Source organism: Dactylosporangium aurantiacum (assembly GCF_000716715.1).
Lineage (GTDB): Bacteria > Actinomycetota > Actinomycetes > Mycobacteriales > Micromonosporaceae > Dactylosporangium > Dactylosporangium aurantiacum.
Genome location: NZ_JNYJ01000013.1, coordinates 171,926 through 229,596, shown reverse-complemented (window position 1 = coordinate 229,596; position 57,671 = coordinate 171,926). Strand labels below are relative to the sequence as shown.

Annotated in this window: 47 protein-coding genes and 2 pseudogenes (2 of these 49 running past the window's edge); 24 read left to right on the top strand and 25 right to left on the bottom strand. The window is 71.2% G+C overall.

What is annotated here, in order from left to right; genetic code table 11:
* Both OP18_RS57245 and OP18_RS17520 read left to right on the top strand, forming a co-directional pair.
* On the top strand, positions 1-169 hold the 3' end of the coding sequence (locus tag OP18_RS57245) for an LppU/SCO3897 family protein (protein ID WP_156089580.1). The gene continues 572 nt to the left of window position 1, outside the view; 169 of the gene's 741 nt are visible here — the last part of the coding sequence; its start codon lies beyond the left edge, outside the window; it ends in the stop codon at positions 167-169.
* Positions 170-449: 280 nt separating this feature from the next.
* Positions 450-1,658: an ATP-binding protein gene (locus OP18_RS17520; protein WP_033359960.1), complete on the top strand. Its 1,209-nt coding sequence runs from the start codon at positions 450-452 to the stop codon at positions 1,656-1,658.
* On the opposite strand, the gene OP18_RS17515 is transcribed toward OP18_RS17520, so the two are convergent.
* From OP18_RS17515 to OP18_RS17495, 5 genes are all read right to left on the bottom strand, one after another.
* Positions 1,655-2,824 (bottom strand): VWA domain-containing protein, encoded by a 1,170-nt coding sequence (locus OP18_RS17515; RefSeq protein WP_033359959.1) that lies wholly within the window; start codon positions 2,822-2,824, stop codon positions 1,655-1,657. The two genes, OP18_RS17520 and OP18_RS17515, sit on opposite strands and share 4 nt — an antisense overlap.
* Positions 2,817-5,399 (bottom strand): DUF5682 family protein, encoded by a 2,583-nt coding sequence (locus OP18_RS17510; RefSeq protein ID WP_063745532.1) that lies wholly within the window; start codon positions 5,397-5,399, stop codon positions 2,817-2,819. The genes OP18_RS17515 and OP18_RS17510 overlap by 8 nt, the downstream gene beginning before the upstream one ends.
* Positions 5,392-6,489 (bottom strand): ATP-binding protein, encoded by a 1,098-nt coding sequence (locus OP18_RS17505; RefSeq protein ID WP_033359958.1) that lies wholly within the window; start codon positions 6,487-6,489, stop codon positions 5,392-5,394. Before OP18_RS17505 ends, OP18_RS17510 begins: the two co-directional genes overlap by 8 nt.
* Complete coding sequence (locus OP18_RS17500) at positions 6,486-8,006, bottom strand: DUF5691 domain-containing protein (protein ID WP_052386874.1); 1,521 nt, start codon at positions 8,004-8,006, stop codon at positions 6,486-6,488. The genes OP18_RS17505 and OP18_RS17500 overlap by 4 nt, the downstream gene beginning before the upstream one ends.
* Before the next feature lie 340 nt (positions 8,007-8,346).
* Positions 8,347-9,699, bottom strand: coding sequence for an SWIM zinc finger family protein (locus tag OP18_RS17495; RefSeq protein ID WP_033359957.1), 1,353 nt, complete (start codon positions 9,697-9,699; stop codon positions 8,347-8,349).
* Between the two features lie 54 nt (positions 9,700-9,753).
* On the opposite strand from OP18_RS17495, the gene OP18_RS17490 reads away from it, so the two are divergent.
* The gene (locus OP18_RS17490; RefSeq protein ID WP_033359956.1) at positions 9,754-10,350 is read left to right on the top strand and encodes a DoxX family protein; all 597 of its coding nucleotides are present in this window, start codon (positions 9,754-9,756) and stop codon (positions 10,348-10,350) included.
* A 45-nt stretch (positions 10,351-10,395) separates the two neighbouring features.
* On the opposite strand, the gene OP18_RS17485 is transcribed toward OP18_RS17490, so the two are convergent.
* The 4 genes from OP18_RS17485 to moaC are packed head-to-tail and all read right to left on the bottom strand — an operon-like array spanning position 10,396 to position 12,995.
* Positions 10,396-10,818 carry a molybdenum cofactor biosynthesis protein MoaE gene (locus OP18_RS17485; protein WP_033359955.1) on the bottom strand — a complete coding sequence of 141 codons (423 nt, stop codon included), beginning with the start codon at positions 10,816-10,818 and terminating at the stop codon, positions 10,396-10,398.
* On the bottom strand, positions 10,815-12,017 hold the full coding sequence (locus tag OP18_RS17480) for a molybdopterin molybdotransferase MoeA (protein WP_033359954.1): 1,203 nt from the start codon (positions 12,015-12,017) through the stop codon (positions 10,815-10,817). Before OP18_RS17480 ends, OP18_RS17485 begins: the two co-directional genes overlap by 4 nt.
* A gap of 37 nt (positions 12,018-12,054) precedes the next feature.
* Positions 12,055-12,537: a MogA/MoaB family molybdenum cofactor biosynthesis protein gene (locus tag OP18_RS17475; protein WP_033359953.1), complete on the bottom strand. Its 483-nt coding sequence runs from the start codon at positions 12,535-12,537 to the stop codon at positions 12,055-12,057.
* Entirely contained in the window at positions 12,519-12,995 is a 477-nt protein-coding gene (gene moaC, locus OP18_RS17470) for a cyclic pyranopterin monophosphate synthase MoaC (RefSeq protein ID WP_033359952.1), read from the bottom strand. Before moaC ends, OP18_RS17475 begins: the two co-directional genes overlap by 19 nt.
* 359 nt (positions 12,996-13,354) lie before the next feature.
* Between moaC and OP18_RS17465 the strand changes: the two genes are divergently transcribed.
* The 3 genes from OP18_RS17465 to OP18_RS17455 are packed head-to-tail and all read left to right on the top strand — an operon-like array spanning position 13,355 to position 17,784.
* On the top strand, positions 13,355-15,871 hold the full coding sequence (locus OP18_RS17465; RefSeq protein ID WP_156089579.1) for a putative bifunctional diguanylate cyclase/phosphodiesterase: 2,517 nt from the start codon (positions 13,355-13,357) through the stop codon (positions 15,869-15,871).
* Positions 15,859-17,148, top strand: a complete 1,290-nt coding sequence (locus OP18_RS17460; RefSeq protein WP_033359950.1) for a glycosyltransferase family 87 protein — start codon at positions 15,859-15,861, stop codon at positions 17,146-17,148. The genes OP18_RS17465 and OP18_RS17460 overlap by 13 nt, the downstream gene beginning before the upstream one ends.
* Before the next feature lie 9 nt (positions 17,149-17,157).
* Positions 17,158-17,784 carry a phosphoribosyltransferase gene (locus OP18_RS17455; protein WP_033359949.1) on the top strand — a complete coding sequence of 209 codons (627 nt, stop codon included), beginning with the start codon at positions 17,158-17,160 and terminating at the stop codon, positions 17,782-17,784.
* A gap of 486 nt (positions 17,785-18,270) precedes the next feature.
* Here OP18_RS17455 and OP18_RS17450 read toward each other — a convergent pair whose 3' ends face one another.
* Positions 18,271-22,449 (bottom strand): replicative DNA helicase, encoded by a 4,179-nt coding sequence (locus tag OP18_RS17450; protein WP_245635414.1) that lies wholly within the window; start codon positions 22,447-22,449, stop codon positions 18,271-18,273.
* Positions 22,450-22,664: 215 nt separating this feature from the next.
* Here OP18_RS17450 and OP18_RS17445 point away from each other — a divergent pair, with 215 nt between their 5' ends.
* Positions 22,665-23,060, top strand: coding sequence for a hypothetical protein (locus tag OP18_RS17445; RefSeq protein ID WP_033359948.1), 396 nt, complete (start codon positions 22,665-22,667; stop codon positions 23,058-23,060).
* 144 nt (positions 23,061-23,204) lie between these two features.
* Positions 23,205-24,707: a vWA domain-containing protein gene (locus OP18_RS17440; RefSeq protein ID WP_033359947.1), complete on the top strand. Its 1,503-nt coding sequence runs from the start codon at positions 23,205-23,207 to the stop codon at positions 24,705-24,707.
* Between the two features lie 57 nt (positions 24,708-24,764).
* On the opposite strand, the gene rplI is transcribed toward OP18_RS17440, so the two are convergent.
* From rplI to OP18_RS17415, 5 genes are all read right to left on the bottom strand, one after another.
* A complete protein-coding gene (gene rplI / locus OP18_RS17435; protein ID WP_033359946.1) occupies positions 24,765-25,214 on the bottom strand; it encodes a 50S ribosomal protein L9 in 450 nt (149 codons plus the stop codon).
* Positions 25,215-25,226: 12 nt separating this feature from the next.
* Complete coding sequence (rpsR, locus tag OP18_RS17430) at positions 25,227-25,466, bottom strand: 30S ribosomal protein S18 (protein ID WP_033359945.1); 240 nt, start codon at positions 25,464-25,466, stop codon at positions 25,227-25,229.
* Positions 25,467-25,486: 20 nt separating this feature from the next.
* A complete protein-coding gene (locus OP18_RS17425) occupies positions 25,487-26,005 on the bottom strand; it encodes a single-stranded DNA-binding protein (RefSeq protein WP_033359944.1) in 519 nt (172 codons plus the stop codon).
* A gap of 108 nt (positions 26,006-26,113) precedes the next feature.
* Positions 26,114-26,404, bottom strand: coding sequence for a 30S ribosomal protein S6 (gene rpsF, locus OP18_RS17420; RefSeq protein WP_033359943.1), 291 nt, complete (start codon positions 26,402-26,404; stop codon positions 26,114-26,116).
* 222 nt (positions 26,405-26,626) lie between these two features.
* Positions 26,627-27,418 (bottom strand): hypothetical protein, encoded by a 792-nt coding sequence (locus OP18_RS17415; protein WP_033359942.1) that lies wholly within the window; start codon positions 27,416-27,418, stop codon positions 26,627-26,629.
* Between the two features lie 224 nt (positions 27,419-27,642).
* On the opposite strand from OP18_RS17415, the gene OP18_RS17410 reads away from it, so the two are divergent.
* Together OP18_RS17410 and OP18_RS17405 are read left to right on the top strand one after the other, a co-directional pair.
* Positions 27,643-28,416: a deoxyribonuclease IV gene (locus tag OP18_RS17410; RefSeq protein WP_033359941.1), complete on the top strand. Its 774-nt coding sequence runs from the start codon at positions 27,643-27,645 to the stop codon at positions 28,414-28,416.
* Positions 28,413-30,641, top strand: coding sequence for a prolipoprotein diacylglyceryl transferase (locus tag OP18_RS17405; RefSeq protein WP_052386872.1), 2,229 nt, complete (start codon positions 28,413-28,415; stop codon positions 30,639-30,641). The genes OP18_RS17410 and OP18_RS17405 overlap by 4 nt, the downstream gene beginning before the upstream one ends.
* A 76-nt stretch (positions 30,642-30,717) precedes the next feature.
* Here the strand turns inward: OP18_RS17405 and OP18_RS17400 are convergent, their stop codons facing one another.
* The 5 genes and pseudogenes from OP18_RS17400 to OP18_RS17385 form a co-directional block, all read right to left on the bottom strand.
* Complete coding sequence (locus OP18_RS17400; RefSeq protein ID WP_052386871.1) at positions 30,718-32,169, bottom strand: glycosyltransferase family 87 protein; 1,452 nt, start codon at positions 32,167-32,169, stop codon at positions 30,718-30,720.
* A gap of 4 nt (positions 32,170-32,173) precedes the next feature.
* Entirely contained in the window at positions 32,174-33,367 is a 1,194-nt protein-coding gene (locus OP18_RS17395; protein ID WP_052386870.1) for a glycosyltransferase 87 family protein, read from the bottom strand.
* An 81-nt stretch (positions 33,368-33,448) separates the two neighbouring features.
* Complete coding sequence (locus OP18_RS55200; RefSeq protein ID WP_052386869.1) at positions 33,449-35,179, bottom strand: transglycosylase domain-containing protein; 1,731 nt, start codon at positions 35,177-35,179, stop codon at positions 33,449-33,451.
* Between the two features lie 64 nt (positions 35,180-35,243).
* Positions 35,244-35,399: pseudogene (locus OP18_RS62550) on the bottom strand (transglycosylase domain-containing protein); the annotation flags it as partial.
* Between the two features lie 928 nt (positions 35,400-36,327).
* Positions 36,328-36,762: a DUF5318 domain-containing protein gene (locus tag OP18_RS17385; RefSeq protein ID WP_033359939.1), complete on the bottom strand. Its 435-nt coding sequence runs from the start codon at positions 36,760-36,762 to the stop codon at positions 36,328-36,330.
* Positions 36,763-36,947: 185 nt separating this feature from the next.
* Here OP18_RS17385 and OP18_RS17380 point away from each other — a divergent pair, with 185 nt between their 5' ends.
* Positions 36,948-37,547 carry a PadR family transcriptional regulator gene (locus tag OP18_RS17380; RefSeq protein WP_052386868.1) on the top strand — a complete coding sequence of 200 codons (600 nt, stop codon included), beginning with the start codon at positions 36,948-36,950 and terminating at the stop codon, positions 37,545-37,547.
* Between the two features lie 23 nt (positions 37,548-37,570).
* A complete protein-coding gene (locus OP18_RS17375) occupies positions 37,571-38,650 on the top strand; it encodes an inositol-3-phosphate synthase (RefSeq protein ID WP_033360026.1) in 1,080 nt (359 codons plus the stop codon).
* 56 nt (positions 38,651-38,706) lie between these two features.
* Here the strand turns inward: OP18_RS17375 and OP18_RS17370 are convergent, their stop codons facing one another.
* Entirely contained in the window at positions 38,707-39,189 is a 483-nt protein-coding gene (locus OP18_RS17370) for a methylated-DNA--[protein]-cysteine S-methyltransferase (RefSeq protein WP_245635412.1), read from the bottom strand.
* 82 nt (positions 39,190-39,271) lie between these two features.
* Here OP18_RS17370 and OP18_RS17365 point away from each other — a divergent pair, with 82 nt between their 5' ends.
* From OP18_RS17365 to OP18_RS17355, 3 genes are all read left to right on the top strand, one after another.
* Complete coding sequence (locus OP18_RS17365; protein ID WP_033359937.1) at positions 39,272-39,778, top strand: NfeD family protein; 507 nt, start codon at positions 39,272-39,274, stop codon at positions 39,776-39,778.
* A 13-nt stretch (positions 39,779-39,791) separates the two neighbouring features.
* Positions 39,792-41,309: a flotillin family protein gene (locus OP18_RS17360; protein WP_033359936.1), complete on the top strand. Its 1,518-nt coding sequence runs from the start codon at positions 39,792-39,794 to the stop codon at positions 41,307-41,309.
* Between the two features lie 91 nt (positions 41,310-41,400).
* Positions 41,401-42,771 (top strand): MFS transporter, encoded by a 1,371-nt coding sequence (locus OP18_RS17355; protein WP_156089578.1) that lies wholly within the window; start codon positions 41,401-41,403, stop codon positions 42,769-42,771.
* Here OP18_RS17355 and OP18_RS17350 read toward each other — a convergent pair.
* On the bottom strand, positions 42,768-43,682 hold the full coding sequence (locus tag OP18_RS17350; protein ID WP_156089577.1) for a hypothetical protein: 915 nt from the start codon (positions 43,680-43,682) through the stop codon (positions 42,768-42,770). The two genes, OP18_RS17355 and OP18_RS17350, sit on opposite strands and share 4 nt — an antisense overlap.
* A gap of 417 nt (positions 43,683-44,099) precedes the next feature.
* Here OP18_RS17350 and OP18_RS17345 point away from each other — a divergent pair, with 417 nt between their 5' ends.
* Entirely contained in the window at positions 44,100-45,035 is a 936-nt protein-coding gene (locus OP18_RS17345) for a glycosyltransferase (RefSeq protein ID WP_033359934.1), read from the top strand.
* Between the two features lie 26 nt (positions 45,036-45,061).
* On the top strand, positions 45,062-46,480 hold the full coding sequence (locus OP18_RS60590; protein WP_245635411.1) for a peptidylprolyl isomerase: 1,419 nt from the start codon (positions 45,062-45,064) through the stop codon (positions 46,478-46,480).
* Here OP18_RS60590 and OP18_RS17335 read toward each other — a convergent pair.
* Positions 46,467-47,909, bottom strand: a complete 1,443-nt coding sequence (locus OP18_RS17335; RefSeq protein WP_033359933.1) for a CCA tRNA nucleotidyltransferase — start codon at positions 47,907-47,909, stop codon at positions 46,467-46,469. The two genes, OP18_RS60590 and OP18_RS17335, sit on opposite strands and share 14 nt — an antisense overlap.
* A 181-nt stretch (positions 47,910-48,090) precedes the next feature.
* Between OP18_RS17335 and murJ the strand changes: the two genes are divergently transcribed.
* The 7 genes from murJ (at position 48,091) to OP18_RS17300 (ending at position 56,109) form a co-directional block, all read left to right on the top strand.
* Positions 48,091-49,953 carry a murein biosynthesis integral membrane protein MurJ gene (gene murJ / locus OP18_RS17330; protein ID WP_052386864.1) on the top strand — a complete coding sequence of 621 codons (1,863 nt, stop codon included), beginning with the start codon at positions 48,091-48,093 and terminating at the stop codon, positions 49,951-49,953.
* 393 nt (positions 49,954-50,346) lie between these two features.
* The gene (locus OP18_RS17325; RefSeq protein WP_033359932.1) at positions 50,347-51,870 is read left to right on the top strand and encodes a protein kinase family protein; all 1,524 of its coding nucleotides are present in this window, start codon (positions 50,347-50,349) and stop codon (positions 51,868-51,870) included.
* A 28-nt stretch (positions 51,871-51,898) separates the two neighbouring features.
* On the top strand, positions 51,899-52,528 hold the full coding sequence (sigM, locus tag OP18_RS17320) for an RNA polymerase sigma factor SigM (RefSeq protein ID WP_052386862.1): 630 nt from the start codon (positions 51,899-51,901) through the stop codon (positions 52,526-52,528).
* A complete protein-coding gene (locus OP18_RS17315) occupies positions 52,525-53,421 on the top strand; it encodes a hypothetical protein (RefSeq protein WP_033359931.1) in 897 nt (298 codons plus the stop codon). Before sigM ends, OP18_RS17315 begins: the two co-directional genes overlap by 4 nt.
* Before the next feature lie 98 nt (positions 53,422-53,519).
* Positions 53,520-54,446: a thioredoxin-disulfide reductase gene (gene trxB / locus OP18_RS17310; protein ID WP_033359930.1), complete on the top strand. Its 927-nt coding sequence runs from the start codon at positions 53,520-53,522 to the stop codon at positions 54,444-54,446.
* Between the two features lie 34 nt (positions 54,447-54,480).
* Positions 54,481-54,816, top strand: a complete 336-nt coding sequence (gene trxA, locus OP18_RS17305) for a thioredoxin (protein WP_033359929.1) — start codon at positions 54,481-54,483, stop codon at positions 54,814-54,816.
* A gap of 135 nt (positions 54,817-54,951) precedes the next feature.
* A complete protein-coding gene (locus OP18_RS17300) occupies positions 54,952-56,109 on the top strand; it encodes an N-acetylmuramoyl-L-alanine amidase (RefSeq protein WP_033359928.1) in 1,158 nt (385 codons plus the stop codon).
* Positions 56,110-56,143: 34 nt separating this feature from the next.
* Here the strand turns inward: OP18_RS17300 and OP18_RS17295 are convergent, their stop codons facing one another.
* Both OP18_RS17295 and OP18_RS17290 read right to left on the bottom strand, forming a co-directional pair.
* Positions 56,144-56,821 (bottom strand): hypothetical protein, encoded by a 678-nt coding sequence (locus tag OP18_RS17295; protein WP_033359927.1) that lies wholly within the window; start codon positions 56,819-56,821, stop codon positions 56,144-56,146.
* Positions 56,822-57,209: 388 nt separating this feature from the next.
* Positions 57,210-57,671, bottom strand: a pseudogene (locus OP18_RS17290) (hypothetical protein) (its annotated part continues 111 nt past the right edge of the window); the annotation flags it as partial.

Genomic DNA, 57,671 nt, shown 5'->3' with positions numbered 1-57,671 from the left:
GATGGTGAAGACGGCGTGCGCGCCGGCGACGTTCGAGGTGCTCAAGCGCATCCCCAACACCACGGACAAGTCGAAGTGCAACGGCGTCTCGGGCTACTCGCACGACTACTTCTACGACAGCACGGTCGACAGCGAGGACTTCGTGCTGTGCCTCAAGCTCAGGAGCTGAGCTTCTGAGGGACGACATCGGCGGGCCGCGGAGCGAGCAACTTCCGCGGCCCGCTATCGTTTGGCAGTCGAGGCGACTCGAACGTTTGTTTGACCCCCTTGCACGATGCCCCCTGGGGCGTGTAGTACATTAGTTCGAGCGCGGCAGGCGGGCACTTCGATGCACCGGTCTAAGCCATTCTTGCGTGTGCCCTAGACTGCCCTAGAGAAGGCACGACACGCCACAAGGATGTTCTATGCGGTTCTAGCGTTTTGGCTAGAGACGCCGATACGGTGCGATCGTGGATCCCGTTCGCAACCCGTATGCGCCCGGAGCAGGTCAGCGACCTCCGGAGCTCGCCGGCCGTGACCGTGAGCTGCAGGCCTTCGAGATCGTCCTCGAGCGGGTCTCCCGCGGGCGGCCCGAGCGCTCGTTGATGCTGACGGGCCTGCGCGGCGTCGGCAAGACCGTCCTGCTCAACACGCTGCGCTCGCAGGCGATCTCGCGGCTGTGGGGCACCGGCAAGATCGAGGCACGGCCCGACCAGTCGTTGCGCCGGCCGCTGTCGGCGGCGCTGCACATGGCGATCCGCGAGCTGGCCCCGCACCATCGGGCGCCCGACCGGATCGACGAGTTCCTCGGGGTGCTGAAGGCGTTCGCGGTCCGTGAGGATCCGAACAAGCCGCCGGCGAAGCTGCGCGACCGGTGGCAGCCGGGAATCGACGTCCCGGCGAGCACGGGCCGCGCCGACTCCGGCGACATCGAGATCGACCTGGTCGAGCTGTTCACCGACGCGGCGAGCGTCGCCACCGACGTCGGCACCGGCGTGGCGATCTTCATCGACGAGATGCAGGACCTGTCGGCCGACGACATCTCGGCGATGTGCGCGGCGTGCCACGAGCTGTCGCAGACCGGCGCGCCGCTGATCGTCGTCGGCGCCGGGCTGCCGCACCTGCCGGCCCTGCTCACCGCGTCGAAGTCCTACTCCGAGCGGCTCTTCCGCTACCAGCGCATCGACCGGCTCGACCGCATCGCCGCCGACCTTGCCCTCACCGCGCCCGCGCTGCGCGAGGAGGTCGAGTACGAGCCCAAGGCGCTCGACGAGCTGTACGAGGCGTCGGGCGGCTACCCGTACTTCGTGCAGGCCTACGGCAAGGCGACCTGGGACCACGCGCCGCGCTCGCCGATCACCGCCGCGGACGTGCGGGTGGCGGCGCCCGAGGCCGAGGCGGAGCTGGCCGTCGGCTTCTTCGGCTCCCGGTACGAGCGGGCCACCCCCGCCGAACGCGAGTACATGCGCTGCATGGCCACGCTCCTGCCGGCCGTCGACGTGTCCGAGGCGGTGCCGACCGCCGAGATCGCGCGCAGCCTGGGCCGCCGCCCGGCGAGCCTCTCCCCGGCCCGCGACGCCCTGATCAAAAAGGGGCTCATCTACTCCGGCGAGCGCGGCACGGTCGCGTTCACCGTGCCGCACTTCGCCCGCTACATCCGCTCCCAGCCCGCCGACTAGGTCTTCGCCTTCTCGATCACGGCCCGCAGATCCCTGCGCTCGATCGCGGCGGCCATCAGGTCCGGGAAGACGTCGGGGGTACAGGCGAACGCCGGCACCCCGAGCGCCGCCAGCGCCGCCGCGTTCTCGTGGTCGTAGTCCGGTGCCCCCTCGTCGGACAGGGCCAGCAGCGTGATCACCTGCACCCCGGCGGCGGTCATCGCGGCGACCCGCCGGAGCATCTCCTCGCGCACGCCGCCCTCGTACAGGTCGCTGATCAGCACGAAGATCGTGTCGCGCGGGCGGGTGATGAGCTGCTGGCCGTACGCGATGGCCCGGTTGATGTCCGTGCCGCCGCCGAGCTGGGTGCCGAACAGGACGTCGACCGGGTCCGCGAGCTGGTCGGTCAGGTCGACCACTGCGGTGTCGAACACGATGAGGGACGTCTTGAGCGACCGCATCGAGGCGAGCACCGCGGCGAACACCCCCGAGTAGACGACGGACGCGGCCATCGAGCCCGACTGGTCGACGCACAGCACGACGTCGCGCTGCACCGACTGGGCCCGGCGCCCGTACCCCACCAGCCGCTCGGGCACGACCGTGCCGTACTCGGCCTGGTAGTGCTTGAGGTTCGCCCGGATGGTGCGGTTCCAGTCGATGTCGTGATGCCGGGGGCGGTTGACCCGCGCGGCCCGGTTGAGGGCGCCGGCCAGCGCGGTCCTGGTCGGCTGCGCGATCCGCCGCTCCAGCTCGGCGACCACCTTGGCCACGACCTTCCGCGCGGCCCGCTTGCTCTTGTCGGGCATGACCCGGTTGAGCGACAGCAGCGTGCCGACCAGGTGCACGTCGGGCTCGACGGCGTCGAGCATCTCCGGCTCCAACAGCAGCCGGGTCAGGTCGAGCCGCTCGATCGCGTCGGCCTGCATCACCTGCACCACGGTCGACGGGAAGTACTGGCGGATGTCGCCGAGCCACCGGGCGACCCGCGGCGCCGACGCGCCGAGGCCGGCGCCGCGCTGGCTGCCGGTGCCGTCGCCGCTGTCGTACAGGGCGCCGAGGGCCGCGTCGATGGACACGTCGGTGCCAGTGAGGCCGTAGCCGGTGCCCTCGCCGCCGGACGCGCCGCCGAGCGCCAGACGCCAGCGGCGGAGGCGCTCGTCGTGCTGGTCGCCGTGCTCATCAGGCATGGTGCACCTCCTTGCCCAGCAGGTCCTTGCCCAACAGGTCCCCGCCGACCAGGTCCTCGCCGACCAGGTCCTTGCCCAGCAGGTCCTTGCCGAGCAGGCGGGCCACGACCGGCAGCAGCAGCGCGCCGCGGTCGGGGTCGACCTGGTCGTCGTGCTCGCCGGCGCGGGGCCGCCCGCCGGTGCCGATGTGCGCGGCCCGCTCGCCGATCATGCGACGCTGCGGCGCCGGGTATCCGCTGAACGTGCGGCGCAGCAGCGGCAGCACCTCGACGAACGCGTCCGCGGGGATCCCCGTGAGCCACGCGTCGACCAGCGCCAGCAGCCGCTCGTCGTGGACCAGCAGCAGCCCGTCGCCGGCGAGGAACCCCTCGATCCAGGCCGCGGCCTTCGCCACCGGTACGCCCACCGTCAGCACCAGCGCCATCCGCACGCCGATCTCGTCGGCGTCGACGGTGCCGGCGTCCAGCAGCAGCCGGCTCATCCGCCCGCTGAGCAGGCCGTGCAGGTCGTCGCGGGTGGACAGGCCGCCGAGCAGCGCCTGCCACCGCTGGCTGGCGTCGGCGTCGTCGATCAGCGCCAGCGCGCCCTGCACCCCGTCGATGCGGTCGCGCATGACCGCGGCCGCCGCGTCGTCGAGCCCGCCGACCGCCGCGGGCAGGCCGACGCAGACCCGGGTGATCATGCCGTGGGTCACCGAGCGCAGCGCCGACAGGTCGGTGCCGCGCACGTCGCCGTACCGCAGCGTGCGGGCGAGCGCCGGCAGCGCGTCCATCAGGTGCGCCACGTCGGCGTCGAGGGCCATCCGCTCGTCGAGCGCGTCGAGCACCCCGGGCAGCGCGTCCGGCAGGTCGGCCAGCAGGCACCGCTCGACCAGGGCCGTCACGTCGGCGAGGGTCTCGGCCTCGGCGGCCTGCTCCGCCACCCGGGCGGTCGCCGCCTCGCGGACCGTGGTCCCGTACGCCCCCGCCTCGACCAGATCGACGGCGAACTCCGGCTGCCACGCGATCTGCCACGACTCCCAGAACGTGCCGCGGCCCTTCCGGTTGGCGATCACCTGACCCCACTCCACGCCCAGCAGCCGCAGCCGGTGCAGCAGCTGGCTGCGCTGCAGGTCGAGGTCGCGGCGCAGGTCGAGGTCGATCTCGCGGCTGCTGACCGCGGGCTGGAGCCGCAGCCGGCGCTGGCTGCTGGCCACGTCCCGCGCGATCGGCACCCCGGGCGTCTGGTCCGGCACCCGCCCGAGCCGGTCGCCGACCACCAGCCGCCGGTTGATCAGGCTCAGCCGCAGGTCGTCGCCGTCGCAGAGCACCGCGTGCGCCGCGTCGGTCACCTCGGCGAGTCCGGCCAGCGGCCGGCCGCGCATCGTCGCGAGCGCCTCGGCGAGCCGGGTCGCCTCGATGATGTGCGCGCTGGACACCGGCACGCCGTCCTTGCGCAGCACGCCCGCGGCCCGCACCAGCCAGCGCGCCACCACGTGCTCGTCGACCGCGGTGAAGAGGTGGTGGTACCAGCCGGGCGAGCGCACCCCCGCGCCGTACCCCTGCCAGGACGCCAGCCGAGCGTGCGTCCACGGCACCCAGGTCATGGCGACCTTGACCTTCGGCAGTCCTTTGAGGACCGCGGCGTCGGAGGACGCGCTGGGCAGCGGCGCCGTCAGCGCGGGCACGTGCCAGGCCCCGCACACCACCGCGACCCGGTCGAACTCCTTCATCGCCGCCCGCATCGCCTGGCGCATGTGCGCCTCGCGCCGCTCCTCGTCGATCCGCTCGGCCTCCGGTGGCGCGGGTGCGTGCGCCCTGACCACGGTCATCGCCTCGGCGATCGCCGCGAAGGGCGCCACCGCCGCGGCGAGGCGCTCCTCGTCGATGTCGCGCTCGGTGGCGAACAACGACCCGACCCCACCCAGCGCGTTGTCGTATCCGGCTCCGTCCGTCCGGGCGCCGGCGTCTCCGGCTGCGCCCGGCTGGGCGCCGGCGTCTCCGGCTGCGCCCGGCTGGGCGCCGGCGTCTCCGGCTCCGTCCGGCTGGGCGCCGTCGTGCCCGGCTCCCTGCGGCTGGGCGCTGTCAGGTCGGACCTCCGAAGGTGCCTGGGCGGGCGGCGGCGGGATCAAGTGCGGCTCCCGCCGGTGCTCGACGACGTCCTCCCACCACCGTTCGGGGTCGTCGTACCCCGCCGCCTCGGCCAGCGCGCCGATCGGGTCGATGCGCACCGTGTCGTCGGCCGGGGTCGGTGCGGACGGGGTGCCCGAGGCGAGCCGCACCGCCGCGGGCAGGTCGATGAACCGGACCGGGATCTCGCACGCGACCGCCCACCGGATCGCCTGCCACTCCGGGGAGAACTCGGCGAACGGCCAGAACGACGCGCGCAGCTTCGGGTCGGGGTTGTCCGCCGGATACGCCAGCAGCGCCACCGGGGCGCGCATGTCCTCGTCGCCGGCGAACGGCACCAGCGGGTCTGCCTCCGGCGGGCCCTCGATGAGGATCACGTCGGGCTGGAACGCGGCGAGGGCGCGGCGCACCGCCCGCGCCGACCCCGGTCCGTGGTGGCGCACCCCGAGCAGCAGCGGCTCACTCACCGCGACGGGCCGCCCGGTAGAAGTCGCGCCAGCCTTCGCGCTCCCGGATCACCGTTTCCAGGTACTCCTGCCAGACGACCTGGTCGGAGACCGGGTCCTTGACGACCGCGCCGACGATGCCGGCGGCGACGTCGCTCGGCCGCAGCAGGCCGTCGCCGAAGTGCGCGGCGAGGGCGAGCCCGTTGGTGACCACCGAGATCGCCTCCGCCGTCGACAGGGTGCCGCTGGGCGACTTCAGCTTGGTGCGCCCGTCTTCGGTGGCGCCGTTGCGCAGCTCCCGGAACACGGTCACGACCCGGCGGATCTCGTCGACGGCCGGCGGCAGCTCGGGCAGCTCCAGCGCCTTGCCGAGCGCGGCGACCCGGCGCGACACGATGTCGACCTCCTCCTCGACCCCGGCGGGCACCGGGAGCACCACGGTGTTGAACCGGCGCCGCAGCGCGGAGGACAGCTCGTTGACGCCCCGGTCGCGGTCGTTGGCCGTGGCGATGACGTTGAAGCCCTTGCGCGCCTGCACCTCCTCGCCCAGCTCCGGCACCGGCAGCGTCTTCTCCGACAGCACGGTGATCAGGCTGTCCTGCACGTCGGACGGGACGCGGGTCAACTCCTCGATCCGCGCGATCCGGCCGTCGGCCATGGCCCGCAGCACGGGGCTCGGCACGAGCGCGGCCCGGCTGGGGCCTTCGGAGAGGAGGCGGGCGTAGTTCCAGCCATACCGGATGGCTTCCTCGGGAGTGCCGGCGGTGCCCTGGACGAGCAGGGTCGAGTCGCCGCTGACGGCCGCCGCGAGGTGCTCCGACACCCAGGTCTTGGCGGTGCCGGGCACGCCGAGCAGCAGCAGCGCCCGGTCGGTGGCGAGCGTCGCGACGGCGACCTCCATGAGCCGGCGGGAACCGACGTACTTGGGGATGATCACGGTGCCGTCAGCGGCGGTCCCGCCGAGCAGATACGTCACCACGGCCGCGGGCGACAGCAGCCACCCGGGCGGTCGCGGGCGGTCGTCGCCGGCGGCCAGTGCTGCCAGCTCGGCGGCGAACTCGTCCTCGGCGTGCCGCCGCTGGACTGCCTGCGCTTCGACTGTGCTGGTCACGCGAGCTCCTCGAGCATGTCTTGTCGGAACCGGAGGGTGTCGGCGAAACGGCCGACGATGGAGGACATCGGGTCGTCGGAGGCCAACCCGGCGGCGAGCTTCACGGCCCGGTCCGCGGCTTCCGCGGGCAGGCGCAGCGCGGCCAGCTCGCACAGCCCGGCGAGCCGCCACCCCGCCGACCGCCGGCCGCCGAGGTCGTCGAGCGCCGCGAACACCGCCTCGACCAAGGCCGGCGGCCACGGTCGCGGGCACAGCTCCAGCACGTGCTCGACCCCGACCGCGGCGGCGCCGGCGAGGCCGCGGCGCAGGACCTCGACCGCGATCGCGGACAGCGCGTCGGACGGCAGCGCGTCATACAACGCCTCGAGCAGCAGCCGGTCGTCGGGGCGCCCGCCGGCCGCGACCTCCTCGGTCAGCTGGCCGGTCAGCGCGGTCGCCCACCGCGCGTCGCGCTGCCCGGCCGCGGCCCTGGCCAGTCCGCGGCGCAGCACCGCGGCCCATTCGTCGGTCACGGGCAGGCGCAGGAACTCCTCGGGCTCCCCCCACACCCGCAGCGGGGTCCGGGTGAGCAGCTCCTCCAGCCACCAGGCCCGCTCGCCGACGCCGACCGGCGGCCGGGGCGTGATGCCGTCGCGCCGCATCGCCTTGTCACACGCGGCCGGCGGCACGATCATGATCCGCCCTCCGCTGACCTTGACCGAGGCCGTCGAACGCTCGGCCATCCGCCGCGCATACGCGCTGTCGGGCAGCAGCGCGAGCAGCTCGACCGCGGCGGCCCGCACCTCCTTGCGCCGATCGTCGAGCGCGGTCTCCAGGATCGCCTCGTCGGCGTTGGACAAGCCGGTCGCCAGGGCGCCCAGCAGCGCCGCCCGGTCGTCGGGTGTCTCCGTGGGCCATGCGGTGCGCAGCAGCTCACGCGCCGCGTCCGGGTCGCGGCGGCGCAGCGCGGTCAGGAACCCCACCCGCCGGCCGATCGACCCCAGCTCCCAGGCGCTGCCGTCGTCGGCGGGCCCGTCGACGGTCGTGGTGACGAGATAGCCCCAGTCGGGTCGCTGGGCCGCGAGCCACTCGGCGCGGGGCCCGCCGACCGCGGCGATCAGGGGCCGCAGGATCCGGTGCCGGCGCCCCACCTCCAGCAGCGCGGGCAGCAGCTCGCCGGGCACCCGCCGCGCCCCGACCGCGCCCAGCCACTCCGCGAGCAGCTCCAGCCGCCCGTCGGCGTCGCGCACCGGGGTGGCGTTGCTGGAGCCATACCCCGCGGCGTCGACCGCGAGCAGGTCCGCCGCGCGGGCCGACGCAGCCCACGGCACCAGCGTGATCCCGGAGTCGTCGGGCGCGGGGGCCGGCACCGGGACCCCGACGCGCGGTGCCACCCCGGCGCGCCGATACATCGTCAGCGTGGCCGCCGCGTCCAGCAGCACCTCGGCGGGGTCGCCGTCACCGTCCGCGAGATGCCGCCGCTGCGTCCCGACCAGCGCCGTCGCCAGGACGTCGCCCCACTCCGGCAGCGCGTTCACACCCTCACCTCCGCCGCACTCCCCTGCCCGCCCGCGCCCCGCCGCCGCCCGACCACGGCGGACGGACCGCAGGACCTTGCCGCCGCGACACCGTCCGGGCACCCGGGCACCGCGACATCTCGCCGGCGCTCGTGCCCGAGGCCACCCACGCGAACCAGAAGCCGACCCACCCCACCGTCGCGCCCCCAGTGGCCCACCGCCACCCGAGGCCGTCCCCCGCGCCCCCAGTGACCCACCGCCACCCGAGGCCGTCCCCCATCGCCAGCGTCGGCGCGGGGCACAGCACCGACCGGCACGGCGTCGAAGCCGGCACCACACGCGCCCACGAGCACCACAGTGGTCACAGCCGCACCAGCCGGCCTTCGGACCAGGCGCCGAGCGGCCGCAGCCCACCCGCCGACCACTCGCCGGTCACCGTCGTCGGGCGTCCGCCGGTGATCGCCAGCAGCCGCCACGGATCACCCGAGGCCGGGTCGAGGGGAAGGGCGGTGCCCTCGGGGTCGACCAGCACCCAGGCGCCGCCGTCACGGGTGGGGCAGACCGCGTCGATGGTCATCGGCCAGTAGTCCAGCCACGGGTCCTCGGCGAGAGCGGCCGCGTGGGCGCGCAGGTTGGCCTCGATGCCCGCGGCGCCCGCGACGGAGTGCATCCGTGCGGGTGGACCGTGCCGCTTGGCGATCAGGGCGCGGGCCGGCTGCCCGCCGGGATACAGGCACACGTCGGCGTCGATCTGCGTGCCGGGCAGCAGGTCGATCGGCAGGGACTGCCCGGCGACGGCGAACGACAGCACGAGCAGGGGCCGCAGCGTGGAGGCGCCGCGCAGCCAGGCGCGACGGACGGTCAGCTGGTCCTCGATCTCGTCGCGGACGCCGTGGACCTGCCAGCGGTCGCGCACGGCGGGCCCGGCCAGGACGGTCTCCGTGGCGATCGGCAGGCCGACCCGCATGCGGACGCTGGCGGCGAGCTCCTCGGGCAGCTCGGCCATCCGCCGATAGCCGCCGACGAGCAGGTGGAGCCGGGCCAGCTCGCCGAGGAGCCGCTCGGGGGAGCTGGTGACGGCCGAAGTGCGGCGCAGGATGCCGGCCGCACCGGCGGCCTGGGCGTCGACGAGCCGGGCCGCCATCGTGTCCCAGTGCGCATAGCCGCTCTTGGCGACGCTCGCCAGCCCGGCCCGGGCCTGGTCGGCGAGCCAGCGGTCGAGCTCGTCGAGGCCGGCGGAGATCCGGTCGGCGCGGCGGGCCTGCGCCTTCTCGCCCGGGGCGGCCCGGCCGCCGCCACCGGTGCTGCCGCTGCCGGGTGCGGCGGGTGAGGTCGGGGTGGGTCCGGTGCGCCGGGCAGCGCGGGACGACTGCCACTCCTGGACCCAGCCGGGTGCGGTGGCGTCGGTGACGCTCCCCGCTGACCAGCGCAGGAGCAGGGCCAGGGCGTGCTTGCAGGGGAACTTGCGGCTCGGGCAGGTGCACTTGAACGCGGGCTCGGTGAGATCGACGGCGGTCTGATAGGGCGTGCTGCCGCTGCCCTGGCAGAGCCCCCAGACCGTCGGTGGCACGTCGTCGGTGGAGCTCAGCCCGGACTCCAGCCACGCTCGGTCACCGGCCATGCCCCGAGCCGCCCGCTGCGCGGACGCGTCGGGGGCGAGCGCCATCACCTGGTCGGTGGTCCAGACCGTCGTCTCCGTCGAAGTTTCGGCCATGCTGCGAAGCGTAGTGAGGGGGTACGACATTCCGTGGTTGGGTATGAGCCCGGTATGAGACCCGTGCGCACAGCGGCCCGCTCGATGCTCGCCGCCATTTTCGTCATTCAGGGGTGGGCGGCGTTCCGTGACCCCGCGAAACTCGCCGGCAAGGCCCGCCCGGTCACGGACCGGCTGGAGCCGACGCTGCACGCGGTCCACCCGCGCCTGCCCACCGACGCCGAGACGCTGGTACGGGTCAACGGCGCGGCACAGGTCGCCGGCGGGCTCCTGCTGGCCACCGGCAAGGCGACGACCCCGGCGGCGCTGGTGCTGGCCGGCTCGCTGGTGCCGACGACCCTCGCCGGGCACGCGTACTGGGAGGTCGAGGACCCGGCGCAGCGCAACCAGCAGCGGATCAACTTCCTCAAGAACCTCGGGCTGTTCGGCGGGCTGCTGTTCGCGGCGCTGGACAACGAGGGCCGGCCCAGCCTGGCGTGGCGGACTCGCAACACGGCCCGCAACGCGCGCCGCGGCGCCGGTTACACGGCCCGGACCGCGCGCCGGGAGGCCCAGCACGCGGTGCACACGGCGCAGCGGGAAGCCCGGCACGTCGTGCGGGACGCCCGCATCGCCCGCCTGGCAGCCCAGGCCGGACGCCGCCTGGGGTAGGCCGGGAGAACGCGCCACCCAGAACGAACCCGGGCAGAGCGCCGGCTACGGGCAGTTGACCCATTCCTCTTCGCCGTCGGTGAAGACCTGCCGCTTCCACACCGGCAGCCTGGCCTTCACCTCGTCGACGAGCCGCGCGCACAGCTGGAACGCGTCCGCCCGATGCGAGGTGGAGATCGCCGCCGCCAGCGCCACGTCGCCGATCTCCAGCCGGCCGACGCGGTGCGACACGGCGAGCGCGTGCACGGCCGGCTCGGCCGCGATCTCCGCGGCGATCTCGGCGAGGATGTCGCCGGCGCTGGGGTGGCCCTCGTACTCGAGCTCCACCACGCCGCGCCCGCCGTCGTGGTCGCGCACCACGCCGGCGAAGGACACGACGGCGCCCGCGGCGCGGTCGGCGACCGCCTGCTCGTGGGAGGTCACGTCGATCGGCTCGCTGGTCACCAGGACCGTGATGCGGTCGGTCACACCCGCTCCCCATCCAGAATCGGCAGCGGTACGAGCTGCGCCGGCGTCCCCGCGAGGCCCCGCCCGCCGGGCGGGATGATCGCGAATCCGATCGAGTTGGCCAGCCCTCTCAGCATCGAGGACCCGGCGTGGGCCACGGGATACGCCAGGCCGTCCTGCGGATCCCGGCGCACCAGCGCCAGGTGGGTGTAGTCGCCCCGCCCGGGGATGTCGGCGCCCAGCTTGACGGTGGCGTGTGCCGGTCGGGGCCGGCCGGTCAGTCCGGCGAGCAGTGGCAGTACCAGCGAAACCAACGCGACGAACGTGGACTGCGGGTTGCCGGGCAGGCCCGCGACGAACTGGCCACCGGGCAGTTGCGCGACGAGCATCGGGAAGCCGGGGCGCACGGCCACCGTGTTGACGACGTAGGTGGCGCCCAGCTCGGCCAGGGCGGGGTGCAGGTGGTCGACGGGGCCGTGCATGGTGCCGCCGGTGGTGCAGATGACCTGGGCGCCGGCGTCGACGGCGGCCCGCAGCGCGGCGACGTGGTCCTCGAGGGTGTCCGCGACCGGGGCGCGGTGGTGCACGACGTCGGTGCCGGCCCGGCGCAGCCACGAGGGCAGGGACGGGCCGAGCGCGTCGCGGACCCGCCCGCCGCCGGGGACGCCCTCGGTGAGCAGCTCGTCGCCGAAGACCAGCAGCGCGCTGCGCGGCCTGGGCCGGCACGACAGCGTGTCGTAGCCGCAGGCGGCGGCGAGGCCGATGACGCCCGGGGTGATCGGCGTGCCGGCGGGCAGGAGCTCCTCGCCGAGGTCGGCCTCCTCGCCGGTCAGCCGCCAGTCGGGCATCTTGCGGGGCTCGCCGGCGACGACGTGCTCGCCTTCGACCTTGGAGTCCTCGATGCGCACGACATAGGCGGTGCCCTCCGGGACCATGCCGCCGGTGGCGATCTCCACGCAGGTGCCGTCGGTGGTCAGCGGCTCGGCCTGGTCACCGGCGAGCACCCGGCCGATGATCCGCCAGGGCGCCGGGCCGCGCACGGCCCAGCCGTCGACGCTCGAGGTGGGAAACGCCGGCAGCGCGGTGAGCGTGGTCAGCGGCTCGGCGAGGGTCAGGCCGTCGGACTCGACGAGGGGGACGGGCACGGGGCTCGACGCGGCCGCCGAACCCGCCTCGAACACCGCCTCGCGGGCATCGGTCCACGCGATCGGTAACGTCACGCGTCGAGCCTAGTCCGTGGCGCTGCCGGCATCGCGGTCAGTGGTCGCCGCCGCGGAGCTGGTCGACGGCGTGCGCGAGGACCGGGCCGAGCACGGCCAGGCCGTCCTTCGCGCCGCCCTTCGAGCCGGGCAGGTTGACGATGAGGGTGCGCCCGGCGACGCCGCTGAGCCCGCGGGACAGGATGGCCGTCGGCACCTTCGCCGCGCCCGCGGCGCGGATCGCCTCGGCGATGCCGGGCACCTCGTAGTCCAGCACGCGGCGGGTCATCTCCGGGGTGGCGTCGGTGGGGGTGACGCCGGTGCCGCCGCTGGTCACGATCACGTCGGCGCCGCCGGCGACCGCGGCTCTCAGCGCCTCCTCGACCGGCGGCCCGTCGGGCACGACGACGGGGTCGCCGACGTCGCAGCCCAGCTCGCGCAGGCCGGCGACGAGCAGCGGGCCGCTGGTGTCGGCGTAGATCCCGGCCGCGGCGCGGTTGGAGGCCACGATCACGACGGCCTTCACGAGGCCCGCTCCCAGAGGCCGGTCTTGCCGCCTTCCTTGCGCAGCACCCGTACTCCTTCCAGCGAGGCGGCCGGGTCGACCGCCTTGATCATGTCAATGAGGGCCAGGCCGGCGGCGGCGACGGCGGTCAGCGCCTCCATTTCCACGCCGGTGCGGTCGGCGGTCCGGGCGGCCACCACAATGTCAACCGAGTCGTCACCCAACGTAAGGTCCACGGTCACTCCGTGAAGGGCAATCGGATGACATAACGGGATGAGATCGGGCGTGCGTTTGGCACCCATGATTCCGGCGATCCGCGCGACGGCCAATGCGTCACCCTTGGGTAACGCACCGTCGTGCAACAACGCTATTACGTCGGCCGTTGTACGGACGGAACCAGCCGCAACCGCGCGCCGGGCGGTGATTTCCTTGCCCGCGACGTCCACCATCCGTGCCGCGCCAGTCCGGTCGACATGCGTCAGTTCATGTGCCACGACAACACCCTATCGGCGTTGCGCTGAACTGCGGTTTGATCATGCACGCTGGTGGGAACAAGGGCCGGCCAAGCTCCACGGAGCGTAACTTTCGGGTCACCAAAATATGACAAGTCATGCCCTTCTTCGCAAACTGTGAGTCGACGGACAAAAGGGTATGGGCAACTTGCGAAATGCACCCTAGGCTTCGTTCAACGCCGAAGAGTTCGATGATTATCGATATCTTCGGTAACGGGGGTCGTAACCGCGATACGACTTAGGGGGCAGCAATGCGCAACCACGACTGGCTCTGAAATTTCCGGCCTTGACAGGAACACACGCCCATCGGTCACGATGAGCGAACCGCGATGCAAAGACCAATGGGTACCGACGACGCGACCAACCGGCGCCTCTGGCGTCTCGTTGGTCCCGTCGTCGTCGGTGCGGGCGTCGCCGTCGCCGCCGCATTGTGGCTGATCAAGGACTACGGCAGCCTGGCCCTTTTCCTGCCGCTGCCGACGGTGCTCGTCACCGTCTGCGGGTACATGCGGATCCAGATCCGGATCCGTTCCGCCATCCACGGCTCGTCGCCGGTATCGGCGGTCATCGTCGTGGCTGCGGTGTTCCTGCCGGCGCCGTTCGTGATCCTTTCCGTCGCCGTCGGCAAGCTCGCCGACCAGTTGCTCAACGTGGCCCACGTGCCAGTGAAGATCAGTTTCAATGTCGGCAAGGAAGTGCTCAACGGCACCGCCGCGGCGCTCGCCGTCGCCGCCCTCGGCTTCCAGCCGATCCTCGTCACCGCCGACCGCACCGGACCCATCAGCGACGCCCTCGCCGCGACCGTGCTCGCCTCAGTCGGCTACTTCATCGTCGATGAGCTCGTGTCCAAGGGCCTGTTCGCGATGCTCACCCGGACGTCGTACCGGCAGCGGCTCTTCGCCGACTGGGGCCTCCTCGCCGTCGTGCAGGCCGGCGCGTTCATCATCGCCGTCGCCACCGTCGTGGTGTACCACGTCAACCACTGGCTCGTGCTGATCCTTCCGCTGCTGCTGTGGTGCATCCACCTCGCCTCCGGCAACCGGGTCCGCGCCCGCCAGGGCAACGAGGCGTGGCAGCGGCTCGCCGAGGCCACCGACGAGTTCAACTCCGTCGACCAGACCGCGGTGCTGCACGCCGCCGTGCGCAAGGCCGCCGACCTGTTCTCCACCGACGAGGTCGAGGTCCAGATCCGCCCGCAGGCCGGCGAGGCCCGGCTGGTCCGCAGCAACGGCCGGGACATCCTGTACGACGGCCACCCCGACGACGCACCACCCGCCGCCGGCTTCGTCATCCCCATCGGCCTGGAGAGCTACCGCGGCGACGCCGACCTCGGCGAGCTGCGGCTGCGGTTCCGCGCACCGGTCAAGCTCACCGAGCGCGAGGGTTACACGCTGCACACGTTCGCCGCCGCGCTGTGCACCGCCATCCGCAACGCGTCCACCTTCGCCGAGACCCAACGCCTCGCCGACAGCCACGCCCGGGCCGCCGCCCAGGACCCCCTGACCCACCTCGCCAACCGGCGCAAGCTGCAGCAGTACGGCGACGAAGCGCTCGCCACCGGCATCGTCGGCGTCCTGCTCATCGACCTCAACCACTTCAAAGAGGTCAACGACACCCTCGGCCACTCCGCCGGCGACCGGGTCCTGATCACCGTGGGCGAACGCCTCACCGCCGCCGTCCGCGAAGACGACCTGGTCGCCCGGTTCGGCGGCGACGAGTTCGCCGTCATCCTCGCCAACCTCAGCGCCCCCGCCCTCGCCGAGATGCGCGCCCACACCATCCTCGACGCCCTCGCCCCGCCCATCCAGCTCGACGACATGCGCATCAGCGTCGAGGCCAGCTGCGGCGTCACGACCGCCAGCGGCGGCACCGTCGGCGAGCTGCTCCGGCGCGCCGACGTCGCCCTGTACCAGGCGAAACAGGACGGCCAGCGGGTCGTCGTGTACGCGCACGCCCGCGACACCGCCGACATCGGCACCCTCACCCTCGGCGGCGACCTCGCCCGCGCCGTCGCCGAGGGCCAGTTCGTCGTCAACTTCCAGCCGATCGTCGACCTCGCCACCGGCCAGGTCATCGCCGCCGAGGCACTCACCCGCTGGCACCACCCCGACCGCGGCGACCTGGCACCGGACCGGTTCCTGCCCGCCATCGAACGCTCCGGCCAGCTCTCCGCGTTCGCCGACGCCGTCCTCGACCAGGCACTGATCGCCGTCTCGCAGTGGGCCGACGCCGGCCACGACATCCCCGTCGCCGTCAACGTCTCCCCCCGCAGCCTGCTCGACCCGTCGTTCCCCGACGCCGTCGCCCGCCGCCTCGCCGCCCGCGGCGTGCCGTCCTCCTCGCTCGTCATCGAGCTCACCGAATCCATCACCCTCAGCAAGCTCGAGGTCGTCGACGACGTCCTCGCCGCCCTGCGCGACCAGGGCATCCGCCTCGCCCTCGACGACTTCGGCACCGGCTTCTCCTCCCTGGCCACCCTCGCCCGCGTCGCCGTCGACGAACTCAAGATCGACCGCAGCTTCGTCGCCGCCATGAACACCTCCGCCCCCGGCGCCGTCGTCCGCTCCACCGTCGACCTCGGCCGCAGCCTCGGCCTGGTCGTCGTCGCCGAAGGCATCGAACGCGAAGACCAACGCCAGCAGCTGTGGGAGCTCGGCTGCCCGGCCGGCCAGGGCCACCTCTTCGCCCGCGCCATGCCCGCCGACCGGCTGCTCGCCGCCCTGCGCCGCGGCCACGACGGCCAGCCCGGCTGCCTCGCGCCGCCCCTGCACGACACCGACACCGTGATCCGCCTGCCACGCAACCGCAGGTCCCGCCGCGCCGGCGCCGCCGAGCCCGGGCAAGAATGGGTGCCATAGCCACGTTCTGGTCCCGCCCCCGCGTCAGCGACGCCGTCCTCTACGGCCTGTCCGCTGCCTTCGCCGCACTCACCGCCGTCACGTCGACCCTGCTGCCGCACCGGGCCTGGGGCGCCGTCGCCTGGTGGGGGTACGCCGCCGCGTTCCTGGTCACGTTCGTCGTGCTCCGCCGCCTCGCGCTGACCTTCGCCGTCTTCGTCGCGGTCACGCTCGTGCCCCTGGTCATCCAGGCCGTGCAGCGCGCCGGCGGCCGCACCGACCGGGCGCAGGAAGAGGTCCTCGTCGTCGAGCACATGGGCCGGCGCCTGCTCGACACCGGCACCCCCTACCTCGACCGCCCCGCCATCGCCGCCCTCCCCGCGCCGGACCGGTTGCTCGGGTACTCGCCGTACCAGCCCGGCATGGCGATCTTCGGGATCCCCCGGGCGGTCCTCGGCGAGCACTGGTGGACCGACGCGCGGATCTGGTTCGCGGCCGCCACGATCGCCGCCCTCCTGTGGACGCTGCGACTGCTCACCGACCTCGTCGCTCCGCCCGGGCTGGTCATCGTCGCCCAGTCCATCGCCGTCCTGCCGATCTGCACCCTCACCCTGACCACCGGCGGCGACGACCTGCCGGTGGTCAGCCTGGCCCTGCTGGCCATGGCCTTCACCGCCAGACACCGTTGGGTCGCGGCGGGCGTGACGATCGGTCTGGCCGGCGCGTTGAAGCTGTTCGCTCTCCCTGTCGCTCTTGTACTGCTGGTGCTCGCGCTGCGGTGTGCCGGCGGGACGGCCCGGTCGAGCGCCGCGTCGGACGGCGTCGTTGCGGCGGGTGCCGTCCGGCGCGCCGCGGTGTTCGCCCTCGGCGCGTTCGGCCTGCCGCTGCTGGTGATGCTGCCCGTCCTCGCCGTCGCGCCGTCCGCGTTCGTCGAGAACGTCCTGCGCTTCCCCTCCGGCCACGGCCTCGTCACCAGCCCGGCGCAGTCTCCCCTGCCCGGCCAGCTCATCGCCTCGTCGACCGGCGCGGGCCGCATCATCGCCCTGTCGCTCCTGGTCGCCGTCGGCCTCGCCATCGGCGTCTGGCTCCTGCGCCGCCCACCACAGGACACCCGTGCCGCCGCCCTCGTCACCGCGATCGGCCTCACCGCCGCGATCATGCTCATCCCGTCGACCCGCTTCGGCTACCTGCTCTACCCCGCCGCCTTCGCCGCCCTCTGGTGGGCACTGCGCCAACCCACCACCAGACCCCCCGATCAGCCCACCGATATCTGGCCGGCGACCTCAGAAGCGGCGTAAACAGGAAGCATGGCCTTCCGGGACCGCCAAGAAGCCGGCGCCGCACTCGCCGAGCTCCTCACCGGCTATGCCGACCGGCCCGACGTCATCGCCCTCGGCCTGGTCCGCGGTGGCATGCCCGTCGCCGCTGAGGTCGCCACCCGGCTGCACGTCCCGCTCGACGCCCTGGTCGTGCGCAAGCTCGGCGTACCGTGGGCCCCCGAGGTCGCCTTCGGCGCCATCGGCCCCGGCGGCGTCCAGGTCCTCAACCCCGAGATCCGCCTCGAACCCCACGAGATGGACCCCGTCATCCGCCACGAGACCACCGAGCTCCGCCGCCGCGACCGCCTCTTCCGCATCGGCCGCGACCCGCTCGACCTCACCGGCCGGGTCGCCCTCATCGTCGACGACGGCCTGGCCACCGGCGCCACGGCCGGCGCCGCGATCGCCGTCGCCAGAGCCCTCCGCGCCGCCCGTGTCGTCCTGGCCGCCCCCGTCGGCGCCACCCAGGCCGTCGACCGCCTCTCCTTGACCGCCGACGAGGTCGTCTGCCCCGTGACCTCCGACTACTTCGGCGCCGTCAGCCGCTACTACGACGACTTCCGCCAGATCCCGGACGCCGAGGTCACCCGCCTCCTGAGCCGCTGCCGCAGGTAGCAGCCGCTCGCCCGCGCCCTGCTCGCAGACGTCCGTGCCCTGCTCGCAGACATCGCGACACACCCGGTCGCCGCTGCTCGGACTGGCAATCACCATGATCGGCAGCTCTGACCGACAAACCCCGCGGAACAGGCGAACGGCCACAACCACAGGCACAGCACCAACCCAGCCGCCCGCCCGCCAGCGCACGGCCGCCAGGCAGCGTCCAAATGCCGACCAACGCGGACGGACACAACACTTGAGCCCGGTCGCACCTCTGCCTTCGCGACGCGAGCCCGCGCGACGCGAGCCTGCGCCACCCGAGCCCGCGCCACCCGGAGCCTTCGCTGCCCGGAGCCTTCGCTGCCGCATGCCTTCCGCCGCCACCTGGGCCAACGGCGGTCGCTGGTCCTGACTCGCAGGGAGCGTCGCGCGAAGCGCGGGCAGTCGGCTGCGCCCGGACCACCGGACTCGCGACCTACGGCACGCCCTGGCCGCCCGGCGTGGCTAGATCGCCATGTCGACGAAGCGGGACAGGTGCAGCTGCGCCGCGACCGTGATCGTGTCGGTCGGACCGTTACGATGCTTGGCCACGATGAAGTCCGCCTCCCCCGCCCGCGGAGACTCCTTGTCGTAGTAGTCGTCGCGGTGCAGCAGGATGACCACGTCGGCGTCCTGCTCGATCGAGTTGTGCGTGGCTATGCCGTTGGCCACGAAGTTGTGGGTGCCGACGACGGTCGCGTCATACACCTCCTGCTCCCCGATGCTCTCGATCGACACGATCTCGTCCCAGAAGACGTCGTTGATCGCATGCAGCTCCAGCTCAGCGCTGTCCAGTACAGCGGCGATCCTGGCCAGCCGAGGCCTGCTCGGCGCACGCTTCCACATGGCACTGCCGTTGAACTGCGTGCCCAGAGTCGCCGCGAACTGCCGGTGCGAGATGTTCTCGTCGAGCAGGACCCGTCGGACCGAATCCCAGATCTCCTTCGGGACGGTGTCCACGTTGGTGTTACTGGTGACCGCCTCCAGCCTGCTCAACAACAGCTCGCCCGAGCGAGACCGCTCGCCGTGGACACCGATCTCCCGCAGGAAGCGAAGCTGGTCGTCCTTGCCGGAGATGTCCAGCGTGTACTGCGCCCGATGCGCTCCAGGGGTCACCGTCCTGATCCGCGACGTGATCCCGAACCGGAGCAGCAACCGCGCGATGCCCTGCAGCATCGCCTCGCTCGTCGAGGCGTAGTAGACCCGGCCGCCGCCGCCTCTCAGCCGGACGGTCACCGAGCCGTCGGTCGCCCACAAGTGCCGCAGGAACAGCCTGACCTGCTCCTTCGGTAGGCTGAACAGCGATTCGGGGACGAACTTCTCGTGCGAGCGCAGACCGAACAGCCCGAGACTGTCGAGCCACTCGGCGATCGGATTGCGCCGGCCGCGAGCAAGCCGCGCCGGTGCCGGCAGGCGCAGCGTCGTGACCTGCGCCGCAGGGGAGTCGTCCCTGACCGCGGTGACCCCGAAGTGCGTCGCCGCCTCGGTGACCGCGGCCAGGTTCGCCTCGTCGACGCTGGCATAACGGATCGGCTGGCGCCTGACGAACGATCCGTCGCCGAGCATGTGCGCCAGGAGCACCACCTTGGCCTCTGGCCATGGCTGCAGTTGCTGCGGCGGCGGCACATGCCTCGGCACTGCTAGGCGGTCGCCGACACGCAGGTCCTCCAGGGCCGTCCAGCCCGTGAACGCCAGAAACGGGTGATTGCCGGTGGCCTCGATCGACTTGCCGGAGGCGAGACGCATCCGGAAGACCTCTCTGCGGCCACTCGAGAAGGCGTGCGTCATCGTCTGAACCGTGAGCTGCAGCTTCTCGTTCAATGCCCAGACGGGGATGTCACGGGCACCGGACTCCAGCAGGGAGCCGATGGTGACCTCGGCGTTGGTGTCGGCACGCATGATGCGCGTGCCCGCCGTAAGGCACCCCGACTCACGCAGGTCAGACAGCTGCGGGCGCTTGTCGGTGCGCTGCTCGGGGCCACGGTTCAGCTGGCTGACCGCCACCACCGGGCACTCGACCTCTTTCGCGAGCAGCTTCAGACCACGCGACAGGTCGGCGACCTCCTGCTGCCGGCTCTCGGTCCGCTTCGGGCTGGTCATCAGCTGGAGATAGTCCACGATGATCAGCTTCAGATCGTGCCGCTGCTTGAGCCGGCGCGCCTTGGCCCGGATCTCCATGAGGTTCATGTTCGGCGTGTCGTCGACGAAGAGCGGCGCCTCGCTGATCTCGCCCATCCGTCGGGCCAGCTTGGTCCAGTCGTCGTCGGACAGCTGCCCTGACCGCAGCACGTGCAGCGGCACCCTGGCCTCGGCCGAGAGCAGTCGCATGACGATCTCGACCTTGGACATCTCCAGGCTGAAGATGGCGCTCGCCATGTTGTGCTTCACCGACGCCGCGCGGCTGAAGTCCATCGCTGCGGTGGAGTTGTGGGTCGGGATCATCGAGCGACCGGCCAGGTAGAGATGGTCGTCGTTGTCGACCTGCACGCACCGCACCGGCACGCTCGCAACGGCCCTGACGTCGACGATGTACCGGGCGCTGGTCCGCGACGTGCTGGTGGCCCTCCGTCGCTCGCGGTGCGCGACCCGCTTGCGCTCCAGACGGAACACGTCGTCCACCGTGGTGAAGTTCAACGTGTAGCTGATGGAACTCGCCGGGGCGCGACCTTTGACGTGCCTCGTCGTCACCGTGCACCGGTAGCCGAGGCTGACGATGAGCTCGCGTACGTCGCTCGCGAGCCGCGCCGAGGTGGACGTGAACTGCACGTTGCCGGTGGCGGTCACGGTGCCGTCGGTGTCCAGCAGCCCGGCGAGCAGCGCCCGTCGCTGCCGCTCCGAGCCACGAAGGTAAGCGGCTGGGATGTGCTTGTCGTTGAAGACGCCGAGCACTCGCAGGCTGGTCACCAGCGGCTGACCGTGGTTGGCCGCTCTGCCGATGCCGTACAGCATCGGATGCGCCGTGCTGGGCCTGATCTCGAACCCGTCGTCGGCGATGCCAGCGACGATCTGCGGGTCGGCGGTGGTGATTCGACCACCCGCGGAGTGACCGTCTCCGAGCCAGGCGCCGAGCGTGTACGGCGGCACCACCAGGTCTCGCTCCGGCAATCGCAGCGGCCGGCAGTTGTCGACGGCGTGGTTCAGCCGGCCGTCCATCGGATGCCGGAGCGTGTCCGCTATGTCCTGAGTCGTGACGACTCCGTCGTGGCGGACGGTCGTCTCAGCGTTCATGACCCTGTTGTTCCGGCGGTGCAGTGTCGTCAGCAGCGCGTGCTTGGAGTAGGCCTGCATCGAACGGCGCCACGGCTTGCCCGCCCGCCGGTATTCGCGGACGACGTCGCCCGAGGTGCCGACCTCGCTGCCCACGACGTGCAACACATGGCGGAAGGACGGTCCAACCAGCTCGACCGCATCACCGAACGTCACCAGCGAGTCCGGCTGCGTGATTACCCTCGCGAGGACCGACCCGGTCTGGAGGCGCGCCACTTCGGGCCATTGCGATGTCGGCGCTCCCTCGTAGCGCTGCCTGCGGGCGGCCCTCGTGGTGGTCTTCCAGAGATGCTCGGCGTCGGCGACGATGACGCTGCCGTCGGAGAACTCCACCTCGAAGCACGGACGGTCGTGCAGGACCTCGAAGGCGTTGACGACCGTGGTCGGTCGGCCGTCGGCGCCGAGCAGTTGGTCGCCCGCCTTGACCTCCCCCATCGTCGTCCAGCCGTCGGGCGTCGGCAGCGGCGTGTCGAGGGCCAGCGCCTTGCCGAGGCCGGGACGGCCGGCAACGATCACGAGCTGGCCGGGGTGCAGGCCGTTGAGCAGGCGGTCCAGGTCGCTGAAGCCGGTCGGGACGCCCGTCATGACGCCGCCCTGGGCGCCGACCGCTTCGATCTCGTCGAGGGTCGGCTGGAGCATCTCGGCGAGGACGGCGAAGTCCTCGCTGACGCGCTTCTCGGTGACGTCGTAAATGGCCTGCTGGGCGAGGTCGACGACGTCGTCGACGTCGCGGCCGCCCGGGCCGGCGGAGCCGTAGCCGAGCTGGACGATGCGGGTGCCGGCCTCGATGACGCGGCGCAGGACGGCGCGCTCGGCGACGATGCGGGCGTAATAGGACGCGTTGGCGGCGGTGGGGACGGCGGCCATGAGGGTGTGCAGGTACGCGGCGCCACCCACCTTGGCGATCTCGCCGGCGTCGGTCAGGGCGGCGGCGACGGTGACGGCGTCGGCCGGCTCACCGCGGCCGTAGAGGTCGAGGATCGCGTCGAAGACGATGGTGTGGTTGGGCCGGTAGAAGTCGTGAGATTTGAGGATCTCGACGACGTCGGCGATGGCGTCCTTGGACAGCAGCATGCCGCCGAGGACGCTCTGCTCCGCGGCGACGTCCTGCGGTGGGGTGCGTTCGAAGGTCTCGGCGCCGCCGGCTGGGCGGTCGTTGTCCTTCGAGGGCTGCTGCCGGCGCGGCTCGGCCGGGGTCGCGTCCTCCCAGGGATCGCCACCCTGCCTGTCTTCGGTGATCGACACTCGCCCCTCCAACGTCGTTCCCGCACCGCCTAGTAGACCTCGCGGGTACGACAAAAACTCTGCGGGGCGCATGGAGCGCCCCGCGCAACCGTAAGGAGCGCGCGGCGTTCGGCAAAACCGACCGGTGGACAACCCTTGGGACAACCTGTGGACCACTGTCCACAAACCGGGGGATCAACTGTGCACAGGCCTGTGGATAACTTGGGCGCCGGGATCCGCAAAGCCATGCTGAGCTGGGGTTTCTCCGTCCACAGCCTGTGTGCGGAAAATAGTCGCCCAATCGAGTGATGTGACATGCGGCTAGATGGAGGATGGCGGGCATCTCACGGACGGGTGACGCTGCGCCCGTGGGCTACCGGGAGTGGGACAGGTCACCTGACCCGCAGGACGAGGACGAGGACGAGCCCACCGACTACGTGGGCGCGTTCATCGCCACCGCCTGCTGGTACGTGATCCCCACCATCGGTTACGTGATCTGGGCGGCGACCCTGTCGTCGGTTCCGCGGCCGGGTTGTGTGAACGCGTTCGGGGTGCCGTGCCGAGCGCCGCGGGCGGAGGCCTTCACCAAGCTGCTGGACGGTGTGCCGCAGCTGGCGGTGGCGCTGGCGCTGGGGATCTCCGTGGCGATGTTCCTGGGCTGGGCGACGACCGGTTGGCGGGCGTGGACCATCGGGTTCGCCTCGGCCGTACTGAGTGCGGGCATCGCCACGGTGCTCTTCGCGGTGCTCGCGACGCAGTTCTGAGCCGATCGGTTCCCTTCGACGGGTCACAGCATCCTTGCGGGACGATCACCGATGCTCACGCTTGGGTCTCCGTCCGGTTACGCTCGGAGCCGCTCACGGGCTGGTGGCCGTCTGACTGGCCAAACACCTTTCAGGGAGGCTTCCATGGTCAGCCAGTTCCGCGTCGCCGCCGTGGCCGTGATCGCCGCGATGTGCCTGACGGCGTGTGGCGCGTCCGACAAGGACGACGGCAGCGCCAGCTATGAACACGCACCGACGATGAACCCGCAGGGCGGTCAGCCGGGTCCGCCGGCGACCGGTGAGGTGGCAGACGGCGCCGCGGGGGAGCAGTCGGCGTCCAGCCAGCCCGTCTCCACGTTCGCCGTCGACGTCGACACCGCTTCCTACGGTTACGCGAAGCGGCAGCTGCTGTCGGGGCAGCGGCCCGCGGCGAGCACGATCCGGCCGGAGGAGTTCGTCAATTCGTTCCGGCAGGGCTACCGGCAGCCCTCAGGCGACGGTTTTGCCGTGTCCGCCGACGGTACGCGGTTGCCGACGACCCATCGCAACGCCAACGACACCGCCAGGCTGCTCCGGGTGGGGCTGCAGACCCGCGCCGAGCCGGAAGGGCAGCGGTTGGACGCGTCGCTGACGTTCGTGGTGGACGTGTCGGGTTCGATGGCCGAGCCCGGCAAGCTCGACCTGGTCAAGAGCGGTCTGCACACGCTGGTGGACCAGTTGCGGACCACGGACTCGGTGGCGCTGATCGCCTACTCCGACGAGGCCGAGGTGTTGCGGCAGATGACGGCGGTCCGGGACCGTTCGGCGTTGCACGGCGCGATCGACCGGTTGCGCGTGTCGGGCAGCACGAACCTCGAGGCCGGGCTGCGGCTGGGGTACGAGACGGCGCGCAAGAGCTTCCGTTCGGGTTCCACCAACCGCGTCATCCTGCTCTCCGACGGCCTGCCGAACGTCGGCTCGACGAACGCGACGTCCCTGGTCCGTGAGGTCCAGGAGGCCGCGGCGAAGCAGATCACGATGATGGGTGTCGGGGTCGGCAGCGACTACGGCGACAAGTTCATGGAGCAGCTGGCCGACAAGGGCGACGGTTACGTCGTGTACGTCAGCGACGCCGCGGAGGCGAACAAGGTCTTCGTGGAGCAGCTGCCGGCGACGCTGGCGGTGCGGGCGTTGGACGCGAAAGCGCAGGTGGAGTTCGATCCGGCGGCCGTGGCGTCGTACCGGTTGATCGGTTACGAGAACCGGGCGCTGTCGGCGTCGGCGTTCCGCAACGACCGGGTCGACGGTGGCGAGGTCGGTCCGGGGCATGCGGTGACGGCGCTCTACGCGCTGCACCTGCGGCCCGGCGCGGAGGGTCATCTGGCGGATGTACGGGTGCGCTGGCAGGACCCGCAGTCGCGGGAGCCGAGCGAGCAGAACCTGTCGGTGACGGTGGCGTCGCTGGATCGTGAGTTCTCGTCGGCGGCGCCGCAGCTGCAGGTCTGCTACGCGGCCGCGTACTTCGCCGAGGTGCTGCGGGCCAGCCAGTACGCCGAGGAGGTCCAGCTCGACGACCTGTTCCGGCTCGCGTTCCGGCTGGGGGAGGGCGACCAGCAGGTCGCGGAGCTGTCGGACGTGATCCGGGCGGCGACGAAGCTCTACAAGTAGGGGACAGCGAAAAGGGGCCCGCTCCACCAAGCGGGCCCCTTTTCGTTTGCAGCGGTGTTACTTGGCGGCCGTGACCTTCAGCGTGAAGCTGGCAGCGACCTCGGGGTGCAGCTTGATCTGCACCTTGTAGTCGCCGACCGACTTCACGTGGCCGGGCAGCTCGAGGCGGCGCTTGTCCAGGGACGGACCGCCGGCCTTCTGCACGGCGTCGACGACCTCGGCCGGGGTGACCGAGCCGTAGAGCCGGCCACCTTCGCCGGCGCGGACGGCCAGCTTGACGGTGAGGCTCTCCAGCTGGGCCTTGACCTCGTTGGCGTGGCCCAGGTCGCGGATCTCGCGGGCCCCACGGGCACGCTTGATGGTCGCGATCTGCTTCTCGCCGCCCTTGGTCCACGGGATGGCGTAGCCCTGCGGGAGCAGGTAGTTACGCCCGTAGCCGTCCTTGACCTCGACCACGTCGCCGGGGGTCCCGAGGCCGGTGACCTCCTGCTTCAGGATGATCTTCATGTCAGCCTCCCCTTATCGCGCAGTCGCGGTGTAGGGGAGCAGGGCCATCTCGCGCGCGTTCTTGACGGCGCGCGCGATCTGCCGCTGCTGCTGAGCGGTCACGCCGGTCACCCGCCGAGCGCGGATCTTGCCGCGGTCGGAGATGAACTTGCGCAGCAGCGCGGTGTCCTTGTAGTCGATGTAGGCGATGCCCTCCTTGTCGAGAGGGTTCACCTTCTTCTTCGGTTTGCGCAGGGCCGCAGCCTTCGCCATTGCTCTTGCTCCTGATGCCATTAGAACGGGGGCTCGTCGTCGAAGGATGAGCTCGACCTGCCGCCACCACTTCCGGCGTTCGCCGGCTGCGCGCTGGCCCACGGGTCATCGAACCCGCCGCCACCGCCGCCGCCACCGGACGAAGCGCCGAAGCCGCCACCGCCACCGGAGCGCTGCATCTTCTGCACCTTGGCAGTCGCGTAGCGCAGCGAGGGGCCGATCTCGTCGACCTCAAGCTCGATGACAGTGCGCTTCTCGCCCTCGCGCGTCTCGTAGGTCCGCTGCTTCAGGCGGCCGGAGACGATCACGCGGGCACCACGCTGCAGCGACTCGGCGACGTTCTCCGCCGCCTGGCGCCACACCGTGCAGGACAGGAACAGCGGCTCGCCGTCCTTCCACTCGTTGGAGCTCTTGTCCATGTACCGGGGGGTGGATGCCACCCGGAACTTGGCCACGGCCGCTCCAGACGGAGTGAAGCGCAACTCGGGGTCGTCGGTCAGGTTGCCGATGACCGTGATCGTGGTGTCTCCTGCTGCCATATTGAGTCAACTCCTCGCGCACTTGGGTATGGGCCACCTTGTCACAGGGGTATGACAATTCCCGGTGACGCGTGGCCGGCGACGCAGGTCGATCTCGCCCGGATCCGCTTAGCGGACCTCGGGCCGGATGACCTTGGTGCGCAGCACGGACTCGTTGAGCCGCAGCTGACGGTCCAGCTCGGCCACCGACTCCGGCGATGCCTGGAGGTCGATGACGGCGTAGATGCCCTCGGTCTTCTTGTTGATCTCGTACGAGAGGCGCCGGCGGCCCCACACGTCGAGCTTCTCCACCGAGCCACCCGACGTCCGGATCACGTTCAGGTACGTGTCGAGCGACGGTGCGACGGTGCGCTCCTCGAGACTGCCATCGAGGATCACCATGATTTCGTAATGACGCAAGACGTTCTCACCTCCTACGGGCTAAGCGGCCGCGGTCCATCCGCGGCAGGAGGTCGTGCGTCGTCGACCGCCCGATGGACGGTCGACCGAGCAAGAGTACACGCTACGTGTACACGCAAAGACCGCGGGGCGCGTCATCCGCTTCTCTGGGTGGGACCTGGGGAGGAACGACCACACCGGTGCGTTGGATGACGGCGCCCCGCGGAGCTACCTAATTGTACCTTACGCGTAGCTAGCGCGGGATGACCGCTGCGCAATAATAGCCCGAATTGCGGCGATTCCCACACCCACCACACAGACCGTCGCGACCAGCGCCAGCAGCCCCGTCGGGGCGTTGGTGGCCGGGCCGCTCGCGGCGACGGGCTCCTCGACATATACCCGCTCGTCGGCCGAAGCACTCGGGTTCGCGGCCGGCGACGCGGTGGCGTCCGGGCCGAGCAGCGCCGGGTCGACCGGCTCGGTGCCGGCGTCGTCGGCCTCGCCGGTGGTGGCCGACGTGGTCGTCGACGGCTTGCGGGTCGAGCGCCCGTTCGAGTTCATGGCCTGGTTCGCGGCAGCTGCGGCGGCGCCTGCCGGCCCCGTGGTGCTCGCCGGCTGACCGGCCTGTCCGGGCTGGCCCGCACCCTGTCCGGCGGCGGGCGCGGGGGGCGGCGCGGTGACCCCGACGGAGACCGGCTTGAACTGCTCGACCACGCCGACGCCACAGTTGAACGTCATCGCGACGTTGACCGGGCCCTTCTTGAACACGACCGGCACCGCCTGGTTGGGCTGCACCGAGGAGACGGGCTTGCCGTCGACCTTGAGGGTCGCCCCCTGGCCGAGCCGGTTGACGAAGTTGACCCGCGACTCGGCCGGCACCGAGACGCTGCCCGTGCTGGGCTCCGACTTGCACACCAGCAGGCTCAACACGCTCCCGCCGCTGAACTCGACGGTCGGGGTGGACGGTGCGGCGTGCACGGGGCTGGCGCCCACGGTCAGGGCCGCGGCGAACAACGCGGCGGCGGCAGCCGCCACGCGGAGTGCCGGTCGGTGTCCAGACAAGGTAGCCATCCAAGGTTGAGGATTGAGCAAATGTCGTTCCATCGAGGCCGCGCGATCACGGCGACCCGATTGCGTAACGACGCGGCCGACTGGACGGTGACGGAAGCCCGGCATTCCGGACCCTTCGGTCGGTGTTGGTGGCAGCCCGCAGGCCCGGGTAGCGCAAACTGTCGGTCCCACGTCGTAGGCTCTGCGGCATGCGAATCGGTGCTCACGTCGACCCCGCTGAGCCACTGGCCGAGGCAGCAGCGCGCGGTGCTGACCTGGTCCAGTTCTTCCTGACCGACCCGCAGGGCTGGGCCGATCCCAAAGACCGTCCCGATGCCGAGGCGCTCATCGCCTCCGACGTCGACGTCTACATCCACGCGCCATATCGGATCAACGTCGCGTCGTCCAACAACAGAATCCGCATCCCCAGCCGCAAGCTGCTGTTCCGGCACGCGTCGGGGGCCGCCAAGGTCGGCGCCAAGGGCCTGATCGTGCACGGTGGCCACGTCGAGAGCGCCGACGGGCTGGAGGCGGGCTTCGACAACTGGCGCAAGACCTTCAAGTTCGCCGCCGACGAGGGCGGTTTCGCCACGCCGGTGCTGATCGAGAACACGGCCGGCGGTGACAATGCCTGCGCCCGGCGCTTCGACGCGCTGGCCCGGCTGTGGGACGCGGTCGGCGAGTATGAGGTCGGGTTCTGCCTGGACACCTGCCACGCCCACGCCGGCGGCGAGGACCTCCTCGACATCGTCGAGCGGGTCAAGGCGATCACCGGCCGGATCGACCTCATCCACGCGAATAACTCCCGCGACGGGTTCGACTCGGGCCGGGACCGGCACGACAACCTCACCGCCGGCGAGATCGACCCGGAGCTCATCGTCGCGGTGATCCGGGCCGCCGGCGCACCGGCGCTGGTCGAGACGCCCGGCGGCGCCGACGGGCAGACCGCCGACATCACCTACCTGCGGGAGCGGCTGGCGTGAGCAACGTGTCCGAGACCGAGCAGGGCCCGGAGGCGGAGCCAGCCGCCGCTCAGCCCGAGGAGCCGGAGCCGGCCGCCACCGCCGGCGAGCCGGCCCGCGGCAAGCGCGCGGCCAAGAGCACGCGGGGTGCGGCAGCAGCCGGCGGGAAGACCGGGGCAAGCAGCACGAAACCCGTGAAAGACGCGAAAGCCGACGCCACCGACGACGCGGAGACCGACCAGCAGGCCGACGCAAAGGCCGACACACAGGGCGACGCAAAGGCCGACGCACAGGCTGACCCGAAGGCCGACGGGAAAGCCGACGTCACGGCCGGCTCGGAGAGCGGCCCGGCGGCCGGGAAAGACGCCGAGCAGCAGGACGGCGCCAAGAGCGACGCCCAGCGGGTGAGCCTCGTCAAGGCCGGCAAGGGCAAGGACGAGCCGCTGTGGTCGTTCGCGCCCGAGCCGGGTCCGACGCCCGGGCGGGCCCGCAGGGTGGCGACCCGCGTCGGAACCGCGGTCGCGGAGTTCCTCGGGCACGAGTGGACGATGGCGGCGGTCGGGTCGGTGCTGCTCGCCGCGCTCATGACCTGGCCGACCCTGCGGGACCCGGCGACCACGATCCCGCAGGACACCGCGGACCCGACGCTGCAGGCGTGGCAGATGTCGTGGGGCGGGCACATCCTCACGACCAACCCGTCACAGCTGTGGAATGCCAACGCGTTCTTCCCCGACAAGTACAGCTACGCGTTCTCGGACACGCTGCTCGGTTACGCGCCCGCCGGCATGCTCGGCAGCGGGCCGGTGGCGGCGCTCGTGCGGTACAACATCATGTACGTCCTGATCTTCGCGCTCGCGTTCTTCGGGGCGTATGTGCTGGCCCGGCAGCTCGGCGCCCGGCCGACGGGGGCGGTCGTGGCCGGTGCCGCGTTCGCCTACTCGCCGTGGCGGCTCGGCCAGGCGGGGCACCTGCACGTGCTGTCGATCGGCGGGATCGCGCTCGCGCTGGCGATGCTCGCCCGCGGGCACGGCTTCTCGCTGCGTGACGGCTACCGGCCCGACCGGCGGCGGTGGGGCTGGGTGCTCGCCGGCTGGCTGGTCGCGGCGTGGCAGATCAGTCTCGGCTTCGGCATCGGCATCCCGTTCGTGTATGCGCTGCTGCTGGCGGTGCTGGCCACGGCGGTGTCGTGGGGTTACCGGCACGTGCGGGTGTGGGGGGTCACGCGCCCGTTCGGATGGAAGCTGTTCTTCGCCAATCTCGGCGGCGGCGCGATCTTCGCCGCGGTCGGCGCGCTGATGGCGTATCCCTACCTGCAGGTGCTGAAGGACCACCCGTATGCGCGACGCAGCGAGGAGCTCGTCGGGCTGTTCTCTCCGCCGCTCAAGGGGTTCTTCATCGCGCCGCCCGAGTCGTGGCTGTGGGGCGACGCGTATGCCGACGCCCGCGCCACGTTGACCTGGGCGCCGGAGATGGCGCTGCTGCCCGGCTTCTTCCTGTACGGCCTCGCCTTCGCCGGACTGTTCGTGTCCGCGTGGCGGCTCAAGCACCGGATCTGGATGCTGGTCGGGGTCCTGGGCACGGTCGCGCTCGCGATGGGGACGCACGGCCCCGGCAAGGGCGAGTTCGGCTACCTGGCGCTCTACCGGGCCCTGCCGGGCTTCGACGGCATCCGCACCTCGGGCCGCCTGGTGGTGTGGACGACGCTGTTCATGGCGCTGCTCGCGGCGGGAGCGGTGAGCGCGTTCGCGGAGCGGGCCGTGGAGCTGTTCGCCGACCGGACGCAGACCGACCGCACCGACCGGGCCGGGTTCCTGCCCCGCCTGGCGACGCTGATCCCGGTGATGCTGGTGCTGTTCGAGGGGGCGCACAAGACGCCGCACCCGGTGGTGCCGCCGACACCCGTCGCGATGAGCACCCTGCAGGGGCCGCTGATGGTGCTGCCGAGCCACGAGCTGTTCGACATGAACGTCATGCTGTGGAGCACCGACGGGTTCCCGAAGATCGTCAACGGGGGCAGCGGGTTCACGCCGATGGACCAGCAGCAGCTGCGCCTGACGATGGAGCAGTTCCCCGACGTGTCGACCGTGGCGCTGCTGCGCGAGCGTGGCATCCGCACCGTCGTGGTGGTGCGCAGCCAGGCGCTCGGCAGCGCGTACGAGCGGGCGATCGACGCGCCCATCGACGGGCTCGGCCTGACCCGCACGGAGCAGGGCGACGTCGTTCTCTACAAGGTCGAAGACAGCTGACCAAAGGCCGAAGCGAGCGAACGAGAAAAGCGTGAAGGGCCGGCGAGCTTGCTCGCCGGCCCTTCGTCGTAGCGCGCTACAGCGTCTTGACCAGCGGTGGCGGGTCGAGCGGTGCCGGCTCGACCTCGTCGCGGTTGAAGACGCCGCCGTCGGGGTCCTCGCCTTCGTACGTGTCGCGGACGACGTCCAGCTCAGGGTGCCGGATGTCGCGGATCACGTAGCCGACCAGCACCGCGAGCGTGACCAGTCGCAGGATCGAGGCGAGCACGAACACGCCCTCGGGGAACACCTGCCGGCCCGAGGCGCCCATGAGCTCACCGTAGAACGACACGAAGTAGAGCACCTCGGCCGCCTGCCAGGCGAGGAACGCACCCCAGCGGGGACGGGCGAGCACGGCGAGGGGGATCAGCCACAGCACGTACTGCTGCGACCACACCTTGCCGGTGATCAGGAAGGCGGCCACGATCAGGAACGCCAGCTGGGCCAGGCGCGGTGGGGTCGGCGCGGTGAGGCCGATGACCAGGATGCCGACGCAGCAGACCAGGAAGAGGCTGAGGTACAGCATGTTCAGGGTGCTGTGCGTCGGGTCGGTGTCGAGGTTCTGGAAGAACGGGAACCCGTACTGCCCGGAGCCGCGCGGGAAGTGCGCCCCGATGTACCACAGCGTGCCCCAGTCGATGCCGCGCTGGGAGTTGAAGTCCCAGAACTTGGCCCACGAGTCCCAGTAGAGGACGGCCACCGGCACGTTGACCGCCAGCCAGGTGCCGGCGCCGACGCCGAACGTGGCTAGGGCCTCCTTCCACTTGCCAGTGCGCAGGCACAGCACCAGCAGCGCGCCGAGGATCAGCACCGGGTAGAACTTCGCGGCCGTGGCCAGGCCGAGGAAGAGACCGGCGAGCAGCGGTCTTCGGCGCGCCCAGAACACGATCGCGATGGAGGCGAGACCGACGCAGAAGAGGTCCCAGTTGACGGTCGCGGAGACGAAGAGCGCGGGTGCCGCGGCGAACATCGCCGCGTCCCAGGGCCTTCGCCGGCGCACGGCGAGCGTTGCGGCGACCGCGGCGATGCCGAACGCGCTGAGCACGACCGCGTTGAGGTCGTAGAACGTCTGGCCCGGGTTGTCGATCGCCTGCTGCTGGCCGAGGGAGTGCACGGGCAGGCCGAGCACGCCCATGAACGCGCCGGTCAGGACCGGGTACTCGACCTGGTGGTCGGCGTAGGGGACCTGGCCCTCGTTCAGCCCTTCGGCGTAGTACAGAGCCAGCACGTCGGTGTAGCAGAAGTACTTGTACTGCTTCATGTCCGCCCAGGCGCCGTCGCGACAGGGGGACTTCTGCATCCAGGAGAAGCTGAGCATGGCGCAGATCAGCAGCAGGACCACTCTCGAGGGGGTCCAGAAACGGCTCGATGTCCGCACGGCGTGACTGCCCAGGGGCCCACCGATCGACTCGGAGAGGCCACCGACGAAGCGGTCGGAGTTGGCGGGCTCGTCACTCAGGCGGTGCTCGGGTCGCACAGTCGGCGGCATCGCATCACCGTACCGTCGCCACCTCCGCGGCGGGTGCACCACCCGACCTGGATTCCTCGTCGACCCGGCGGATCGGCAGCACGAACAGCAGCGCCAGGGCCAGCAGCGTGTACCAGTTCTCGATGAAGAAGCCGAGGATGCCCTCGCCCCACGGGTCGACGGGCAGGCCCTGGTCGTACAGCGACACCATGCCCACGCCGACGGTGACAGCGATCAATGCGGCGAGCCATCGCCGGCCCACGTCGACGAGGACGACGATCGCGGGGACGAACCAGTAGAAATGGTGGATCCAGCTGATCGGGCTGGCCAGGCAGCCGACGAAGCCGGCGATCGTGAGCCCGACGAGCTCGTCGCCGGCGAGCGCGGCCCGGCGGGCCCGCCACAGCCCGGCGGCGACGACGGCCAGCACGAGCAGCACCCACAGCCAGCCGGGGGCGTCGTAGCGGGCGAGCAGGCCGCGCAGCGACTGGTTGGGGATGTAGGCCTTGTTGCCGATCCCGTCGCCCTTCCACAGCGTGTCGCTCCAGAAGTCCCACGAGGCCCGGGGTGCGACGGCGGCGGCGAGCAGGGTCGCGGCGGCGGCGCTCACGATTGCCGTGATGCCCGCCCGGTACCGGCGGCTGACCAGCAGATACACGATGAAGATCGCCGGGGTCAGCTTGATGGCGGCGGCCAGGCCGATCAGCACGCCGGCCCACCGGCTCCCCCGCGGCAGGAGGATCAGCAGATCCGCCAGGATCAGCACGATCAGCAGCACGTTGATCTGGCCGAAGCTGAACGTTTCACGGACGGGCTCGAGGGTGCTGAACACGACGGTCGACAGGATCAGCACGAACGGCAGCGACCAGCCGTGCCGGCGCGCCACCGGGGCGACCAGCCAGTAGGTGGTGACGAGCAGCCCGGCGATGGCGATGACGGCGTAGACGGTCACGGCCGCGTTCTTGGCCAGCAGCGCGAACGGGACCAGCACCATCGCGCCGAACGGCGGGTACGTGAAGCCGAGCGCGCCCTGCGTGTCGTCCGGCTTGGTGAACGTGTAGAGGTCGTGCCCGTCGAGCCACCAGTCGATGGCCTGCCGGTAGATCTTGAGGTCGTAGAAGTGGTGCCGGATGCCATACCACCAGTGCGCGTAGGCAACCAGCGCCACGAACAGCGCGAGCAGCCCCCACCGGACGGCCTTCAGCCTGCCCGCTTCCAACGCAAACCCCCAACGACAGCGGCCACGGTCCCGGCGAACATACCGCCGTTACCGTGGCCGCACATCTTCGGCCTACCCCGATCAGCGCCTTCGTGTCGGCGAGATGGTCGGGATGATGCCGCCGCCACCGCCGCCGGGACCGGGGCTCTGGCTGTTGCCGTTGCCGCCGGGGCCGCCGCCACCCGGGTTGCCGGGGCCGCCGCTGGGGATGTTCGGGTCGGCCGGGAGGCTCGGCTGCGGCGAGACACCGGTGCCGACCTCGAGGTTGCCGACGTTCTTCGGCCCCGGGAAGTTGATCTTCGGCTGCTTCATGATGGCTTCGGCCTTGTCCATGAAGTCCTGCCAGATCGGGCCGGGCAGGTTACCGCCGATGACACCCTTGCCGTTGCTGTCGACGATCTTCTGCTCCTCGGCCTTGTTGCCGACCCACACCGCGGTCGCCAGGCCCGGCGACTTCTTGCCCGGGTCGTAGGCGGTGTAGCCGACGAACCACGCGTGCGCGTTGGAGGTGGTCTGACCGAGCTGCCAGGTGCCGGTCTTGCCGGCGATCTGGCGGCCGTCCTTGAGCTTCAACCCGTAGTGCTTCGGCACGCCCTGCAGGACGGTGTTGAGGTCATCGGCCATCTGGTCGGTGAAGCCCGGGATGCGCTTCGGGTTGATCACCTCGCCATAGGTCTTCCGGCCGCCTTCCCAGATCTCCTTCAGGAAGTGCGTCTTGGCCGCGACGCCGCGGGCGGCGAACGTGGCGATGCCGCCGGCGTGCTCGAGGACCGTCACCGGGTACTGACCGAAGGCGACCTCGGTGTTGAAGTACTTCGGGAACACGTCGGAGCCCTTGTTGGCCACGAGGTCGATCTTCTTGCTCTTGTTGTCGACGTTGGCCCACATGTCGGTGATGCCGGCGGCGCGGGCGGTGTCGATCACCTTGGCCGGGCCGACCTTCTCGGCGAGCGCGAAGAACGGCACGTTGAGCGACATGACGGTGACCTCTTCCAAGGTGCACCACTTGCCGTCGCCCGACTTGCACTTCGGCGACGAGACCGCGCCCTCACCGGCGTTCTTGACCGGGTTCTTCGCCGTTCGCCCACTGGCCGGGAACTGCTGCGGCGAGTCACCGTTCCAGTAGGAGTCGATCCGGTACCCGGCCATGAGACCCGTCGCCAGCGTGTAGACCTTGAACGTCGAGCCCGGCGGGTGGCCGCCGCAGCAACTGTCCTGGCCGTCGCTGAGCACCGGGTCGTTGTAGTAGCCGGCGAAGTCGCCGCCGTTGCCGCTGTCGCCGCCGTAATAGGCCTTGACCGCGCCGGTGCCCGGCTCGACCGCCACGAGGGCGGCCTGCAGGTTGCCCGGATACTTGTTGATCCGCGAGTCGGGGTTGCGGCTGGCCTCCTGGACCGCGGCCTGCTGGAGCTTCGCGTCGACCGTGGTGACGATCTTCAGACCGCCATTGGCGATCTTGTCGAAGTTCTTGCTGCCGTCGGCGTCGACGCCCTCGTACAGCAGCGCGCCGGTCTTCGGGTCGGTCAGCGCGGCGACCTCGTCGAGGACGTGGTGCACGATCAGGCCCTCGGGCTTGTCCATGCTGCCCTGCGTCTTGATCGCGTTGGCCCGGGCCTCGGCCGGCGTGATGACCTTCGCCGGGTAGGCCATCTTCGTCTCGGCCTCTTCGGACTTCACGAAGCCCAGCTTGATCATCTGGTTCTTGATGTAGTTGAAGCGGTCCGTGGCCTGCTGCTTGTCGATGTTGGGGTCGAACGGGCTGCCCTTGCCGCCGGCGCTGTCGGGGCTCTTGATGATGCCGGCGAGCACCATGCCCTCGCGCGATGACGGCCTCGCGGACCTTCCGGCCGTAGGTGACGCCCTCCAGCTCGGCCCACTTGCGCGCGTACTGCTGGCTGATCGTCGAGGCGCCCTGCCGCTCACCGCCCGTGACGTTGTTCCACGCCGCCCGGACGACACCTTTGTAGTCGACGCCGTCGTTCGTGTAGAACGTGTTGTCCTCGGCGGCGACGACGGCGTGCTGCACGTCCATGGGGATCTGGTCGAACGGGATGACCGTGCGGTTCTTGTCGCCGATGCGCCCCATGGGGGTGACGCCGTCGGCGTAGTAGATCGTGGTCGACTGCTCCATGGCCAGGTTCTCCGGCAGGGCGACCTGGTCGAAGTAGTACGTGCCGCTGACCATGCCGATGCCGGCGAGCATGATGAACGCCGCGATCGAGGCGATGATGATGTTGCGGCGACGCCGGCGCTTGGCCTTGGCGCTGCTGCCGCCCTTGCCCTTGCCGGAGCCTGAGCCGCCACCGGGACCGTCGGGGCCGCCGGGACCACCCGGGCCACCGGGGCCGTCGAGACCTTCGGCACCGGACAACATCGAGACAGAGGCGCGGCCGACCGTGGCCCGGCCGACCGTGGCCCGGCCGGCGGACGCGCCGCCGGGCACCGACGCGGAGCCGGACACGGACGCGGCACCGGACGCGGACGGCACCGACGCGGAGCCGGACGCACCCGGCACGGGCACGGAGGCACGGCCGGTGCGCGGCTCGTCGCCGCCGGGACGTCCTACGCTCGCCCGGCCGACCGTCGCGCGACCTGCCGCACCGGCGCTGGCGCTGGGCGGCGGGGGCGGCAGCGGAGGCGGTGGTGGTAGCGGGGGACCACCGAAGGGGTCATCGCCGTCTGGCCCCGGAAAGGATCCAGGAACCTGCGCCCGGCCCGAGGGGGAGTTGGTCGGGTCACCGTAGTTCATTCGTCCCACCTTGCCGGTTGCGTCGTTGTCGCATGCTCCGTCGCCACCATGTCTGTGAGCTGAGGCACTCGTCGGTCAGGTCTCAAGTCTGCGGTCTGCACGGCCGGCGGGCGCTGCGCCCCGCGGCCGTGCGGGCGGCGGTCGCCGCCCGTCAGGGCATCGATGCAAATCGGCCCGCCGCAGTGACCACGGATGGTCATGCGGGCCAGGTTCACTCGGCCGCCCCTCCTCGGATCCGCGTCGACGACCGACCGCCGGCTCCATCGTCCGATCCGGCCGCAAGGCCGTCCCGACCCAGCAGATACTGCTCCACGAGATGGTTCCAGCCGCAGGCGCGGCAGACCTCCACCACGTAGACGTGAAACTCACTCAGCGTCATCGCCAGGATCGGCAGCTCGGTCAGGCGGCGGGCCTGACCTGACGACTGCCGCAGCTCATCCCCATAGATGTAGTGCACATGGGTGAGGTTCTCCCGGCGGCACACCGGGCACAGCTCCTCCGTCGGCTCCCCGTGGAATTTCGCTGCGCTCTTCAGGTATGGCGACGCGTCGCAGACCTCATAGGTGCCGACGCGCCCGGAATGCACCTCACGCAGCAGGGCGCGTCTCCGCAAGGAGAAGTCGACCACCTGACGCTGGGTACGCATGCGCCCGAGGGTACGCGGTCCCGCGCGACTCGGCGACATCGGTCACGATCGGTAACCGTCGGATAGACGATCAGCGCTGTGGTCCAGGCCACTCGGTCAGCATCGTTGCATCCGTTCGGACATCGGCCTACCGTTGCGATGTATCGGACCGATACATCGGCCGGGTTAACGGGGGGAGGCTGGGAATGCTCGAACTGGCGATCCTGGGCCTGCTCCACGAATCCCCGATGCATGGCTATGAGCTGCGCAAACAACTCACGACCAAGCTGGGCGCGTTTCGGGCCGCGATCAGCTACGGCTCCCTCTACCCCACTCTTCGTCGACTTCAATCGGACGGCTGGATTTCCGAGGGTGCGCCGCCGGACGGCATGCCGACGTCACCCGATGAGGTCCCCCTGCTGACCGGCAAGCGCGGCCGCGTGGTCTACACGATCACCGCGGAAGGCAAGGAGCGCTTCCAGGAGCTGCTCACCGCCGCCGGCCCCGAGACCTACGACAGCGAGGCCGGCTTCGGAGTGCATTTCGCGTTCTTCGCCCGCACCGACCCGGCGACCAGACTGCGGATCCTCGAGGGCCGCCGCCGCCGGGTGGAGGAGCGCCGCGAGGGCATGCGCGACGTGTTGAGCCGGGCCGCGGAGCGGCTCGACGCCTACACCCTGGAGCTGCAACGCCACGGCCTGGACGCGTGCGAGCGCGAGGTCCGCTGGCTCGAAGAGCTCATTGCGAACGAACGCAATGGCACCACCCCTCAGCCGCCTTCGGCAGATCCGGAGCGGTCATCGTGAACAACAAGAAGGAGGCATCCGCGATGGGCTCCGTCCGCGTTGCCATCGTCGGTGTCGGCAACTGCGCCTCGTCCCTGGTTCAGGGCGTGGAGTATTACCGCACCGCCGACCCGAATGACCGGGTTCCGGGTCTCATGCACGTCAAGTTCGGCGACTACCACGTCGGTGACGTGCAGTTCGTCGCCGCCTTCGACGTCGACGCGAAGAAGGTCGGTCAGGACCTCGCCGCCGCGATCAGCGCCAGCGAGAACAACACCATCCAGTTCTGCGACGTGCCGCCCACCGGCGTCACCGTCCAGCGTGGCCCGACCCTCGACGGCCTGGGCCAGTACTACCGCGAGATGATCGACGAGTCCGACGAGCAGCCGGTCGACGTCGTCGCGGCGCTGCGCGACGCCCAGGTCGACGTGCTGGTCTGCTACCTGCCGGTCGGCTCGGAGCAGGCGGCCAAGTTCTACGCCCAGGCCGCGATCGACGCGGGCTGCGCCTTCGTCAACGCGCTGCCGGTGTTCATCGCCTCCGACCCGGCGTGGGCGCAGAAGTTCACCGACGCCGGGCTGCCGATCGTCGGTGACGACATCAAGAGCCAGGTCGGCGCCACGATCGTGCACCGCGCCCTCGCGAAGCTGTTCGAGGACCGCGGCGTCGAGCTGCTGCGCACGTACCAGCTGAACTTCGGCGGCAACATGGACTTCATGAACATGCTGGAGCGCACCCGCCTGGTCTCGAAGAAGATCTCGAAGACCCAGTCGGTGACCTCGCAGATCCCGCACGAGATGGTGAAGTCCGACGTTCACATCGGCCCGTCGGACCACGTGCCGTGGCTCGACGACCGCAAGTGGGCCTACATCCGCCTCGAGGGCAAGTCCTTCGGCGACACCCCGCTCAACGCGGAGCTGAAGCTCGAGGTCTGGGACTCGCCCAACTCGGCGGGCGTCATCATCGACGCGCTGCGCGCCGCGAAGATCGCCAAGGACCGGGGCATCGGCGGTCCGATCCTGTCCGCGTCGAGCTACTTCATGAAGTCGCCGCCGGTGCAGTACAACGACCACGACGCGCACCAGTCGGTCGAGCAGTTCATCGCCGGCGAGATCGAGCGCTGACCTTTCTCCTTCATGGCGTTCAGGGCCCCTTCCTCCGGGAGGGGCCCTGAACTTTGTCAGAACAGGCCGAACTCGCGCTCGATGCGCACCTTGGCCTCCAGCTCCAGCAGCAGCTTCTTGCGCCAGATGCCGCCGCCGAAGCCGACCATCTTGCCGTCGGCGCCCACGACCCGGTGGCAGGGCACGATGATCGGCAGCGGGTTGCGGTTGCAGGCGACCCCGACCGCCCTGGCGCCGTCCGGCTCGCCGACCGCGGCGGCGATCTGCCCGTAGGTGCGCATCTCCGCGTACGGGATGGCCCACAACGCCCGCCAGACGGCCCGCTCGAACTGCGAGCCACCCCGCACCGACAGCGGGACCGTGAACGGCGCGGACTCGCCGGCGAAATAGCGGGTCAGCTCCTTGACCGCCTGGTCGAGCACCGGATCACCACCGGTCAGCGGGCCGGCCGCGCCGCCGAACCGGACCGCGCACACGCCGGTGTCGTCCACCGCGATCCCGACCGCATCGATCGGCGCCTGCATCTCCGCCCAACGCACGCGACCAATTGTGCCCGAACACGCGAGTGTCAGATTTGCGTCCGATAGCTACCCTCCAGGTCTAGCGGGAGGGGGACCGGCGATGGATGTGGCATTTCTGATCCTCGGCGGTCTGGGCGTGCTCGTGCTGGCCGTGTCCTTGCTGGTCGGCGACCTGCTGCATTTCGACGTGGACCATCCCGACGCCGGCGGCGTGTTCTCCCTGCCGGCGATCGCCGGTTTCGTCGGCGCGTTCGGATTCGGCGGCGCGATCGTGGCGGCCCTCCACCTCCCCGGCGGGCCGGCCGTCGCGCTGCTCGGCGGTCTCGCCGCCGCCGTGCCGACCGCGTGGCTGGCGACCCGGCTCGCCCGGATGGCGATGAACATGCGCACGGACGCCACACCCACCCAACGCGACATGGTCGGCACCACCGGGGTGGTCGTCACCCCGATCACCACGAACGGCTTCGGCGAGGTGCGTATCTCCCTCGGCGGCCAGCCACTGAAGGTCAGCGCCCGGGCCGACCACCCGATCGCGCTCGGCACCCGGGTGCTCGTGGTGGAGGCGACCAGTTCCACCAGCGTGATCGTCGAAGAAACCCCTTTCTAGAAGGGATGGACATATGAATACGGTCCTGCTCATCGCCATCGGCGGCGCGGTCCTGCTGATCCTGTTCCTGATGCTGTTCGTGGTGTCGCGGATCAAGGTGGCCGGCTCCAACGAGGCGTTCATCATCACCGGCCGCAAGGGCAAGTCGGTGCAGGCCCTGGACGGGTCCCGCTCGACCGACCTGTCCGGCCAGAAGGTCGTCATGGGCGCCTCGGTGTTCGTGGTGCCGATCGTGCAGAAGCTGCAGGTCCTCGACCTGTCCAGCCGCCGCATCCACGTGGAGATCACCGGCGCGGTCAGCAAACAGGGCATCCGGGCCAACCTGCAGGGCGTCGCGATCGTGAAGGTCGGCGGCACCGAGGACGCGATCCGGGCCGCCGCCCAGCGGTTCCTCAACCAGCAGCAGGGCATCGACCTGTTCACCAGCGAGGTCCTCGCCGGTGCGCTGCGCTCGATCGTCGGCCGGCTGACCATCGAGGAGATCATCCGGGATCGGACCGCGTTCGCCAGCGCGGTGGCCGAGGAGGCCGAGCACTCGCTGACCAACCAGGGCCTGGTCCTGGACACGTTCCAGCTGCAGGACATCTTCGCCGAAGGCTCCTACCTGCAGGACCTCGGCCGTCCGGAGGCGGCCCGGGTGCTGCGCGACGCGGCGATCGCCGAGGCGCACGCCCGCCAGGCCGCCGAGTCCGAGCGGCTCAAGGCGGAGGAGGCGATCGCCGAGGCGAACCGGAACCTGTCGCTCAAGCAGGCCGCCATCCAGGCCGAGATCGACGCCGCGAAGGCCCGCTCCGCCGCGGCCGGTCCCCTCGCGCAGGCCGAGCGGGAGCAGGTCATCCTGGCCGAGCAGCAGAAGGTGGCCGAGCGCAACGCCGAGCTCAAGCAGCGCCAGCTGGACACCGAGGTGCGCAAGCCGGCCGACGCCGAGCGCTACCGGGTCGAGCAGGAGGCCGAGGCGGCGAAGAACGCCGCGATCTTCAAGGCGGAGGCGCAGCGGCAGGCCGTCATTGCCGCCGCACAGGGCTCGGCCGAGCAGGCCCGCCTGACCGGTGAGGGCGAGCGGTCCCGGCGGGCCGCGCTCGCGGAGGCCAACGCGATCGAGGGCGCCAAGGAAGGTGAGGCCGAGCAGCGGCGGCGGGTGGCGATCGCGGAGGCCCTGGAGCGCGAGGGTGTCGCCGAGGCGTCGGCGATCCTGGCCCGCGGCCAGGCGGAGGCCGAGGCGATGAAGCTCAAGGCCGACGCGTTCGCCACCTACGGGGAGGCGGCGATCCTGGACCTGCTGGTGCGGGTGATGCCCGACGTGGTCAAGGCCGCGAGCGAGCCGATGAGCAACATCGACAAGATGACCGTCATCTCCACCGACGGCGCGTCGTCGCTCACCAGGTCGGTCGCCGGCACCGTGGCGCAGGGCCTGCAGCTCAGCACCGACCTGACCGGCATCGACCTGGCGAAACTCCTCGGCAGGCTCAGCGGCGCCGCGGTGGAGGAGCCGGTCAACGGCCGCATCGCGGTCGAGCCGCCGAAGGCCTGACAGCTGGCACATCGCTCGGTGGAGGTCGGGGAACCGGCCTTCACCGAGCTTTGGCAGGTGCGTCCGCCTGAACGGGCCGTAGGCTTTTGCCGTGTCCTCCGTCACCGCAGCACTCCATCCGCAGTCCCATTTCGTGCGGGCGGTCCTGCGGCAACGCGGCTTCCGGCGGCTGCTCGGCGTCCGGATGGTGGCGCAGATCGGCGACGGCCTCTTCCAGGGCGCGCTGGCCGGCACCGTGCTGTTCAACCCGGAGCAGCGCGCCGGCGCAATGGCGATCGCGGCCGGCTTCGCCGTGCTGCTGCTGCCGTATTCGCTGATCGGGCCATATGTCGGGGTGTTCCTGGACCGGTGGCGGCGGCGCACGATCATCTCCCGGGCCAACCTGCTGCGCACGGTCCTGGTGCTGCCGATCGCCCTGTACATCTGGCAGGGCCACGAGTCGCCGGTGCCGTTCCTGCTGGCGCTCGTGGTGACGGGGTTGAACCGGTTCTTCCTGGCCGGGCTGTCCGCCGCGACCCCCCACGTGGTCGACGACCACATGCTGGTGACCGCCAACTCGTTCTCCGCGACGCTCGGCTCACTGAGCTTCTCCGTCGGGATCGGCGCCGGCGCGGCGATGATCAAGACGGTGCTGGCGACCTCGTTCCACGGCTATGCCCTGGTCGCCGCCATGGCGGCCGGCTTCTACCTGGTCTCCGCCCTGATCGGCCGGTCCTCCTTCACCGCCGACGAACTCGGCCCGGACGCCGCGCAGCAGGCCAAGCACTCGATCCGGGAGGCGGTCGGCGACGTCAACCGCGGCACGATCGCCGGGGTCCGGCACCTCGCGGCGAAGCGCGGCGCCGCCTACCTGGTCCTGGTGCAGGCGGCGTTCCGGCTGCTCTACGGCGTCGTGCTGCTGGCCTGCCTGCTGCTGTTCCGCACCGTGTTCAACACCGGTGACGAGGTCAGCGACTCCTTCGGCACCATCGCCAAGGCGTTCGTCGCCGGCGGCGTCGGGATGCTGCTGGCGTCCTTCGTGACGCCGCCGGTGGCCCGCCGGATCGGCGGCTGGCGCTGGGTGACCGCGGTGCTGGCGGCCACGGGCGCGGCGATCCTCGGCTTCGGGCTGCCCTTCGACCCGGTGCTGCTGCTCGGGGCGGTGTTCGTGACCAGCCTGGCGGCTCAGGCGATCAAGATCGTCGCGGACACGTCACTGCAGCACGAGTGCGCGGACGAGTTCCGGGGGCGGGTCTTCAGCATCAACGACACCGCGTTCAACATCATGCTGGTCGCCGGCATGTACATCGGCGCGCTCACCCTGCCGTACAACGGCCGCTCGGCACTCGTGCTGAGCCTGGTCGCGGTGGGCTACGTGCTGGCCGCCGCCGCCTACGGGCTGCTGGGCGGCCGGTGGGCCCGCCGGGTGGGCGACGACATCGCGCAACCCGACGGGACCTCGGAGGTGCTGGTCAGCCGCTAGGACGCCGTGCGCTTCGCGGTGGCCTGGAGCTGGGGGTTGCTGAAGCTCAGGTTGTCACCGCTGCACGTGTACTTGGCCGGGCTGTCGTCCGCGTCGTAGGTGTCGGTCTCGCTCTTGCCCAGCGACGGCACGGTCGTCACCATGTTGCCGCTCGTCTTGATGTTGGAGTAGATGATGCTGCCACTGGTGGTCTGGACGTCCGCGTTCATGGTCGCGTTGACGGTGACCGTGAGCGGCACCTTCTGACCCGCGATCATCGGGCTCGCGTTGAACACCGTGTCCACGAACGTCTCGGTGAGCTTCCCGTCCGACGTGAACTTGAGCGTCGAGCCGTTCTTCGTCAGGCTGAGCGACAGGCCACCCTCGACACCGTCCACCGCGGCGGTCTGGGTGTAGGTCGTGGTCTGCCAGGTGCCGACGAGGCACTTGTCGATCTTGGAATCGGCCGCGGCGCTGCCGCTGGCGGTCGCGTTGGCGCTCTTGCCCGGGTCGGCGACGTTCTTCGGGTCGTCGTCCTTGCGCAGGGCGACCACGGCGACGATCGCGATCACGAGCACCACGACCACGCCGGACAGCGCGATCAGCGGCATCATGAACTTGTTGCGGCGCGGAGGCGTCGGCGACGAGCCGTACTGCCCGCCGTAGGTGGCCGGCGGGAACGCCGGCGGGCCGCTGACCTGGCCAGGGTAGGCCGGACCGCTGGCCTGACCCGGGTAGCCGCCGCCGGGGTAGCCGGAGCCACTCACCTGCTGGTCGGGGAACGAGGGTCCACTGCTTTGGTAGCCGGCATAGGGCGCGCCGCTGTACGGGTCGCCGCTGTAGGGCGTCCCGCTCACCGGCGGTTGCGGCGCCTGCGGGACGCCTCGATAGGTGCGGCACTGCGTGCAGTAGCCGTTCGTATCAATGCCCATGCCGCCGCAGTTGGGACACGGCTGCATGTCTGCCTCCAGGGTTCAGGGGTGGCCAGCCCACATGCTCAATGCGGCCGAAGGGGGATCGTGTAGCGACGGTAGCTGACCTCGTCTACGTGCAGAACCGACCGAATCGCCACATGCACGACGCGTTGGTGGTCAGAGTTCCGACAGCGTTGAACCGGCTCCTCGTCCTCCAGGAGAATGTGGGCCGTGTCTCAGCCGCTGGTTGTCGTCTTCGCTGGAACGTCGTGGGACGGGGTGACCGGCTCTGACCGGCTGCTCGCCACCGCACTCACCCCTCATGCTGACATTCTCTGGGTCGATCCGCCGATCTCCGCGGCAACCCCGGACCGCTACCGCTACGGCGCTTCCCGCCTGGGGGTTGCCCCGCAGATCCGTCAGGTGTCCGACGGTGTGACGCGGCTGACGCCGCGCGTGCTGCCGCTGCACACCCGCCCGTACATCAAGGTCAGCACCGCGGCGCTCATCCGCTCGCAGTCCCGCTGGGCGCTGCGCAAGCTCGACCGGCGGCCGGTCGCCGTGATGGCCTGCAACCTCGTCGACGTGCTGCGCAGCTGGGGACCCGGAGTGACCAAGGTGCTCTACGGCACCGACGACTATGTCGCCGGCGCGGAACTCATGGGGCAGGACGCGGCGCGGGTCGCCGAGGACGAACGCCGCCAGCTCGACAACGCCGACCTGGTGGTGGCGGTTTCGACGGTACTGGCGGAGCGCTGGACGGGTCTCGGCGCCAAACGGGTCGTGCTGATCCCCAACGGGGTGCAGACGGCGGCGTACCGGACCCCGGGCGAGCCGGCGGAGCTGCCCAAGCCGCTGGCCGGCCCGGTGGCGGGTGTGATCGGCCAGTTCTCCGACCGCACCGACTTCGAGCTGCTCGCCGCACTGGCCGACGACGGCGTGTCGCTGCTGCTGGTCGGGCCGCACGACGCCCGCTGGGAGCCGGTCCGGTTCCCGGCGCTGACCGAGCGGCCCAACGTGGTGTGGGTCGGCCGCCAGCCGTTCGAGTCCCTGCCGACGTTCCTGCGGCACATCGACATGGGGGTCACGCCGTACCGCGACACGCCGTTCAACCGCGCGTCGTTCCCGCTCAAGACGCTGGAGTACCTGGCCGCCGGCAAGCCGCCGGTGAGCACCGATCTGCCGGCGGTGCACTGGCTCGACTCCCCGCTCGTGCGGATCGCCGGCACGCCGAAGGCGATGGTGGCCGCGGTCCGCGAGGCGGCCGCCGAGGCGCACGACCCGGCATTGACGGCGGCCCGGCAGGCGTTCGCGGAGCAGCACTCGTGGGCGGAACGGGCGAAGGCATTGGCGGCAGCACTACCACTTTGAGCTGAATGTAATCGTATGATCACGTAATGTCATCTCCTCCACCGCCTTTGCCTGCTTCGTCCCCGGAGCCCGATTCCAGCGGCCGAGCCCGGTTCGAGCTGGAATCGGGGCCGCCGGCGCGGCCTTCGCTGCCGTCCCGGGCGTACGAGCCGCCCGCCTCGGACCCGGACGCCTATGACGACTACCGCGACGCCGGCTACGGGCTGGCATCGCCCGGCTATGACCAGCCCGGGTCCTTTGACCAGTCCGCCTTCGGCGACGCTTCCGCCGGCTCTTCCGACGAAGGTTTCGCCGGCTACGGCGAGGCGCATCCCTCGTACGGTGAGGCGCAGGCGTCCTACAGCGACGTGCCGGACTACGAGCCGCCGCGCCCCGGTGCGCCGAAGCCGCCGGAGCTGGCGGAGCCGCTGCCGCCGTCGGCGCCCGACCCGACCCTGCCCGCCTGGCTGCGGCCGGCCGTGCCGGCGGCCGACGTGCCGGACATCCATCCGCCGGGGGAGCAGCCGGCCGCGGCCGGACCGATCGGCGACGGCCCCGCCCCGGGCGGCCCCGCGGTCCCGCCCGGTCCGGCGGCTCCGCCCGGATCAGCCGGTCCGCCAGGGTCGGCCGCTCCGCCCGGCCCGGTGCCGGTCCAGCGCCGGCGGCGGTGGCTGCTGCCCGTCGCCGGCGGGATCGCCGCGCTGCTCATCCTCAGCGGCGCCGGCACCGTCCTGCTCTACCTGCGGGCCGACAACGACCCGGTCGACACCGCCGCCGGGCCGGTGGTGTCCGTGGCGGCGTCGACCGCCGAGACCACGTCGCAGGCCTCGCCGAGCGGCGGCGCCGGCACCAGTCGCGGCCCCGCGGCCGGTCCGACCGGTGCGATGCCGCCGGCCGGGACGGGCGTGCCGTGCAGGTACACGCCGGCGGACCGCGGCGGCGGCGAGACCCGTCTGGTGGCGACGCCCGCACCCCGCTCGACGCTGACCGGCAAGCCCACCGCCACGCTGGAGACGAACCTCGGCGCGATCGGCGTCCAGCTGTACGCGGACCGCGCGCCCTGCACGGTCAACTCGTTCGTGCACCTGGCGCGGGACGACTTCTACAGCGACACGCCCTGCCACCGGCTCACCACCGAGGGCCTGTGGGTGCTGCAGTGCGGCGACCCGGGCGGCACCGGGACCGGGACGCCCGGCTACCAGTTCGGCGAGGAGAACCTGCCGACGACGCTGCCGCCGTACCCGCGGGGCACGCTCGCCATGGCCAACGCCGGCCCGGGTACCAACGGCTCGCAGTTCTTCATCGTCTACAAGGACAGCGACATCCCGCCGGACTACTCCGTCTTCGGGCAGGTGACCAGCGGCCTGGACCTGCTGGACCGGATCGCCGCCGCCGGCACCACCACGGGGGGTGCCGACGGTCCGCCGAAGCTGGCCGTGCAGATCACGGAGATCAGGGTTTCGTGAGGCCCTCGGCGGCAGCCCAGCGCAGCAGCTCCGCCTCGGCCTCGTCCCGGTCGAGCGGGCCGCGCTCCAGCCGCAGCTCCTTGAGGTGCCGCCAGGCCCGGCCCACGACCGGACCGGGCGGCACTCCGAGCAGTTCCATGATCGCGTTGCCGTCGAGGTCGGGCCGGACGCGGGCCAGGTCCTCCTCGGCGGCGATGCGCGCGATCCGGGCCTCCAGCGCGTCGTAGTCGGCCGCGAGCTGCGCCGCCTTGCGCCGGTTGCGGGTCGTCACGTCGGAGCGGGTCAGGCTGTGCAGGCGCGGCAGCAGCGGCCCGGCGTCCGTCACGTACCGGCGCACCGCCGAGTCGGTCCACTCGCCCCGGCCGTACCCGTAGAAGCGCAGGTGCAGCATGACCAGCTCGGAGACGTCGGAGATCACGTCCTTGGGGAACTTGAGCGCCTTCATCCGCTGCTTGGTCAGCCGGGCGCCGACGACCTCGTGGTGGTGGAAGCTCACCCCGCCGTCGGGGCCGACCGCCTTGGTGGCCGGCTTGCCGACGTCGTGCATCAGCGCGGCCATGCGCAGCGTGAAGTCCGGCCCGTCGGTCTCGTGGCCCATCGCGTTGCGGACCACGATCAGGGTGTGCTCGTAGACGTCCTTGTGCTGGGCGTGCTCGTCGATCTCCAGCTTGAGGCCGGTCAGCTCGGGCAGGAACGTCTCCGCCAGCCCGGTGTCGACCAGCAGCCGCAGTCCCGTGATCGGGTCGGCGCCGCACATGAGCTTGACGAACTCGTCGCGGATCCGCTCGGCGGTGATCCGGGAGAGGTCACCGGCCATGGCGACCATCGCGGCCCGCACCTCCGGCGCGACACTGAACCGGAGCTGCGCGGCGAACCGGGCGGCCCGCAGCATGCGCAGCGGATCGTCGGCGAAGGAGTCCTCGGGCGCGCCCGGCGTGCGCAGGACGCGCTCGGCGAGGTCGGTGAGGCCACCGTACGGGTCGGTGAACTCGTGCCCGGGCACCGACACCGCCATGGCGTTGACCGCGAAGTCGCGCCGGCGCAGATCGTCGACCAGGCTGTCGCCGTACTGCACGATCGGGTTACGGCTCACCCGGTCGTACGCGTCGGCGCGGAACGTGGTGACCTCGATGCGCAGCCCGCGGCGGGCGAGCCCGATCGTGCCGAACTCCTGGCCGGTCGTCCACACCGCCTCGGCCCAGCCGTCGATGATGCGCAGCGTCTGCTCCGGCCGCGCGTCCGTGGTGAAGTCCAGGTCGTCGCCGAGACGCCCGAGCAGCGCGTCGCGCACCGAGCCGCCGACGAGGTGCAGCTCGTGCCCGGCCGCTGCGAACCGGCGGCCGAGCTCGTCGGCGACGGGAGAGACGCGCATCAGCTCGTGCACGGCACGGCGCTGGGCGTCGGTGAGGGCGCGTGTGGTTTCGGACATCGGTCGGTGAGCCTATCGCGACGGCATGAGCGGTGAGCAAGGAGCGGACACCGAGGGTAGTTGTCGTGTCGGTGCCAGGTCGCGCGATTTGTCGGCTCAACGGTGGGACGAAGGAAATGTCGGGGGGTGCCACTATGGTCTGTGCTGCGAGCGGAAGCACGGCCGAGTTGGGGTGTGGCGGATGGACCCGGCAGACGACGGGCGCTGGAGCAACGAGCCGACGGCTGTGCTGCGTCCGGTCGGTGAGGGCGCGCACAGGGCGCCGGATCCGCACGGTGAGCTGCCGACCCAGCCGCTCGACCCGCGCCTGGGCGACCCCGCCAACGCGCCGACGGTCCCCCTGCCGTTCGTGACCGCCAGGCCCGAGGTCGTCAACGACGCACCGGTCGTCGAGGAGACCGCGCCGCCGCCCGGGCCGGGCGACGACGAGAGCACCGGCACAGTCGTGCGCAACAGCAGCACCATGGCGATCCTGAGCCTGGTGAGCCGGGCGACCGGCTTCCTGCGCGCGGCCGCGATCGCGGCCGCGATCGGCGGGTTCGCCGTCGGCGACGACTACACGCTCGCCAACAACCTGCCCAACCAGATCTATGAGCTGCTGCTCGGCGGCGTGCTCGCCAGCGTGCTGATCCCGACGCTGGTGCGGGCCCGCAAGGAGGAGCCCGACCGTGGCGAGGCCTATGCGCAGCGCCTGCTGACCCTGGCGGTGGTCGCGATCGGCGCGGCCACGCTGGTGGTGGTCCTCGCCGCTCCGCTGCTCACGGCGGTCTACACGCTCGGCAACGACCGGGTCACCGAGACCGACCGCGACCTGATCACGCTGCTGGCGTACCTGCTGCTGCCGGAGATCTTCTTCTACGGGCTGGCCGGCATCTTCGCCGCGATCCTCAACGTTCGGGGCCACTTCGCCGCGCCGATGTGGACACCGATCCTCAACAATGTCGTGATCATCGCCACGGCCGGCGTCTTCGTCCTGGTGCCGGGGCCCGCCCTGCCGAAGCCCGACACGATCACGCTGGCGCAGGTCCTCGTGCTGGGCATCGGCACCACGCTCGGCATCGTCGTGCAGTCCCTGGGGCTGTGGCCGGCGCTGCGCAAGTCCGGGTTCCGCTGGAAGTGGCGCTTCGACTTCCGCAAGCTCAACCTGCGCGAGCTGGGCAAGCTCGGCTCCTGGATGCTGCTGTACGTCGCGGTCAACCAGATCGGCATCACGGTCGTGATGGTGCTGGCGAAGAACAACGCGCTGCGCGGCGGCGACGGCCCGGCCGTCTTCAACAACGCCTTCCTGATCTTCATGATGGCCCACGGCATCGTGGCCGTCTCCGTGATCACCGCCCTGATGCCGCGGATCTCCTCCGCGGCCGCGGACGGCCGCTTCGGCGACGTGACCGACCAGCTGTCGCAGGGCACCCGGCTCGCCTCGGTGATCCTGATCCCGGCCGCCGCGGTCTATGTGGTGCTGGGCCAGCCGCTCGCGGTCACGCTGTTCGACTGGGGGCAGTATGACTACGACACGGCCCTGGCGACCGGCTGGGTGGTCAGCGCCGCGGGGCTGGGCCTGCTGCCCTTCGCGCTGAGCCAGATGCAGACCAGCGTGTTCTACGCGCTGCGCGACACCCGCACGCCCGCACTGGTCAACATCGGCGGCGTCGCGGTCCGGCTGGCGCTGGACGTGGCCTTCTACTTCATCCTGCCGATCGCGGCCGTCACGGCGTCGCTGATGGTCGGCACCGCGCTGTCGTTCGTGGCGGCGCTGCTGATGGGCTACTGGCTGCTGCGGGCGCGCCTGGGCCGGCTGGGCATGGCCAAGGTCGCCGACACCCTGACGCGGCTGGCGGGGGCGGCGGTGGCCGGCGGGATCGTGGCGTTCGCCGTGTCCTGGTTGGTCGGGAAGGTGCTCGACCCCGGCAAGATCCTGGGCGTGGTGCAACTCGTCACAGGCGGCACGGCCCTGTTGGTGACCTACGCGGTCGTGGCGATGGCGCTGCGGGTGCCGGAGGTCCGGCAGTTCGCCGGCCTGATCAAGGGCAAGCTCGGTCGATGACCCGCGCGGCGGAGCGGCACACGCGACGTGCGGCGGCACACCGGTCCACCGGCCGCGGCGCGAGCGTCCGGCCAAGGCGTATCGAAGGCTTCCCGGTCGCCGTCGGGACGGTCGAGGGTGGCACCGAAGCGGTCACGTTCACCCCGACGGACGGCCCGTCCGAGACTGGTCAATCCGATGAAATATGGGTGAAAGGTATATGACCGCTATGTCCTGGCATGGGTGATCAATTGGCATCGCCCCGGGTGGTCCGGAGAAGATGACGTGTCGGAACCCGGAGAGCTGACCGGTAAGGTCAACCTCGACGCCCCGCCGGAGCGCTTAGGCTTAGTGACTGCGACTCGCGTTACGACGCACACCCCAGGTGAGCACACGGATCGGAAGGGAGGACGGGTGGCTGAGCTCGACGAAGGGCTGGAGACCTCCGGAGGCATTCCGCAGGTCCTGACCTTCGGCACCCCATCCGTCGGTGAAATCCTTGCCGAGCGATACCAGCTCGAAGAGCACATCGGCAACGACTCGTTGGGTCGCCAGCTGTATCGCGGGATCGACGTGATCCTGCGGCGGCCGGTGGCGGTCGTCCTGCGCTACCCCGGTGGGGAGAGCGCCAAGGAGATGCTCGGCGCGGCCGTGGCCGCCAGCCGGATCGTGCACCCTCACCTGGTCGGCGTCTACGACGCGATCGACGAGGGCGACCGGGCCTACGTGGTCCGGGAGTGGGTCGACGGGATCGCGCTGCGCGACATCGTGGCGTCGGGTCCGCTGGACCCGGCACGGTCGGTGGCGATCGCCTGGGCCGTCACGGACGCCGTGGCGTCGCTGCACGGCACGGGGATGGCGCACGGCAACGTGCACCCGGGCACCGTGCTCGTCGCGCACGACGGGCGGGTCGTGCTGACCGACGCCCGTGCCGACGACCTGGCGACGCCGGAGACCGACATCCGTGCCATCGGCGCCGTGCTGTATTGCGCGCTGACGGGCTACTGGCCGCACCGCGAGGCCGGCACCTACTCGGTGCCGGACGGCGTGCGTGACAACAACGGCGCGCTCGCCGCACCGCGCCAGGTGCGCGCCGGCGTGCCGACGCCGCTGGACTCGCTCGTGACCGACCTGCTCAACCCCGACCTGCCGCTGCCGTCGGCGGAGTCGCTCGCCGGCGAGCTGGCGTCGTTCGGGCAGTTCGAGGAGAGCGACCTCGCCGAGAACGGCAACAACGCGCTCGACTTCGAGGCGTTCGACGCCGCGTCGCAGTCCACCGTGCCGCCGAAGCCCGCCGGGCGGAAGCTGGCCGTGGGCGTCGTCGGCCTGCTGGTGCTGGCCCTGGCCGGCACCCTCGCCGCCGCGAAGGTGCTCGGCGACCCGGCCGTGCCGGGCGAGACCCCGCCGTCGGTGACGTCCAGCGGCGCGCCGCAGCAGGCGAAGCCGGCCAACCAGCCGACGGTGCTGAAGCTCGACGGTTCCAAGGTCCGGATCGTCAGCCCGAAGGGCAGCAAGGACAACGCCAAGGACGCCGAGAAGATGGTCGACGGCAACCAGGCGACCGCCTGGAACACCGATCGATACAACAACAAGGCCAACTTCGGCGGTCTCAAGGACGGCATGGGCGTCTGGATCGACCTCGGCGAGGCGAAGCAGATCGTCTCCGTGCAGGTCGACCTGGCCACTCCCGGCGCCAGCGGTGAGCTGCGCTCCGGCACCGTCGATCTCGGCAGCGGCCAGGCGCAGGACCAGCAGACGGTCGATCAGTACAAGCTGATCGAGGGCACGGCCAAGGACGAGATGGGCCCGACCAACCTGTACCCGGGGCCCCAGGAACCGACCCGCTACCTGCTCGTCTGGATCACCAAGCTGCCGAAGGAAAGCAGCAGCGGCCGATACCGGGTTTCCATCGCGGAGATAACCGTTCGAGTCCAGTAGTCCCCACAGGTCGCTCGCGGTCGATAAGGTGCCAGCCGTGGAGGCGGAGCCGGGCGTGCGTGAAACGCCGGATGACACCGCCCTGCTGCATGCGCACGCCGCGGGCGACCCTGATGCCTTCGCCGAGATCGTCCGCCGGCACCGCGACCGGCTGTGGGCGGTCGCGCTGCGGACCCTCGGCGACCGTGAAGAGGCCGCTGACGCCCTGCAGGACGCGTTGCTGTCAGCGTTCCGTGCCGCCGGCAACTTCCGGGGCGAGTCGGCCGTCACGACGTGGCTGCACCGCATCGTGGTCAACGCGTGCCTCGACCGGATCCGGCGGCGGCAGTCCAGGCCGACCGTGCCGCTGCCCGAGACCGACGTCACACCCGCACCGGTCAGCGACCGCGACACCGCCATGGACGTCCAGCAGGCGCTGCAGCAGCTCCCCGCTGAGCAGCGCTCGGCGCTCGTGCTCGTGGACGTCCAGGGGTATTCCGTGGCGGAGGCCGCGGTGATCCTGGACGTCGCGGAAGGCACCATCAAAAGCAGGTGTGCGCGCGGGCGCGCCCGCCTCGCTGTGATGCTCGGCCACCTGCGGAACCCGGTCGGCAGCGGCGGCGTCCCATCACCGAACGGCCCTGAGACCGCAGCGAGCAGGAAGGAGGGCGGCGCGTGACGACCTTCTCCGACGCCGACTTCGACCTGCTCGCCGACTTCGTCGGCGGGGCGCTGGACGGCACGCCCGCGGCGGACGACGTGCGCCGCCTGATCAGCACCGACCAGGGGTGGGCGGAGGCCTACGGCGCTCTGGTCACCGCCGAGGTCGCCGTCCGCGACCAGCTGACCGAGCTGGGTGCCGCGCCGGTGCCCGTACCGGCGGATGTGGAGCAGCGGCTGAACGCCGCGCTGCAGGCCGCCGTGCTCGCCCCGGCCTCCGGGGCCCCGGTGCTGGACCTGGCCCGGGCCCGCGAGGCGCGCCGGCGCCGCACACAGCGGTGGGTCATCGGCCTGGCCACCGCCGCGGCCGTGCTGGTCTGCGGCGGCCTCGGCATCAGGGTGGCCATCGACCAGCAGTCCGCGAACCTGGACACCGCGACCTCGGCGTCCGACGGCGGCAAGGGAGAGGCGGCGCCGCAGCAACTGCCCCCGACGTCGGGCGGCACCAGGACCTCCACGCGATCGGACGCCGCCCTGGTCGCATCGGGACAGGATTATGGACCCGGCACGGTCGGCCAGCTCGCGCAGGCGTCCCCGCCCGCGCCGGCGATCGCCGGGGAGGGCAGCGGCAGCGCCGACCTGAGCAAGTCCTCGAAGCCCAACGCTGTTCCGGAGCAGCTGCGCCGGCTGCAGGACCCGGTGGCCAGGGCCGCCTGCCTCAACGCGGTGGTCGGGGAATACGGTGGTCAGGTGGCACTGGTCGACTACGCCCGATTCGAGGGTCGTCCCGCGCTGGTCGTCATCGTCGACGGCACGCGGCTGGGCGCCGGCAAACGCCTGGTTCTCGCGGTCGGACCGGACTGCGGTATCGGTGGGGCGATCGCTGACGAGCTCTACCGCGGCATTGCCTGACCGTAGTGGTGATGTGGCACACGCGTCACCCCACAACGGGAATCATCGGTTCGTAGGATGACGTTTTGCTGGCACAGGCTTAACTCGAGGAGTCGACCGTGGACGAGGTCCGCAACCTGATCATCGTGGGGTCCGGCCCCGCCGGGTATACGGCAGCCGTCTATGCGGCCCGGGCCAACCTCAAGCCGCTGGTGATCGAAGGCGTCACCTCCGGTGGCGCGCTAATGACGACCACCGAGGTGGAGAACTACCCGGGCTTCCCGGACGGCATCCTCGGCCCGGAGCTCATGGACAACATGCGCAAGCAGGCCGAGCACTTCGGCGCGGAGTTCGTCACCGACGACGCGACGCGCGTGGCGCTGGAAGGCCCCGTGAAGAGCGTCTGGGTCGGTGAGGCCGAGTATCGTGCCCGCGCCATCATCCTGGCCACCGGCTCCGCCTGGCGCCCGCTCTCCGTTCCCGGGGAGCAGGAGCTGCTCGGTCGGGGCGTGTCGTCCTGTGCGACCTGTGACGGCTTCTTCTTCCGCAACGAGGACATCGTGGTCGTCGGCGGCGGTGACTCGGCGATGGAGGAGGCGACGTTCCTCACCCGGTTCGCCAAGTCGGTGACCATCGTGCACCGGCGCGATTCGTTCCGGGCCAGCAAGATCATGGCCGAGCGGGCACTGTCCAACGAGAAGATCAACGTCCGGTGGAACAGCGTGGTGACCGAGGTCCTCGACCGCGGTGGCCGCGTCGGCGGCCTGCGGGTCCAGGACGTCAACACCGGCGAGGAGACCGACCTCGAGGTCGCCGGCGTGTTTGTGGCGATCGGTCACGACCCTCGCAGCGAGCTGTTCCGCGGCCAGGTGGAGCTGGACGACGCCGGCTACGTGAAGGTGGCCGCGCCGAGCACCCGCACCAACGTCGAGGGCGTGTTCGCCGCCGGCGACCTGGTCGACCACACCTACCGGCAGGCGATCACGGCCTCCGGGACCGGTTGCGCGGCGGCGCTGGACGCCGAGCGCTACATCGCGACGCTGTAGTTCAAGACGAGCTTGAGTAGTAGAGGGAGTGCGTATGGGAGCCATCCAGCCGGTCAGCGACAAGACCTTCGAGGCTGACGTCCTCAAATCCGATATTCCGGTCTTGGTGGACTTCTGGGCTGAGTGGTGCCAGCCGTGCCGGAAGATCGAGACCATGCTCAACGAGATCGCCGTCGGTGACCTCGCTGACAAGGTGAAGATCGTCAAGGTCGACATCGACAGCAACCCGGAGACGGCCCGCGCCTACCAGGTGCTCTCCGTCCCGACGCTCACCGTCTTCAAGGACGGCGAGCCGTTCCGCTCGGTCGTCGGCGCCAGCCCGAAGAGCGCCCTGGTCCGGCTCATCGAATCCGCGCTCGAGCCCGCCTGAGCACAGCCCTGAGCACTGACGCGCCCCGCCTGAGCCAAGGCGGGGCGCGTTTTTGACAAAGGCCGCGTGATGACGCGTCCCTGAGCCGTGAGCGGTACGCTGCGGTGCAATCGCAGGCATTCTCAGGAGGACCTTATGCGGGCAATCCGGCGCGGGGCGCGGGGAGCGGCAGTCGCCGAGATCCGCAGCATTCTTGTCGTGCTGGACCTGCTGGCCGATTCCCCGCACGCCGATCCCGAGTACGACGCCGACACGGAGCGTGCGGTCCGCGCGTTCCAGCAGAGCCACGGCCTGACCGTCGACGGCGAGGTGGGCGACGAGACCTGGCGGTCGCTGGACGCGGCGCGCTGGCGGCTCGGGCAGCGGGCACTGTTCCACACGGTCGGCGACCCGTACATCGGCGACGACGTCCGGCAGCTGCAGGAGCGCCTGCTGGAGATGGGGTACAACCCGGGCCGCGCCGACGGGATCTACGGCAGCCGCACGGCGCACGCCGTCGCCCAGTTCCAGCGCGAGGTCGGGCTGCGTCCCGACGGTGAGTGCGGGCCGGCGACCGTCGGCGCGCTGCGCCGCCTGGGTCGCAAGGTCATCGGCGGCCGGCCGCAGCTGCTGCGCGAGGCGGAGACCTTCCGCGACTCCGGCCCGACGCTCCTGGGCAAGCGCATCGTCATCGACCCCGGGCACGGCGGACCCGACGCCGGGCACGTCGTCCCCGACGGGCCGCTCCGGTGGGCGGAGGCGGACCTCGTATATGACCTCGCAGCCCGTCTGGAAGGCCGTCTGGCGGCCGCGGGGATGCGGGTGAACCTCACCAGGGGTCCGCAGCCCACAGCGGCTCTCAGCGACCGTGACCGGGTGCACCTGGCCAACGAGCTCGGTGCGGACCTGCTGATCTCGATCCACCTCGACGGGTACCGCAACCCGGAGGCCGAGGGCGTCGCCACGTACCACTACGGCACCGTCTCCGGGCCGACGTCGATCGTCGGCGAACGGCTCGCGAAGCTCGTCCAGCGCGAGATCGTGGTGCGCACCGGCCTGCGCGACTGCCAGACGCACGCCAAGACGTGGGAGCTGCTGCGGCTGAGCCGGATGCCCGCGGTCCGGGTGGACGTGGGCTACCTGACCTCGCCGACCGACCGGGAGCGGCTCATCGACCCCGCGTTCCGCGAGCGGGTCGTCGAGGCGATGATGGCGGCGGTGCAGCGGATGTACCTGCCCGTCGAGGCCGACGTGCCGACCGGCTCGATCGACGTCAGCCTGCTGCGTGCGCTGACCAACTCCAACGCCGTCTGAGCGTCCCCGGTCGGTCGCCGCCGGCTCGGGCGCCTCAGGACTGCATGGTCCGGGTGGCTGGACGCACCGGCAGGACCGGCCGCAGCAGCGACTCGGGGCTCATCGAGCCGAGCAGCTTTTCCAGCGCGTATTCCACGTCGGACTTCCACGACAGCGCCGTGCGCAGCTCCAGGCGCAGCCGCGGATAGCGCGGGTGCGGGCGGACCGTCTTGAACCCGATCGAGGTGAAGAAGTCCGCCGGCGCCAGGCAGCCGCGCTCGTTGCGACCGGCCTCGTCGACCTCGCCGAACTTCGCGTCGCCGAACGCCTCGATCGCCTTCACGCCGCGCTTCGTCAGGTCCCGCGCGACGCCCTGGACCAGCATCCGCCCGAGGCCACCGTCGGCGAACGGCTGCACCACGTGCGCCGTCATCAGCAGCACCGCGTCGGGGGAGACCGGCGAGGTCGGGAACGCCATCGACCTCGGCACGTACGCCGGCGGCGCGAACATCACGAACCCGGCCGGCATGCCGTCGACGTAGACCAGCTTGCCGCACGATCCCCATTCGAGCAGCGTCTGCGATACCCAGGCCTCCTTCTCGAGGCCCGGGTCGCCGTTGGCGCACGCCCGGTCGGCGGCGACCGGATCGAGCTCCCAGAACACGCAGGCGCGGCACGACCGAGGCAGATCCTCGAGAGTGTCTAGCGTCAGACTTACGAGACGTCGCGACATTGGCCCATCTCCGCGCGCTGCTTACGTTCGGTCAACCGTCATGATGGTACGCACCCATCACGGGCCGTGGGAGTCATCCGGACAGAGTTCCTCACCCGGCCTCACCCGATCCGCCTGCGACGCACCGTCTGACGTTTTCACATCACGGTGTGTCAGGCCGCTCGTTGATGGCCGGCGTCGTCCGCGCCGTCTGGGTGTGTTCGGCGGCGTTCTGCACTGCCGGCGTCGTGGCCGTCCCGTCCGCCTGCTGCGCCGTGCCGTCTGTCTCGTGCGCTGCGGCGGGAGGTTCGGTCTGCGGCGTGTTCGAGGCTGCTGGCTCCGGCGGCTCCACGTGAATCCCCGCGTCGCCGAGTGGGGCGTCCGGGTCGACGGTCCGAGCCTCCTCGCGAAACTGTGCGGGCGCCGTCCAGTTGATCCGCGGCGGTTCGGCGAGCGGCCGGCCGCCGAACTCCGCCAGCCAGGCGGCGACCAGCGCCAAGTTCTCCCGCCACTGGTCCTCGGGGATCGGCGGCAGGATGTCGTCCCACAGCGCGAGGAAGGTGCCCTGGAGCTGCAGTCGCCCGTACGGGCGCGCCAGGAACCACAGATGCAGGTGGGCCGCGCCGTCGCCCCACCGGTTCACGTGGACCCGCGCCACGCCGTCGAGCGACCGGATCGCCCGCTCCAGCCGCACGGTCATCACGCCGAGCTCGGCGGCGAGCATGTTCGGCAGGTCGCCGAGGTCGAGATGCGACCGCGACTCCAGGATCAGCACCGCCGGCAGCCCGGTCGGACGGTCGAGGCTGCGCACGCGCCACCGGTCGCTCACCCAGATGTACGCCTCGTCCGGCGCCCCGCACGCCCGGCACTC

What these genes read in the sequence shown, in the direction of transcription:
- trxA (WP_033359929.1), top strand. Translation starts at nt 54,481, where the DNA reads ATGGGAGCCATCCAGCCGGTCAGCGACAAGACCTTCGAGGCTGACGTC.
- OP18_RS17335 (WP_033359933.1), bottom strand. Translation starts at nt 47,909, where the DNA reads ATGTCCGAAACCACACGCGCCCTCACCGACGCCCAGCGCCGTGCCGTG.
- OP18_RS17490 (WP_033359956.1), top strand. Translation starts at nt 9,754, where the DNA reads ATGAGACCCGTGCGCACAGCGGCCCGCTCGATGCTCGCCGCCATTTTC.
- rpsR (WP_033359945.1), bottom strand. Translation starts at nt 25,466, where the DNA reads ATGGCGAAGGCTGCGGCCCTGCGCAAACCGAAGAAGAAGGTGAACCCT.
- OP18_RS17365 (WP_033359937.1), top strand. Translation starts at nt 39,272, where the DNA reads ATGGATGTGGCATTTCTGATCCTCGGCGGTCTGGGCGTGCTCGTGCTG.
- OP18_RS17380 (WP_052386868.1), top strand. Translation starts at nt 36,948, where the DNA reads ATGCTCGAACTGGCGATCCTGGGCCTGCTCCACGAATCCCCGATGCAT.
- OP18_RS17410 (WP_033359941.1), top strand. Translation starts at nt 27,643, where the DNA reads ATGCGAATCGGTGCTCACGTCGACCCCGCTGAGCCACTGGCCGAGGCA.
- OP18_RS17375 (WP_033360026.1), top strand. Translation starts at nt 37,571, where the DNA reads ATGGGCTCCGTCCGCGTTGCCATCGTCGGTGTCGGCAACTGCGCCTCG.
- OP18_RS17455 (WP_033359949.1), top strand. Translation starts at nt 17,158, where the DNA reads ATGGCCTTCCGGGACCGCCAAGAAGCCGGCGCCGCACTCGCCGAGCTC.
- rplI (WP_033359946.1), bottom strand. Translation starts at nt 25,214, where the DNA reads ATGAAGATCATCCTGAAGCAGGAGGTCACCGGCCTCGGGACCCCCGGC.
- OP18_RS17300 (WP_033359928.1), top strand. Translation starts at nt 54,952, where the DNA reads ATGCGGGCAATCCGGCGCGGGGCGCGGGGAGCGGCAGTCGCCGAGATC.
- OP18_RS17460 (WP_033359950.1), top strand. Translation starts at nt 15,859, where the DNA reads ATGGGTGCCATAGCCACGTTCTGGTCCCGCCCCCGCGTCAGCGACGCC.
- OP18_RS17385 (WP_033359939.1), bottom strand. Translation starts at nt 36,762, where the DNA reads ATGCGTACCCAGCGTCAGGTGGTCGACTTCTCCTTGCGGAGACGCGCC.
- OP18_RS17350 (WP_156089577.1), bottom strand. Translation starts at nt 43,682, where the DNA reads ATGGGCATTGATACGAACGGCTACTGCACGCAGTGCCGCACCTATCGA.
- OP18_RS17360 (WP_033359936.1), top strand. Translation starts at nt 39,792, where the DNA reads ATGAATACGGTCCTGCTCATCGCCATCGGCGGCGCGGTCCTGCTGATC.
- OP18_RS17495 (WP_033359957.1), bottom strand. Translation starts at nt 9,699, where the DNA reads ATGGCCGAAACTTCGACGGAGACGACGGTCTGGACCACCGACCAGGTG.
- OP18_RS17515 (WP_033359959.1), bottom strand. Translation starts at nt 2,824, where the DNA reads ATGCCTGATGAGCACGGCGACCAGCACGACGAGCGCCTCCGCCGCTGG.
- murJ (WP_052386864.1), top strand. Translation starts at nt 48,091, where the DNA reads ATGGACCCGGCAGACGACGGGCGCTGGAGCAACGAGCCGACGGCTGTG.
- OP18_RS17425 (WP_033359944.1), bottom strand. Translation starts at nt 26,005, where the DNA reads ATGGCAGCAGGAGACACCACGATCACGGTCATCGGCAACCTGACCGAC.
- OP18_RS17295 (WP_033359927.1), bottom strand. Translation starts at nt 56,821, where the DNA reads ATGTCGCGACGTCTCGTAAGTCTGACGCTAGACACTCTCGAGGATCTG.
- OP18_RS17440 (WP_033359947.1), top strand. Translation starts at nt 23,205, where the DNA reads ATGGTCAGCCAGTTCCGCGTCGCCGCCGTGGCCGTGATCGCCGCGATG.
- OP18_RS55200 (WP_052386869.1), bottom strand. Translation starts at nt 35,179, where the DNA reads ATGGTGCTCGCCGGCATCATCAAGAGCCCCGACAGCGCCGGCGGCAAG.
- OP18_RS17400 (WP_052386871.1), bottom strand. Translation starts at nt 32,169, where the DNA reads ATGCCGCCGACTGTGCGACCCGAGCACCGCCTGAGTGACGAGCCCGCC.
- OP18_RS17465 (WP_156089579.1), top strand. Translation starts at nt 13,355, where the DNA reads ATGGGTACCGACGACGCGACCAACCGGCGCCTCTGGCGTCTCGTTGGT.
- OP18_RS60590 (WP_245635411.1), top strand. Translation starts at nt 45,062, where the DNA reads ATGTCATCTCCTCCACCGCCTTTGCCTGCTTCGTCCCCGGAGCCCGAT.